This window comes from Pseudomonas sp. NFPP24 (assembly GCF_900112095.1).
Lineage (GTDB): Bacteria > Pseudomonadota > Gammaproteobacteria > Pseudomonadales > Pseudomonadaceae > Aquipseudomonas > Aquipseudomonas extremorientalis.
The window spans coordinates 230088-287758 of sequence record NZ_FOKD01000007.1; the positions used below are offsets into that span (position 1 = coordinate 230088).

General features: G+C 61.8%; 54 protein-coding genes and 1 pseudogene (2 of these 55 cut by a window edge). 48 read left to right on the top strand and 7 right to left on the bottom strand.

Annotation, left to right across the window (positions count from 1 at the left end):
* From fliD to BM026_RS17240, 25 genes are all read left to right on the top strand, one after another.
* Nucleotides 1–1399 carry the 3' portion of a flagellar filament capping protein FliD gene (fliD, locus tag BM026_RS17115; protein WP_093529501.1) on the top strand. It extends 5 nt beyond the left edge of the window, so 1399 of the gene's 1404 nt are visible here — the last part of the coding sequence; its start codon lies beyond the left edge, outside the window; it ends in the stop codon at nt 1397–1399.
* A 141-nt stretch (nt 1400–1540) separates the two neighbouring features.
* Entirely contained in the window at nt 1541–1945 is a 405-nt protein-coding gene (gene fliS / locus BM026_RS17120; protein ID WP_058424915.1) for a flagellar export chaperone FliS, read from the top strand.
* Between the two features lie 26 nt (nt 1946–1971).
* Complete coding sequence (locus tag BM026_RS17125; protein WP_071491286.1) at nt 1972–2268, top strand: flagellar protein FliT; 297 nt, start codon at nt 1972–1974, stop codon at nt 2266–2268.
* Nucleotides 2269–2438: 170 nt separating this feature from the next.
* Nucleotides 2439–3914 carry a sigma-54 dependent transcriptional regulator gene (locus BM026_RS17130; RefSeq protein ID WP_093122308.1) on the top strand — a complete coding sequence of 492 codons (1476 nt, stop codon included), beginning with the start codon at nt 2439–2441 and terminating at the stop codon, nt 3912–3914.
* Between the two features lie 110 nt (nt 3915–4024).
* Nucleotides 4025–5236, top strand: coding sequence for a sensor histidine kinase (locus BM026_RS17135; RefSeq protein WP_093514081.1), 1212 nt, complete (start codon nt 4025–4027; stop codon nt 5234–5236).
* A gap of 6 nt (nt 5237–5242) precedes the next feature.
* Nucleotides 5243–6619 carry a sigma-54-dependent transcriptional regulator gene (locus BM026_RS17140; protein ID WP_092243024.1) on the top strand — a complete coding sequence of 459 codons (1377 nt, stop codon included), beginning with the start codon at nt 5243–5245 and terminating at the stop codon, nt 6617–6619.
* 132 nt (nt 6620–6751) lie between these two features.
* Nucleotides 6752–7081: a flagellar hook-basal body complex protein FliE gene (gene fliE / locus BM026_RS17145; protein WP_015885194.1), complete on the top strand. Its 330-nt coding sequence runs from the start codon at nt 6752–6754 to the stop codon at nt 7079–7081.
* Between the two features lie 16 nt (nt 7082–7097).
* Complete coding sequence (gene fliF / locus BM026_RS17150) at nt 7098–8879, top strand: flagellar basal-body MS-ring/collar protein FliF (RefSeq protein ID WP_092243027.1); 1782 nt, start codon at nt 7098–7100, stop codon at nt 8877–8879.
* Nucleotides 8872–9891 (top strand): flagellar motor switch protein FliG, encoded by a 1020-nt coding sequence (gene fliG, locus BM026_RS17155; RefSeq protein ID WP_010208743.1) that lies wholly within the window; start codon nt 8872–8874, stop codon nt 9889–9891. Before fliF ends, fliG begins: the two co-directional genes overlap by 8 nt.
* Nucleotides 9892–9901: 10 nt before the next feature.
* Nucleotides 9902–10666: a flagellar assembly protein FliH gene (fliH, locus tag BM026_RS17160; protein WP_071491282.1), complete on the top strand. Its 765-nt coding sequence runs from the start codon at nt 9902–9904 to the stop codon at nt 10664–10666.
* A complete protein-coding gene (fliI, locus tag BM026_RS17165; protein ID WP_071493758.1) occupies nt 10656–12014 on the top strand; it encodes a flagellar protein export ATPase FliI in 1359 nt (452 codons plus the stop codon). The genes fliH and fliI overlap by 11 nt, the downstream gene beginning before the upstream one ends.
* Before the next feature lie 3 nt (nt 12015–12017).
* A complete protein-coding gene (fliJ, locus tag BM026_RS17170) occupies nt 12018–12467 on the top strand; it encodes a flagellar export protein FliJ (protein ID WP_093529504.1) in 450 nt (149 codons plus the stop codon).
* Between the two features lie 65 nt (nt 12468–12532).
* Entirely contained in the window at nt 12533–12835 is a 303-nt protein-coding gene (locus tag BM026_RS17175; RefSeq protein WP_058424909.1) for an STAS domain-containing protein, read from the top strand.
* On the top strand, nt 12832–14550 hold the full coding sequence (locus tag BM026_RS17180) for an ATP-binding SpoIIE family protein phosphatase (protein ID WP_093529507.1): 1719 nt from the start codon (nt 12832–12834) through the stop codon (nt 14548–14550). The genes BM026_RS17175 and BM026_RS17180 overlap by 4 nt, the downstream gene beginning before the upstream one ends.
* 30 nt (nt 14551–14580) lie before the next feature.
* Nucleotides 14581–14928 (top strand): Hpt domain-containing protein, encoded by a 348-nt coding sequence (locus BM026_RS17185; protein ID WP_092243033.1) that lies wholly within the window; start codon nt 14581–14583, stop codon nt 14926–14928.
* 898 nt (nt 14929–15826) lie between these two features.
* Entirely contained in the window at nt 15827–17167 is a 1341-nt protein-coding gene (locus BM026_RS17190) for a flagellar hook-length control protein FliK (protein ID WP_092243036.1), read from the top strand.
* A 210-nt stretch (nt 17168–17377) separates the two neighbouring features.
* Nucleotides 17378–17878 carry a flagellar basal body-associated protein FliL gene (gene fliL, locus BM026_RS17195; RefSeq protein ID WP_092243038.1) on the top strand — a complete coding sequence of 167 codons (501 nt, stop codon included), beginning with the start codon at nt 17378–17380 and terminating at the stop codon, nt 17876–17878.
* 9 nt (nt 17879–17887) lie between these two features.
* Entirely contained in the window at nt 17888–18856 is a 969-nt protein-coding gene (fliM, locus tag BM026_RS17200) for a flagellar motor switch protein FliM (protein WP_071489822.1), read from the top strand.
* Between the two features lie 42 nt (nt 18857–18898).
* On the top strand, nt 18899–19366 hold the full coding sequence (gene fliN / locus BM026_RS17205) for a flagellar motor switch protein FliN (protein ID WP_058427232.1): 468 nt from the start codon (nt 18899–18901) through the stop codon (nt 19364–19366).
* 1 nt (nt 19367) lies between these two features.
* The gene (fliO, locus tag BM026_RS17210) at nt 19368–19811 is read left to right on the top strand and encodes a flagellar biosynthetic protein FliO (RefSeq protein WP_093513998.1); all 444 of its coding nucleotides are present in this window, start codon (nt 19368–19370) and stop codon (nt 19809–19811) included.
* Nucleotides 19811–20554: a flagellar type III secretion system pore protein FliP gene (fliP, locus tag BM026_RS17215; protein WP_016976565.1), complete on the top strand. Its 744-nt coding sequence runs from the start codon at nt 19811–19813 to the stop codon at nt 20552–20554. Before fliO ends, fliP begins: the two co-directional genes overlap by 1 nt.
* 4 nt (nt 20555–20558) lie before the next feature.
* Nucleotides 20559–20828: a flagellar biosynthesis protein FliQ gene (fliQ, locus tag BM026_RS17220; RefSeq protein ID WP_010208761.1), complete on the top strand. Its 270-nt coding sequence runs from the start codon at nt 20559–20561 to the stop codon at nt 20826–20828.
* Nucleotides 20829–20832: 4 nt separating this feature from the next.
* Nucleotides 20833–21618 carry a flagellar biosynthetic protein FliR gene (gene fliR, locus BM026_RS17225; protein WP_071489820.1) on the top strand — a complete coding sequence of 262 codons (786 nt, stop codon included), beginning with the start codon at nt 20833–20835 and terminating at the stop codon, nt 21616–21618.
* A 3-nt stretch (nt 21619–21621) separates the two neighbouring features.
* Nucleotides 21622–22758 (top strand): flagellar biosynthesis protein FlhB, encoded by a 1137-nt coding sequence (gene flhB / locus BM026_RS17230; protein ID WP_093529510.1) that lies wholly within the window; start codon nt 21622–21624, stop codon nt 22756–22758.
* Between the two features lie 370 nt (nt 22759–23128).
* On the top strand, nt 23129–23329 hold the full coding sequence (locus tag BM026_RS17240; protein ID WP_093513997.1) for a cold-shock protein: 201 nt from the start codon (nt 23129–23131) through the stop codon (nt 23327–23329).
* Between the two features lie 44 nt (nt 23330–23373).
* Here BM026_RS17240 and BM026_RS29390 read toward each other — a convergent pair.
* A pseudogene (locus tag BM026_RS29390) lies at nt 23374–23496 on the bottom strand (DUF6124 family protein); the annotation flags it as partial.
* Nucleotides 23497–24065: 569 nt separating this feature from the next.
* Between BM026_RS29390 and flhA the strand changes: the two are divergent.
* From flhA to yegS, 21 genes are all read left to right on the top strand, one after another.
* Entirely contained in the window at nt 24066–26180 is a 2115-nt protein-coding gene (gene flhA / locus BM026_RS17245; RefSeq protein WP_219731804.1) for a flagellar biosynthesis protein FlhA, read from the top strand.
* Between the two features lie 12 nt (nt 26181–26192).
* Nucleotides 26193–27509 (top strand): flagellar biosynthesis GTPase FlhF, encoded by a 1317-nt coding sequence (gene flhF, locus BM026_RS17250; protein WP_071489815.1) that lies wholly within the window; start codon nt 26193–26195, stop codon nt 27507–27509.
* 106 nt (nt 27510–27615) lie between these two features.
* On the top strand, nt 27616–28449 hold the full coding sequence (gene fleN, locus BM026_RS17255; protein ID WP_003192912.1) for a flagellar synthesis regulator FleN: 834 nt from the start codon (nt 27616–27618) through the stop codon (nt 28447–28449).
* On the top strand, nt 28446–29186 hold the full coding sequence (fliA, locus tag BM026_RS17260; protein WP_016976604.1) for an RNA polymerase sigma factor FliA: 741 nt from the start codon (nt 28446–28448) through the stop codon (nt 29184–29186). Before fleN ends, fliA begins: the two co-directional genes overlap by 4 nt.
* A gap of 169 nt (nt 29187–29355) precedes the next feature.
* The gene (locus BM026_RS17265) at nt 29356–29730 is read left to right on the top strand and encodes a chemotaxis response regulator CheY (RefSeq protein WP_015885173.1); all 375 of its coding nucleotides are present in this window, start codon (nt 29356–29358) and stop codon (nt 29728–29730) included.
* 18 nt (nt 29731–29748) lie between these two features.
* A complete protein-coding gene (locus tag BM026_RS17270) occupies nt 29749–30537 on the top strand; it encodes a protein phosphatase CheZ (RefSeq protein ID WP_058427225.1) in 789 nt (262 codons plus the stop codon).
* An 11-nt stretch (nt 30538–30548) separates the two neighbouring features.
* A complete protein-coding gene (locus BM026_RS17275; protein WP_071489814.1) occupies nt 30549–32750 on the top strand; it encodes a chemotaxis protein CheA in 2202 nt (733 codons plus the stop codon).
* A gap of 48 nt (nt 32751–32798) precedes the next feature.
* Nucleotides 32799–33929, top strand: a complete 1131-nt coding sequence (locus BM026_RS17280; protein ID WP_071489813.1) for a protein-glutamate methylesterase/protein-glutamine glutaminase — start codon at nt 32799–32801, stop codon at nt 33927–33929.
* Nucleotides 33929–34669, top strand: coding sequence for a flagellar motor protein (locus BM026_RS17285; protein WP_033900785.1), 741 nt, complete (start codon nt 33929–33931; stop codon nt 34667–34669). Before BM026_RS17280 ends, BM026_RS17285 begins: the two co-directional genes overlap by 1 nt.
* Before the next feature lie 196 nt (nt 34670–34865).
* On the top strand, nt 34866–35753 hold the full coding sequence (gene motD, locus BM026_RS17295; protein WP_092243055.1) for a flagellar motor protein MotD: 888 nt from the start codon (nt 34866–34868) through the stop codon (nt 35751–35753).
* A 51-nt stretch (nt 35754–35804) separates the two neighbouring features.
* Complete coding sequence (locus BM026_RS17300) at nt 35805–36593, top strand: ParA family protein (protein WP_016976611.1); 789 nt, start codon at nt 35805–35807, stop codon at nt 36591–36593.
* The gene (locus tag BM026_RS17305; protein WP_092243057.1) at nt 36593–37369 is read left to right on the top strand and encodes a CheW domain-containing protein; all 777 of its coding nucleotides are present in this window, start codon (nt 36593–36595) and stop codon (nt 37367–37369) included. The genes BM026_RS17300 and BM026_RS17305 overlap by 1 nt, the downstream gene beginning before the upstream one ends.
* 53 nt (nt 37370–37422) lie before the next feature.
* On the top strand, nt 37423–37905 hold the full coding sequence (locus BM026_RS17310; RefSeq protein ID WP_010564003.1) for a chemotaxis protein CheW: 483 nt from the start codon (nt 37423–37425) through the stop codon (nt 37903–37905).
* On the top strand, nt 37906–38298 hold the full coding sequence (locus tag BM026_RS17315) for a DUF2802 domain-containing protein (protein WP_071489809.1): 393 nt from the start codon (nt 37906–37908) through the stop codon (nt 38296–38298).
* A 254-nt stretch (nt 38299–38552) separates the two neighbouring features.
* The gene (locus tag BM026_RS17320) at nt 38553–40298 is read left to right on the top strand and encodes a ShlB/FhaC/HecB family hemolysin secretion/activation protein (protein WP_256575443.1); all 1746 of its coding nucleotides are present in this window, start codon (nt 38553–38555) and stop codon (nt 40296–40298) included.
* Between the two features lie 11 nt (nt 40299–40309).
* On the top strand, nt 40310–40831 hold the full coding sequence (locus BM026_RS17325) for a toxin-activating lysine-acyltransferase (protein ID WP_092243060.1): 522 nt from the start codon (nt 40310–40312) through the stop codon (nt 40829–40831).
* A gap of 24 nt (nt 40832–40855) precedes the next feature.
* On the top strand, nt 40856–48631 hold the full coding sequence (locus tag BM026_RS17330; protein ID WP_093529514.1) for a hemagglutinin repeat-containing protein: 7776 nt from the start codon (nt 40856–40858) through the stop codon (nt 48629–48631).
* Nucleotides 48632–48642: 11 nt separating this feature from the next.
* Nucleotides 48643–48954 carry a hypothetical protein gene (locus tag BM026_RS17335; RefSeq protein WP_092243070.1) on the top strand — a complete coding sequence of 104 codons (312 nt, stop codon included), beginning with the start codon at nt 48643–48645 and terminating at the stop codon, nt 48952–48954.
* A 24-nt stretch (nt 48955–48978) separates the two neighbouring features.
* A complete protein-coding gene (locus BM026_RS17340) occupies nt 48979–49305 on the top strand; it encodes a hypothetical protein (RefSeq protein ID WP_093529517.1) in 327 nt (108 codons plus the stop codon).
* A gap of 26 nt (nt 49306–49331) precedes the next feature.
* Nucleotides 49332–49874, top strand: a complete 543-nt coding sequence (locus BM026_RS17345) for a hypothetical protein (protein WP_093529520.1) — start codon at nt 49332–49334, stop codon at nt 49872–49874.
* Nucleotides 49875–49967: 93 nt separating this feature from the next.
* Nucleotides 49968–50888 (top strand): lipid kinase YegS, encoded by a 921-nt coding sequence (gene yegS / locus BM026_RS17350; protein WP_093529523.1) that lies wholly within the window; start codon nt 49968–49970, stop codon nt 50886–50888.
* On the opposite strand, the gene BM026_RS17355 is transcribed toward yegS, so the two are convergent.
* The 3 genes from BM026_RS17355 to BM026_RS17365 form a co-directional block, all read right to left on the bottom strand.
* Nucleotides 50847–51506 (bottom strand): response regulator transcription factor, encoded by a 660-nt coding sequence (locus BM026_RS17355; RefSeq protein WP_071489801.1) that lies wholly within the window; start codon nt 51504–51506, stop codon nt 50847–50849. The genes yegS and BM026_RS17355 overlap by 42 nt on opposite strands.
* Nucleotides 51503–52396, bottom strand: coding sequence for a sensor histidine kinase (locus BM026_RS17360; protein ID WP_092243079.1), 894 nt, complete (start codon nt 52394–52396; stop codon nt 51503–51505). Before BM026_RS17360 ends, BM026_RS17355 begins: the two co-directional genes overlap by 4 nt.
* A gap of 368 nt (nt 52397–52764) precedes the next feature.
* Nucleotides 52765–53214 (bottom strand): hypothetical protein, encoded by a 450-nt coding sequence (locus BM026_RS17365; protein ID WP_173668591.1) that lies wholly within the window; start codon nt 53212–53214, stop codon nt 52765–52767.
* Nucleotides 53215–53755: 541 nt separating this feature from the next.
* On the opposite strand from BM026_RS17365, the gene BM026_RS17370 reads away from it, so the two are divergent.
* Both BM026_RS17370 and BM026_RS17375 read left to right on the top strand, forming a co-directional pair.
* Nucleotides 53756–54691, top strand: a complete 936-nt coding sequence (locus BM026_RS17370; RefSeq protein WP_092243082.1) for a chemotaxis protein CheV — start codon at nt 53756–53758, stop codon at nt 54689–54691.
* Nucleotides 54692–54730: 39 nt separating this feature from the next.
* A complete protein-coding gene (locus BM026_RS17375; protein WP_092243085.1) occupies nt 54731–55537 on the top strand; it encodes an MOSC domain-containing protein in 807 nt (268 codons plus the stop codon).
* A gap of 64 nt (nt 55538–55601) precedes the next feature.
* Here the strand turns inward: BM026_RS17375 and BM026_RS17380 are convergent, their stop codons facing one another.
* From BM026_RS17380 to BM026_RS17390, 3 genes are all read right to left on the bottom strand, one after another.
* Nucleotides 55602–55886, bottom strand: a complete 285-nt coding sequence (locus BM026_RS17380) for a pyrimidine/purine nucleoside phosphorylase (RefSeq protein ID WP_058424671.1) — start codon at nt 55884–55886, stop codon at nt 55602–55604.
* Nucleotides 55887–55949: 63 nt separating this feature from the next.
* Entirely contained in the window at nt 55950–56492 is a 543-nt protein-coding gene (locus BM026_RS17385; RefSeq protein WP_071492722.1) for a 3'-5' exonuclease, read from the bottom strand.
* Nucleotides 56493–56565: 73 nt separating this feature from the next.
* A protein-coding gene (locus tag BM026_RS17390; RefSeq protein ID WP_093529526.1) for an acetyl-CoA carboxylase biotin carboxylase subunit crosses the window boundary here: on the bottom strand, nt 56566–57671 show its 3' portion. It continues 778 nt past the right edge of the window; only the last 1106 of its 1884 coding nucleotides appear in the window; its start codon lies off the right edge, out of view; its stop codon occupies nt 56566–56568.

The window sequence follows — 57671 nt, forward strand, 5'->3', positions numbered from 1 at the left end:
GGGTACAACGATTACCGGCGTGGGGTCGGGTTTCGACACTCAGGCGATTGTGAAATCCCTGGTGGATGCCGAGCGAGCGCCTAAGCAGGCTCAGATCAACATCCAGTCGCAAAAGGCAACCACCCAGCTGTCGTCGATCGGCAAGATCCAGGCAGCCCTGGATGCCTTCCGGGGTGCGCTGGCCAACATGGGCACCGATAACAGCTTCAGTGGCTTGACCGGTACGTCTTCGGACGAAAAGGTCGCCACCATGACGGCCAACCAGGGTGCGGCGAGCGGTAGCTTCTCGCTGGTCGTCAACCAGTTGGCGACGCCGTCGAAGCTGTCGACCAAGAGCTTCGCCAGCGGCCAGTCGACGGTCGTGAACAGTGGCACCACCCCAACGACGCTGACGATCAGCCAGTCTGGCAAGAACTTCGACCTGAAGGTGCCGGCCGGCGCGACCCTGCAACAGGTGCGTGACTCGATCAACTCGCAGTTCGGCACCGCAGGCCTGAGTGCCAACATCCTCACCGACTCCAATGGTTCGCGTCTTATCCTGACCTCCACCAACTCCGGTGTTGGTTCCGATCTGACGATGTCGGGCAACTCGGGGATTGATACCGGTTACACAGTGGTCAGCGAGCCGAAGAACGCCAAGTACACCATTGACGGTATTGCTGCAGAGTCCAAGACCAACAGCATCACGGATGCAGTGAGTGGTGTGAGCATCAAGTTGCTCTCTGTGTCGCCCTTGACCACGCCTTCGGATACCGCGTCTACGGCTCGCAATGCTTTGACCATTTCCGTCAGCACCAGCACCACCGCCCTCAAGTCCGGGGTCAAGGGCTTCGTCGACACCTACAACGCCCTGCTCAAGGCGATGAACGCCGAGACCAAGGTGACCAAGGATGCCGCCGGTAACTCCGTCGCCGCCACCTTGACCGGCGACTCGACCATGCGCACCTTGCAGGCGGCGATCCGCAACGAGTTCAACGCATTGTCCGGCAACGGCACCTTGAAATCCCTGGCCCAGTTCGGTGTTACCACCGACCAGGACACCGGCGCGCTGAGCATCGATGCCAAGCAGTGGGACAAGGCCGTACTGACCAACGCCGCCGACATCAACAGTATTTTCAGTGGCAAGAACGGTTTGCTTGCGCGCCTGACAGCGGCGACCGATGGTTATGCCAAGGCCAGTACGGGGATTCTGGCGACGCGTTCGGCATCCTTGTCGGACAGCCTCAAAGACCTGAACAAACAGCAGGTCGCTCTGGATGATCGCCTCACCACCATGCAAGACGCCTTGACCCGCAAGTACACCGCCATGGATACGCTGGTGGCGCAACTGCGCCAGCAGAGCAACAGTATCCTCGGTACGCTAAATGCCATCAGCAAATCACAAAGCAGTGATAGCTGATTGAATGCGGATTGAAAAAGCCCGGGTCCATTGACCTGGGCTTTGTTCTTCATAAGGCCGACGGGTTAAAGTTTTTTGCGATCCAGTCGACATAATGGTTACTGCAACCCATCTCGCTGTTGCCTGTCACGAGGTAGAAAAATGAATCCCATGAGAGCCCTTCGCCAATACCAGAAGGTCAATTCCCATGCCCAGATCTCCGAAGCCAGCCCGCACCGCCTGGTGCAAATGCTGATGGAGGGTGGGCTCGACCGTATGGCGCAGGCCAAAGGTGCGTTGGCGCGTGGTGATATCGCCGCGAAGGGCCTGATGCTGGGCAAGGCCGCCGACATCCTCATCGGGCTTCGTGATGGCCTGAGCGCGGAAAAAAGCGACAACAAGGAATACGTTCAGCAACTGGAAGGTCTGTACGTGTACATGACCAACCGTTTGATGGAGGCCAATCTGCACAACGACGCCGACATGATTGACGAAGTCGCCCGTTTGCTGATTACCGTGAAAGAAGGCTGGGATGCCATCGGCGCGCCACAAGGCGCTGCACAATAAGGCCAAGCGGCCTTGAGGAACACGTCATGAGCCAAGCATTGCAACGCATTGATGAAACCCGTGAGGCGCTGATGGGCGCGCTGGCGGACCGCAACTGGGACGCCATCGGCGAACTGGACCTGGGCTGTCGTCATGTCATCGACGAGGTGCTCAGCGAAGCGCCGGTAGACGAGGATGCGTTGCGCGAAAAGCTTGAGGGGCTGCTGGCGGTTTACCAGCAATTGCTCGAGGTGACGACGGGCGAGCGGCAGGCGATTTTCGAGGAGATGTCGCAGATCAACCAAGCGAAAAATGCGTCAAAGGTTTACCATCTGTTCGGCTGAAGAGCCGCAGTTGGTCCGATGGGCGCGTCATATATTTGACTGTGCCAGCATTTTTGACTTAACTAGTGCTGTTTTCAGATTTCAGACGTCTAGTAAGGTACAAAGTCTTACAGGCGTCTCGATTGCCCTCACTTCGGGGCAGGAAGTTTTACTAGGGAAGTTGCTATTGCATGTGGCGTGAAACCAAAATTCTGCTGATTGATGACGATAGCGTCCGCCGCCGCGATTTAGCGGTGATTTTGAATTTTCTTGGCGAAGAAAATTTGCCCTGCGGCAGCCATGACTGGCAGCAGGCGGTCAGCTCATTGTCATCGAGCCGTGAAGTCATTTGTGTGCTGATCGGGACGGTAAACGCTCCTGGCGCTGTTTTGGGCTTGTTAAAGACACTGTCAACCTGGGATGAGTTCCTTCCCGTGTTGCTGATGGGCGATATTTCTTCTGTCGAACTGCCAGAAGACCAGCGCCGCCGGGTGCTTTCCACCCTTGAAATGCCGCCCAGCTACAGCAAATTGCTCGACTCCCTGCACCGTGCCCAGGTCTATCGCGAGATGTACGACCAGGCCCGCGAGCGCGGTCGCCATCGCGAACCCAACCTGTTCCGCAGCCTGGTCGGCACCAGCCGCGCCATCCAGCACGTGCGCCAGATGATGCAGCAAGTGGCCGATACCGACGCCAGCGTGTTGATCCTCGGCGAGTCGGGCACCGGCAAGGAAGTGGTTGCGCGCAACCTGCACTATCACTCCAAGCGCCGCGACGGGCCCTTTGTGCCGGTCAACTGCGGGGCGATTCCGGCAGAGCTGCTTGAAAGCGAATTGTTCGGCCACGAGAAGGGCGCCTTTACCGGGGCGATCACCAGCCGTGCCGGGCGTTTCGAGCTGGCCAACGGCGGCACCCTGTTCCTCGACGAGATCGGCGACATGCCGCTGCCGATGCAGGTCAAGCTGCTGCGCGTGTTGCAGGAGCGTACCTTCGAGCGCGTGGGCAGCAACAAGACCCAGAGCGTTGACGTGCGCATCATCGCGGCCACCCACAAGAACCTCGAAAGCATGATCGAGGTCGGCAGCTTCCGCGAAGACCTGTACTACCGCCTCAACGTATTCCCGATCGAGATGGCCCCGCTGCGCGAGCGCGTGGAGGACATCCCGTTGCTGATGAACGAACTGATCTCGCGCATGGAGCACGAAAAGCGCGGTTCGATCCGTTTCAATTCCGCCGCAATCATGTCCCTGTGCCGCCACGGCTGGCCGGGCAACGTGCGCGAGCTGGCCAACCTGGTGGAGCGCATGGCGATCATGCACCCCTACGGTGTGATCGGCGTGGTCGAGCTGCCGAAGAAATTCCGCTACGTCGACGACGAAGACGAGCAACTGGTCGACAGCCTGCGCAGCGACCTGGAGGAGCGGGTGGCCATCAACGGTCATGCCCCGGACTTCGGCTCTACCGCCATGCTGCCGCCCGAAGGCCTGGACTTGAAGGACTACCTCGGCAACCTGGAGCAAGGCCTGATCCAGCAGGCTCTGGACGACGCCAACGGCATCGTCGCCCGTGCCGCCGAGCGCCTGCGCATTCGTCGAACCACCCTGGTGGAGAAGATGCGCAAGTACGGCATGAGCCGCAAAGAAGGTGACGAACAGGCGGATGATTGACGCCTGTTTTTTAAATCACTGAAACTTCAGTGGTTTTTTTTCGGCACGGGTATTGCTACAGCCCTCGCAACGTTCCGTTTAACTGACGGTCAGCCAAGCGAGAGAGCATGATGCCCCACGCCGCCCAACATTCTTCCAGTCCTGCCATTGCAGGCCTGGTTCCCTCTGTAGAACAGCAAAGCCGCCAGGGCCTGGAGCAGGCGTTTTCGCTGTTCAACCAGATGTCCAGCCAATTGACCGATTCCTACAGCCTGCTCGAAGCCCGTGTTTCGGAGCTCAAGGGCGAGTTGGCGGTGGTCAGTGCCCAGCGCATGGAAGAGTTGGCCGAGAAGGAGCGCCTGGCCAACCGCCTGCAAAACCTGCTGTCGCTGTTGCCCGGTGGCGTGATCGTCATCGACGAAGAAGGCCGCGTGCGTGAAGCCAACCCGGCGGCCTGTGACATGCTTGGCCTGCCTCTGGAAGGCGAGCTGTGGCGTCACGTAATCACCCGCTGCTTTGCGCCGCGTGAAGACGATGGCCATGAAATTTCGCTCAAGGACGGTCGCCGCTTGTCCATCGCCACGCGCGCCCTGGACGCGGAGCCGGGCCAGTTGGTGCTGCTCAACGACCTGACTGAAACCCGTCACCTGCAAGATCAATTGGCGCGCCACGAACGTTTGTCCTCGCTGGGGCGCATGGTCGCTTCCCTGGCGCATCAGATCCGCACGCCACTGTCGGCGGCGTTGATCTACGCCAGTCATTTGACTGACGAACAATTGCCCGCGGCCACCCACCAGCGTTTTGCCGGGCGCCTCAAGGAGCGCCTGCATGAGTTGGAGCACCAGGTGCGCGACATGCTGGTGTTTGCCCGTGGTGAATTGCCGCTGACCGACCGCATCACACCTACCGAGTTGATGCAGGCGCTGCAAGCGGCGGCCGCCACCCACATTCAAGACGTGCAAGTGCGTTGGCAGTGCGACAGCCATCTCGGCGAGCTGCTGTGCAACCGCGACACCCTTGTCGGTTCGCTGCTCAACCTGATCGAAAACGCCACCCAGGCCAGCGGCCCTGGTGCGCGGCTCAAGGTGCACCTGTACAACCGCGAGCAAACCCTGCGCCTATGCATCAGCGACAGCGGCAGCGGTATCGAGCCTGCCGTATTGCAGCGCCTGGGCGAACCTTTTTTCACCACCAAGACCAACGGTACCGGGCTGGGCCTGACCGTGGTCAAGGCAGTGGCGCGTGCCCATCAGGGAGAATTGCAGCTGCATTCCCGTGTCGGGCGTGGCACCTGTGCATTGATGACCTTGCCGCTGTTTTCATGCGCGGCAAGCACGGAGTAAGCGGTTATGGCTATCAAGGTTCTGTTGGTGGAAGACGATCGCGCGCTGCGTGAAGCATTGGCTGACACGCTGCTGTTGGCGGGCCATGACTACCGGGCGGTCGGTTCTGCCGAGGACGCCTTGGAGGCGGTGGAGCAAGAGTCCTTCAGCCTGGTGGTGAGCGACGTGAACATGCCGGGCATGGACGGCCACCAGTTGCTCGGTGTGCTGCGCGCGCGTCAGCCACAGTTGCCGGTGTTGCTGATGACCGCCCACGGCGCTGTGGAACGTGCAGTCGACGCGATGCGCCAGGGTGCGGCGGATTACCTGGTCAAACCGTTCGAACCCAAAGCCTTGATCGAACTGGTCGCACGGCATGCCCTGGGCGTGATCCCGGCCAGCGACGGCGAAGGTCCGATTGCCTTCGAACCGGCCAGCGCACAATTGCTGGAGCTGGCTGCCCGCGTGGCGCGCAGTGATTCCACCGTGCTGATTTCCGGCGAGTCCGGCACCGGCAAGGAGGTGCTGGCCCGCTACATCCACCAGCAATCGACCCGCGCCAAGCAGCCGTTTATCGCAATCAACTGCGCGGCGATCCCCGACAACATGCTCGAAGCCACGCTGTTCGGCCACGAAAAAGGCTCGTTCACCGGCGCTATTGCGGCTCAGGCGGGCAAGTTCGAGCAGGCGGATGGCGGCACGATTTTGCTCGATGAAATTTCGGAAATGCCCCTGGGCCTGCAAGCCAAGTTGCTGCGGGTGCTGCAAGAGCGTGAAGTAGAGCGCGTTGGCGCACGCAAGCCGATCCAGCTGGATATCCGCGTGGTCGCCACCACCAACCGTGACCTGGCGGGCGAAGTGGCGGCGGGGCGCTTCCGTGAAGACTTGTTCTACCGTCTCTCGGTCTTTCCCCTGGCCTGGCGCCCGTTGCGCGAGCGCCCGGCGGACATCATTCCACTGGCCGAGCGCCTGCTGGGCAACCACGTCAAAAAAATGAAGCATGCCCAGGCACGCCTGTCGGCCGAGGCCCAGGCTTGCCTGGTCGCCTATCCGTGGCCGGGAAACGTCCGGGAACTGGACAACGCCATCCAGCGTGCGTTGATCCTGCAGCAGGGCGGCCTGATCCAGCCCCAGGATTTCTGCCTGGCCATGGGCAGCGGGGTTGCGCCGCTGCCGACCCTGGCGCCTGCGCCCGTGGTGGTCGAAACCGAAACCGCCGGTGCGTTGGGCGACGACCTGCGTCGCCGCGAATTCCAGATGATCATCGACACCCTGCGCGCCGAGCGCGGCCGCCGCAAAGAGGCCGCCGAGCGCCTGGGGATCAGCCCGCGGACCTTGCGCTACAAGCTGGCGCAGATGCGTGACGCCGGCATGGACGTCGAGGCATATCTGTTCGCCACATAATCGGTAACAAGGCGGACAAGGTTTGTCGCCTTTTCTTACGAGTTGAACCAGAGCTGGCACCCTTGTTGCTACTTCACCTAGTAATTGCGGCGTAGCGTCAAAAAACATGCGGGTTGTCGGAGAGAGAAGTTCATGAGCCAGGGTATTGAGTTCAATCGGTTGATGTTGGATATGCGCTCCATGCAAATGGATGCCATGGCTCAACCGAAATCCGTCGCGCCTGCGCCGGAATTGGGCCAAAGCAGCTTCGCCGACATGCTCGGCCAGGCCATCAACAAAGTCAGTGATACCCAGCAAGCCTCCAGCCAATTGGCCAACGCGTTCGAGATCGGCAAAAGCGGCGTGGACCTCACCGATGTGATGGTCGCCTCGCAAAAGGCCAGTGTGTCGTTCCAGGCGTTGACCCAGGTGCGTAACAAGCTGGTTCAGGCTTACCAAGACATCATGCAGATGCCGGTTTAAGGACGAGATTTAAGTCATGGCAGAAGCAGTCGTGGACAACGCACCCGCCAAGGCAGACGGCAAGCCGCCGCTGTTTGGCCTGTCGTTCCTGGAAAACCTCTCCGAAATGACCATGTTGCGTCAGGTGGGCCTGATGGTCGGCCTGGCAGCGAGCGTGGCGATTGGTTTTGCCGTGGTGCTGTGGTCGCAGCAACCGGATTACCGGCCGCTCTACGGCAGCCTGGCGGGCATGGATTCCAAGCAGATCATGGAAACCCTGGCCGCCGCCGACATCGCCTACACCGTGGAGCCCAACTCCGGGGCGCTGCTGGTCAAGGCCGACGATGTGGCCCGTGCACGCATGAAACTCGCGGCGGCCGGCGTCACCCCGTCCGACGCCAATATCGGTTTCGAAATCCTCGACAAGGACCAGGGCCTGGGCACCAGCCAGTTCATGGAAGCCACCCGCTACCGTCGCGGTCTGGAAGGCGAACTGGCGCGCACCATCTCCAGCCTGAACAACGTCAAGGGTGCCCGCGTGCACCTGGCCATTCCGAAAAGCTCGGTGTTTGTGCGCGATGAGCGCAAGCCCAGTGCCTCGGTATTGGTGGAACTGTTTGCCGGCCGCTCCCTGGAGCCAGGCCAGGTGCTGGCGATCGTCAACCTGGTCGCCACCAGCGTGCCTGAGCTGAGCAAGTCGCAAATCACCGTGGTCGACCAGAAGGGCAACCTGCTGTCCGACCAGGCGGAAAACTCCGCGCTGACCCAGGCCGGCAAGCAGTTCGACTACAGCCGTCGTGTGGAAAGCATGCTCACCCAGCGTGTGCACAACATCCTGCAGCCGGTGCTGGGCAACGACCGCTACAAGGCGGAAGTGTCCGCCGATGTGGACTTCAGCGCCGTCGAATCGACCTCCGAGCAGTTCAACCCGGACCAGCCGGCGTTGCGCAGCGAGCAGTCCACCAGCGAACAACGCACCGCTGCCAACGGCCCGCCACAAGGCGTACCGGGCGCCCTGAGCAACCAGCCGCCGGCCCCGGCCTCGGCTCCGCAAACCACCGGTGGCGCTACGGCCAGCGCTGGCGCCATCCAGCCAGGCCAGCCGCTGCTGGACGCCAATGGCCAACAGATCATGGACCCGGCCACTGGGCAGCCGATGCTCGCGCCGTACCCGGCGGACAAGCGTAACCAGTCGACCAAGAACTTCGAACTCGACCGTTCCATCAGCCATACCAAGCAGCAACAAGGCCGCGTCAATCGCCTGTCGGTATCGGTGGTGGTGGATGACCAGGTCAAGGTCAATGCCGCCGATGGCGCCGTTACCCGTGCCCCATGGAGCGCCGACGAATTGGCGCGCTTCACGCGCCTGGTGCAGGACGCCGTCGGTTTTGACGCCAGCCGGGGTGACAGCGTCAGCGTGATCAACATGCCGTTCTCTGCCGAGCGTGGCGAAGTGATCGCCGAGCCGGCGTTCTACTCGCAGCCGTGGTTCTGGGACATCGTCAAGCAGGTGCTGGGTGTGTTGTTCATCCTGGTGCTGGTGTTCGGCGTGCTGCGCCCGGTGCTCAACAACATCACCGGCAACGGCAAGAAACAACTGGCGGCCTATGGTGGCAGCGACGTCGAGTTGGGTGGCATGGGCGGCCTGGACGGCGAACTGGCCAACGACCGCGTCAGCCTCGGCGGCCCGCAAAGCATCCTGTTGCCAAGCCCGAGCGAGGGTTACGACGCTCAGCTGAACGCAATCAAGAGTCTGGTGGCAGAAGACCCGGGCCGTGTGGCCCAGGTCGTGAAAGAGTGGATCAACGCAGATGAGTGATAATCGAGCCGCTGTTGCCAAGCTCACCAAGGTCGACAAAGCCGCAGTCCTGCTGCTGTCCCTGGGTGAAACCGACGCCGCCCAAGTGCTGCGCCACATGGGGCCCAAAGAGGTTCAACGGGTGGGCGTGGCCATGGCGCAGATGCGCAATGTGCACCGCGAGCAGGTCGAGCAGGTGATGAGCGAGTTCGTCGAGATCGTCGGCGACCAGACCAGCCTGGGCGTCGGCTCCGACAGCTACATCCGCAAGATGCTCACCTCGGCCCTGGGCGAAGACAAGGCCAACGGCCTGATCGACCGCATCCTGCTCGGTGGCAACACCAGCGGCCTCGACAGCCTGAAATGGATGGAGCCGCGTGCCGTCGCCGACGTGATCCGCTACGAACACCCGCAGATCCAGGCGATCGTGGTGGCGTATCTCGACCCCGACCAGGCCGGTGAAGTGCTCGGCCACTTCGACCATAAAGTGCGCCTGGACATCATCCTGCGCGTGTCGTCGCTGAACACCGTGCAGCCGGCGGCGCTGAAAGAACTCAACACGATTCTGGAGAAGCAGTTCTCCGGCAACTCGAACGCCTCGCGCACCACCCTGGGTGGTATCAAGCGTGCGGCTGACATCATGAACTTCCTCGACAGCTCGGTCGAAGGCCAGTTGATGGACTCGATCCGCGAGATCGACGACACCCTGTCCGGTCAGATCGAAGACCTCATGTTCGTGTTCAACAACCTCTCCGATGTCGACGACCGCGGCATCCAGGCGTTGCTGCGCGAAGTGTCCTCGGACGTGCTGGTGCTGGCCCTCAAGGGTTCGGACGAGAACGTCAAAGAGAAGATCTTCAAGAACATGTCCAAGCGTGCCTCGGAACTGTTGCGCGACGACCTGGAAGCCAAGGGCCCGGTACGCGTCAGCGACGTGGAAACCGCGCAGAAAGAAATCCTCACCATTGCCCGCCGTATGGCCGAAGCCGGAGAAATCGTTCTCGGCGGGAAGGGCGGCGAAGAAATGATCTAAGGCGCTTCCCATGTCGAACAAAGATGAGGCGCCCAGCGATCTGATTCGCGCACGGGACGTCGGTGGGTTCGACATCTGGTCGTTGCCCAGCTTCGACCCGCATGTGCCCGAACCCGAGCCGGAACCGGTGGAAGAACCTCCGGTGGAAATGGAAGAAGTGCCGCTGGATGAAGTCCAGCCACTGACCCTGGAAGAGCTGGAAGCCATCCGCCAGGAGGCCTACAACGAAGGCTTCGCGGCGGGTGAAAAAGACGGTTTTCGCAGCACCACCCTCAAGGTGCGCCAGGAGGCCGAGGAAGCCCTGAGCGTCAAGCTGGCCAGCCTGGAACGCTTGATGGGCACGCTGTTCGACCCCATCGCCGAGCAGGATTCGCAGATCGAAAAGGCCATGGTCGACCTGGTGCAGCACATCGCCCGCCAGGTGATCCAGCGCGAATTGGCGCTGGATTCCAGTCATATCGAAAGCGTGATGCGCGAAGCCCTCAAGCTGCTGCCCCTGGGCGTCGGCAACGTGCGGCTGTATATCAACCCGCAGGATTTCGAACAGGTCAAGGCCCTGCGCGAGCGTCATGAAGAAACCTGGCGCATCGTCGAAGACGCGTCGTTGCAGCCCGGTGGTTGCCGCGTCGAAACCGAACACAGTCGCATCGATGCCACGGTGGAGACCCGCATCAGCCAGATCATGGCCAAGCTGTTTGATCAGCTCCACGAACAGGCCCTGCACCCGGCCGAGCCTGATCTGAGCGTGGACCTGGACGCCGTCGATGCGCCTTGACCGCACCAGCTTCGCCAAGCGCCTGGGCGGTTACGCCGAGGCCACGGAGTTGCCCGGCCAGCCGATCCTCGAAGGACGCCTGCTGCGCATGGTCGGCCTGACCCTTGAGGCCGAAGGCCTGCGCGCCGCCATGGGCAGCCGCTGCATGGTGATCAACGACGACAGCTACCACCCGGTGCAGGTCGAAGCCGAAGTGATGGGCTTTTCCGGCAGCAAGATTTTCCTGATGCCCGTGGGCAGCCTGGCGGGCATTGCCCCAGGTGCCCGTGTGGTGCCGTTGGCCGACACCGGCCGCCTGCCGATGGGCATGAGCATGCTCGGTCGCGTACTCGACGGCGCCGGTCGTGCGCTGGACGGCAAGGGCGGCATGAAGGCCGAAGACTGGGTGCCGATGGACGGTCCCACCATCAACCCGCTCAACCGCAACCCCATCAGCGTGCCGCTGGACGTTGGCATTCGCAGCATCAACGGATTATTGACGGTCGGCCGTGGCCAGCGTCTGGGCCTGTTCGCCGGTACCGGCGTGGGTAAATCGGTGTTGCTGGGCATGATGACGCGCTTTACCGAGGCCGACATCATCGTGGTCGGGCTGATCGGCGAACGGGGCCGCGAGGTGAAGGAATTCATCGAGCACAGTCTCGGCGAAGAAGGCCTCAAGCGCTCGGTGGTGGTTGCATCCCCAGCGGACGATGCGCCGCTGATGCGGTTGCGCGCCGCCATGTACTGCACGCGCATCGCCGAATATTTCCGCGACAAGGGCAAGAACGTCCTGTTGCTGATGGATTCGCTCACGCGTTTCGCCCAGGCCCAGCGGGAAATCGCCCTGGCCATCGGCGAACCGCCGGCGACCAAGGGTTACCCGCCGTCGGTGTTCGCCAAACTGCCCAAGCTGGTGGAGCGCGCCGGTAACGCCGAGGCCGGTGGTGGCTCGATCACCGCGTTCTACACCGTATTGTCCGAAGGCGATGACCAGCAGGACCCGATTGCCGACTCGGCGCGGGGCGTGCTCGACGGCCACATTGTGCTGTCACGGCGCCTGGCGGAAGAAGGGCACTACCCGGCCATCGACATCGAAGCGTCCATCAGCCGGGTGATGCCAGCGGTGGTTACGCCGGAACACATGGCCCGGGCGCAACAGTTCAAGCAGCTGTGGTCGCGCTACCAGCAGAGCCGCGACTTGATCAGCGTCGGCGCCTACGTGGCGGGCGGTGATCGCGACACCGACCTGGCCATCGCCCTGCAACCGCAGTTGGTGACGTACCTGCGCCAGGGCCTCAACGACAAGATCAGCATGGGCGAAAGCGAAGCGCACCTGCAGTCGATCTTCGCCCCGGCGCCGGGCGGCTAAGCCATGGCCAACAGCCGCGCCGCGCGCCTGGCTCCGGTGGTGGACATGGCCGAAAAGGCCGAGAAAACCGCCGTGCAGCGCCTGGCTTACTTCCAGGGGCAAGTCCGCCTGGCGGAAAGCAAGCTGGGCGACCTGGAGCGTTTTCGCGGCGAGTACCAGCAGCAATGGATCGAGCGCGGCAGCAAGGGCGTGTCTGGCCAATGGCTGATGGGTTACCAGGGCTTTCTCAACCAGTTGGAAACCGCCGTCGGCCAGCAGCGCCAAAGCCTGGCCTGGCACCAGAACAACCTCGACAAGGCGCGTGAGAGCTGGCAGGCCGCGTTTGCCCGGGTCGAAGGTCTGCGCAAGCTGGTGCAGCGCTATATCGACGAAGCGCGGGCGCTTGAAGACAAGCGCGAGCAGAAGCTGCTCGATGAGCTGTCCCAGCGCTTGCCGCGCAAAGACGTCTATTGAAGGTTGCCCACATCCCCTGCACCTGCTAAACCTTGTGTCATTGCCAATGACAAGGAAGCAGTCACATGTCAGTCGAGTCAGAAGTATCCCTGGATGGGAATAAGTTGACGATCGCGGTCAAGGGCCGGTTTGATTTCGGCAGCCATCAAGCGTTTCGTGACGCCTACGAGCGTTTCTACAAGGTGCCCACTACCTACGTCGTGGACTTGAAAGAGACGACCTACCTCGACAGCTCCGCCCTCGGCATGCTGTTGCTGCTGCGCGATCATGCCGGCGATGACGCCGATATCCGGGTGATCAACAGCAATTCGGATGTGCGCAAGATCCTCGGTATCTCCAACTTCGACAAACTGTTCGACATCAGTTGAGCGTCCTGGCCCCGGTCCTTGAGCCGCTGACGATCCTGATCGCCGAAGACAGCGCCGCCGACCTGCTGTTGCTGTCGACCATCATCCGACGCCAGGGCCACCAGGTGCTCACGGCCACCAACGGTGCTGAAGCGGTCGCGGTGTTTACCCGTGAGAGACCGCAGTTGGTGTTGATGGATGCGCTGATGCCGGTGATGGACGGTTTTGAGGCGGCGCGGCGGATCAAGCAATTGGCGGGTGAAGAGCTGGTGCCGCTGATTTTCCTCACCTCCCTGCGCGAGAGCGAAGCGCTGGCCCAGTGCCTGGATGCCGGCGGTGATGACTTCCTGCCCAAGCCCTACAACCAGCTGATTCTTGCGGCGAAGATCAATGCCATGGACCGCCTGCGTCGGTTGCAGGCCACGGTCTTGCAGCAACGCGACCTGATCGCCAAACACCACGATTACCTCCTGCATGAGCAGCGGGTGGCCAAGGCGGTGTTCGACAAGGTTGCCCATTCCGGTTGTATCAACGCCGCGCCGAATATTCGCTACCTGCAATCGCCCTACGCGTTGTTCAACGGTGATTTGCTGTTGGCTGCCTACACCCCGTCCGGCGACATGCACGTGCTGCTCGGTGACTTCACCGGGCATGGCCTGCCGGCGGCGGTGGGGGCCATGCCCCTGGCAGAAGTGTTCTACGGCATGACCGCCAAGGGCTACGGCCTGGCACAGACCCTGCGCGAGATGAACGCCAAGCTCAAGCGCATCCTGCCGGTGGACATGTTCTGCTGCGCCACCCTGTTGTGCCTGAGCACGCAGCGGCGGGTGGTGGAGGTGTGGAACGGCGGCATGCCCGAAGGCTATGTGCATGAAATCGCCACGGGTAAACGCACGCCACTGGAATCGCGGCATTTGCCGTTGGGTGTGCTGTCGGCGCAAGCCTTTGATGATCGCACCGAGGTCTGGCCCATGGCCCTGGGTGACCGGGTGTTCCTGTTGTCCGATGGCGTGCTGGATACCGCTGACGCCAATGAGCAGCTGTTCGGCGCTGAACGTTTGCAGCAGGTGTTCGCCGCCAACCGCGAGCCTGATCGGCTGTTTGAAGATATCGAACAGGCGCTGGCGGCCTTCCGAGGCAAAGCGCGGGATGACGTGAGCATGGTGGAGATCACCCTGCAAGTCGACCAGCAACTGCGTGCGAGCGGGCCGTTGTATGCCGACAGTGGGCAGTCTTGTCCGCTGGATTGGTCGGTGAGTTTCGAATTCCGTGCAGAGACCTTGAAGCGTTACAACCCATTGCCGTACCTGTTGCAACTGCTGCTGGAGATCCACGGCCTGCGCGAGCAGAGCGGGGCGCTGTACAGCGTGATGGCGGAGCTGTATTCCAATGCGCTGGAGCATGGCGTGCTGGGCCTGGATTCACGGCTCAAGCGTGACGCCCAGGGGTTTGCCGAGTATTACCGTCTGCGTAATGACCGCCTGGCACAACTCAACAGCGGCTATATACGGGTGCATGTGCAGGTGGTACCGACGGAGGCGGGTGGCAGGATGACTCTGCGGGTCGAGGACAGCGGCCCCGGTTTCGATGTGGAACAGGTGCTGGCGCTGCCGTTGGATATCGACCGTCTGTCCGGCCGGGGCTTGAGCCTGGTGCGCCAATTGAGCAGCGATGTACGCTGGTCGGATGGCGGGCGCAGTGTCTGCGTGGAGTTTTCCTGGGAGGCTCTGGCATAATCCGCCGATTCTTGATCAAGGAGCGAGCAAGTGGTTGATCTACATCTGGACCCGGAGGTGCTGTCGGGTTTGCAGGAAGTCATGGAAGGCGAGTATCCCAAGTTGCTTGATACCTTTCTCGATGATTCCCAGAAGCGCGTCGAAGCGCTGCGCAAGGCCAGGGATGATGCGAAGGCGTTGGGGCGGATTGCGCATAGCTTCAAGGGCAGCAGTGGAAACCTTGGGGCGGTGAGGTTGGCGCAGTTGTGTCAGCGGTTGGAGGTTGAGTCCGTTGGGCCGGTGGTTGGGGATCTGGGCGAGTTGGTGGATCAGATTGATCGGGAGTTTGCGTTGGTGAAGCCGTTGTATGAGTCGGAGCGGCAGCGGTTTCAGATTTGATTGAGTACATATCCGTTGCTGCGGTAACGGCGGCTTATGGTTCCGCTCTTACAGCGGGTCACTTTTTGAAGAGCGCAAAAAGTAACCAAAAACGCTTCGCCCCAACACTCGGCACCTCGCCTAGGCTCGGTGTTCCCTCACTCCGGCTTGAATCCGTGGGCCGCCGTCATGGGCCATCCATGGCCCAGGACGGCTAACCCGGCGTCCTGCCGGGTTACCCACGGATTCAAGCCTGCGTTCGGCCAGCGTGTTTGACGGGGCGCCGAAGATCACAAGCAAGAGCGACTCGCTGCGCATCGTAGATACGTTTTTTGTTCTGTGTAACCGACTTACTGTGGCGAGCGGGCTTGCCCCGCGTTGGGCTGCGAAGCAGCCCTAGAACCAGTGAGCGCGCCGCGTTTATCCTGGCTTCCCGCGTTATGGTTAACGACCTTCGCGGGCAAGCCCTGCTCCTACAGGGGAGCGCGTACGCTTCAACGATTCGGTCGGCTATTCGGCCGCCGCGCTTTGCTTTTGATTTTGATCTTAGGCGCCCCGTCAAACACGCTGGCCGGAATTCGGCAGGGATTTGGGGGGTAAACCGGCAGGGATGCCGGTTTAGCCGCCCCGCGCCATGGATGGCGCGTGGCGGCGGCCCCCCAAATCACTGTCGGATTACGGGCACACCGAGCCTAGGCGAGGTGCCGAGTGTTGGGGCAAGAGCCCTTTGCTTACTTTGGGCTGGGCCGGCATTCCGGCTTTTCCAAAGTGAGCCGCCGTAAGGGCGGAACCCTAAGTGGCCGTTACCTAAAAAACGGATATGTACTCAATAAAACCAACCGCCCCCAAACCTGGCCCAACTCTTGCTCTACCTCTCAATACTGCATCCCCGACCCCCATGCAGTGGAGACCTTTACCTATGCCAGTCGCCCCGAATTCGCTCCTTCAGGCTGCCCCCGCGGCCAAGCCTCAAGCGCCCTCTGCCAACCCATCGGCAGTGGCTGCGGACCCACGGGACAAGGGCCCTGGCTTCGCTCAAGTGTTTGCCAGCCAGGCGTCCAAGCCCACGGTCAAGACCGACGACAGCTCGGCCAAACCCACCGCAGGCAAGTCGTCCGATGCCAGCGCCAAGCCTGCAGCGGGCAATGACAAGCCTGCCGCCAGTACGCCAGCCGTTGCCGATAGCGGCAATACCTTGCCTGCCACGCCGCCGGCCAAAACCGACGACAGCGCGAGCAAGGATGACGACGCGCCAGCCGACCCTGCCTTGGTGCAGCAACCTCCGGCTGACCCGGTGGTCGACCCGGCGCTGATTGCCACCGTCACCCCGGTAGCCGTGCCGGTGCCGGTTGAAACACCTGCGCCCGCGACCACGACCAAGGATGACAAGGCTCAGCCGGTGGTTGCTGCGCCGGTCGCAGCGACCGAGGAAGCCAAGCCGGCCTTCGATCCTGAAGCAGATCCCCTGGATGCCATGCCCGCCGTGCGCCTGGCGATGGAGCAGGGCGGTCACGTATCGGCCAGCAGCCAGGCGCAGGCAAAAACCGCTCCGGCACCGACTCAGGATCAACCCACTGCCGCACAGAATTTCGCCGCCGGCCTGGCCAATATGGTCGACCAGCAAGCCACCAAGGACAGCACCGACCAGGGCGGCGACAAGGCCTTCAGCGGGTTGATCGAAGACGGTCTCAAGGACCTGAAGAACGCCAGCAGCGACACCCGTGTCGATGACTTCGCCAACCGCCTCGCCGCGTTGACCCAGGCGGCCACGCCGAAAACCGCCAACGCCTTGCCACCGGTGACCAATGCGCCCTTGGCCATGCACCAGAGCGGCTGGACCGATGAAATCGTCAACCGGGTGATGTACCTGTCCAGTGCCAACCTCAAGTCGGCGGAGATCCAGTTGCAACCCGCTGAGCTTGGTCGCCTGGATATCAAGGTCAACATGACCGCCGACCAACAGGCCCAGGTCAACTTCATGAGCGCCCACCCGGTGGTACGTGAAGCGCTGGAAAGCCAGTCCGGGCGCTTGCGGGAGATGTTTGCCCAGCAGGGCATGGGCCAGGTGGACGTGAACGTGTCGGACCAGTCCCGTGGGCAGGAGCAACAACAGCAGCAGGCCCAGACCCGTGGTGTGAGCGGTGGCGGCGGGCGGGGCGGTGACAATGGCGACAGCGGCAACCACCTTGATGTGGCTGAAGCCGTGACGCCGGTCACCTCAACCGTAATCGGCTCCAGTGCGGTCGACTACTACGCCTGATCCGGACGAAATGTGGGAGGGGGCTTGCCCCCGATGAGGGCGTGTCAGCTGAAACATGGGTGACTGATACACCGCTATCGGGGGCAAGCCCCCTCCCACAATTTGATTTGCTGCGCCCGTACCTCCTCGACTTCCAGACAACTCTGGCATAACACTTGCTCTTGCCTCTCCGTAGATCTATGAATCCCCGAATAGTGACGGATTATTGGCATGGCGAAGAGCGAAGACGCAGCAAAAGCACCAGCAGGCAAAGGCAAGCTCAAGCTTATCCTGTTGATAGTCCTGGGCCTGCTCCTGGCTATCGGCGCCTCGGTGGGTGGCACCTGGTACATCATGCACAGCAGTGCCAGCAAGCCGGCACCCGCCGCCGAAACCGCCACTAACGTCAAGCAACCGGCAATCTTCGAGCCGATGCTTCCGGCCTTTGTCGCCAACTTCAATCAGAACGGTCGTCAACGCTACCTGCAGGTGAGCATCACCTTGCTGGCGCGTAACGCTTCGGACCTGGACGCCCTCAAGGTGCACATGCCCGTGATCCGCAACAACCTCGTCATGCTGTTCTCCAGCCAGAGCTTCGACACACTCGCCACGCCGGTGGGCCAGGAAATGCTGCGCCAGAAAGTCACGGCCAGCGTGCAGGAAGTGGCCCAGAAGGAGCTCGGCAAAGTCGTGGTCGAGCAGGCGCTCTTCACTAACTTCGTATTGCAGTAGGATCACGACATGGCCGTGCAAGACCTGCTGTCCCAGGATGAAATCGACGCGCTGCTGCATGGCGTCGACGATGGTCTGGTACAGACCGAAATGGCTGCCGAGCCCGGCAGCGTCAAAAGTTATGACCTCACCAGCCAGGATCGCATCGTCCGTGGACGCATGCCGACCCTGGAGATGATCAACGAACGTTTCGCCCGCTATACCCGCATCAGCATGTTCAACATGCTGCGTCGTTCGGCGGACGTGGCGGTGGGCGGCGTGCAGGTGATGAAGTTCGGCGAGTACGTGCACTCGCTGTACGTGCCCACCAGCCTCAACCTGGTCAAGATCAAGCCACTGCGCGGCACCGCGCTGTTCATCCTCGACGCCAAGCTGGTGTTCAAGCTGGTGGACAACTTCTTCGGCGGCGACGGTCGCCACGCCAAGATCGAAGGCCGTGAGTTCACCCCCACCGAGTTGCGGGTGGTGCGCATGGTGCTGGAGCAGGCCTTCATCGATTTGAAGGAAGCCTGGCAGGCGATCATGGAAGTCAACTTCGAGTACATCAACTCCGAAGTGAACCCGGCCATGGCCAACATCGTCGGCCCCAGCGAAGCCATTGTGGTGTCGACCTTCCACATCGAACTCGATGGTGGTGGCGGCGACCTGCACGTGACCATGCCGTACTCGATGATCGAACCGGTGCGCGAAATGCTCGACGCCGGTTTCCAGTCCGACCTGGACGACCAGGACGAACGTTGGGTCAAGGCCTTGCGCGAAGACCTGCTGGACGTCGACGTACCGTTGAGCGCCACCGTGGCCCGTCGGCAACTGCGCCTGCGCGATATTTTGCACATGCAGCCGGGGGATATCATCCCCGTCGAACTGCCGGAAGAAATGATCATGCGCGCCAACGGCGTGCCGTCATTCAAGGTCAAGCTCGGTTCCCACAAGGGCAACCTGGCGCTGCAGGTGGTCGAGCCGATCACCCGTCGTTGATGCACCCCTATTTATGAATGTTTGCTCCGCCGAGGACATGTAATGGCTACCGAACACGAAAACACTTCCGCCGAAGACCAGGCCCTGGCTGACGAATGGGCGGCTGCCCTGGAAGAAACCGGCGATGTTGGCCAGGACGATATCGACGCGCTGCTGGCCGCTGACGCCGCCACCGCTCCGGCCGGCAACCGCCTGCCTATGGAAGAATTCGGCAGCGTGCCGAAAAACAACGAGCCGGTGTCCCTCGATGGCCCGAACCTGGATGTGATCCTCGACATTCCGGTGTCGATTTCCATGGAAGTCGGCAGCACCGAAATCAACATCCGCAACCTGCTGCAACTCAACCAGGGTTCGGTGATCGAGCTTGACCGCCTGGCCGGCGAGCCGCTGGACGTGCTGGTCAACGGCACCCTGATCGCCCACGGCGAAGTGGTGGTGGTCAACGAAAAGTTCGGCATCCGCCTGACCGACGTGATCAGCCCGAGCGAACGCATCAAGAAGTTGCGCTGATATGAAGTATTCGATGGCGGGACTGTTTCTGGCGCTGCCATTGAGCGCCCTCGCGGCTGAGCCGGCCGCGCAAGCGACGGCGGCGGTCGCACCAGTGGTGAGCAGCGGTATCGGCGGACAATTGACCCAGCTGGTGCTGGGCCTGTTGCTGGTGGTCGGGCTGATTTTCGTGCTGGCCTGGCTGATGCGCCGCGTGCAGCGCGTAGGGCCGGGCAACGGCCAGGTGATCGAGATGATCGGTTCGCGCGCCCTCGGCCCGCGTGATCGGCTGGTGCTGGTGCAGGTGGGCGAGGAACAGATCCTGTTGGGTATCACCCCCGGCCGCATCACCCCGTTGCACGTGCTCAAGACCCCGGTGAGCGTGGATCAGGGCCAGTCCGCCACGCCAGAATTCGCCCAGCGCCTGATGGAGTTGCTGGGCAAGGATCAGAAGGATAAGAAGTAATGCGCGTTTTATTGACGCTCATGCTGTTGCTGGCCGCGCCATTGGCGTTCGGCGCCGATCCGTTGTCGATCCCGGCCATTACGCTGGGGACCAACGCGGCGGGCGCGCAGGAGTATTCGGTCAGCCTGCAGATCCTGCTGATCATGACCGCGCTGAGCTTTATCCCGGCGTTTGTCATGCTGATGACCAGCTTCACGCGGATCATCATCGTGTTCTCGATCCTGCGCCAGGCACTGGGCCTGCAGCAGACGCCGTCGAACCAGATCCTCACCGGCATGGCCCTGTTCCTGACGCTGTTCATCATGGCGCCGGTGTTTGACAAGGTGAACCAGCAAGCCTTGCAACCCTACCTGGCGGAGAAAATGACCGCCCAGGATGCGATCGACAAGGCCCAGGGTCCGATCAAGGATTTCATGCTGTCGCAGACCCGCTCCAGCGACCTTGAGTTGTTCATGCGCCTGTCCAAGCGCACCGACATCGCCACCCCGGACCAGGCGCCGCTGACCATCCTGGTGCCGGCGTTCGTCACGTCGGAGTTGAAGACCGCGTTCCAGATCGGCTTCATGATCTTTATCCCGTTCCTGATCATCGACCTGGTGGTGGCGAGCGTACTGATGGCCATGGGTATGATGATGCTGTCGCCACTGATCATCTCGCTGCCGTTCAAGATCATGCTGTTTGTGCTGGTTGACGGCTGGGCGCTGATTATCGGCACCCTGGCCGGCAGTTTCGGCGGGGTATAGCGCAATGACGCCAGAAGTCGCCGTCGACCTGTTCCGTGAAGCATTGTGGCTGACCACCGTGATGGTCGCCGTGCTGGTGGTGCCGAGCCTGTTGGTCGGCCTGCTGGTGGCGATGTTCCAGGCGGCGACCCAGATCAACGAACAGACCTTGAGCTTCCTGCCGCGCCTGCTGGTGATGCTGGTCACCCTGATCGTGGCCGGCCCGTGGCTGGTGCAGACCTTCATGGAATATATCCTGCAGTTGTACGGCAGTATTCCGCAGTTGATCGGCTGACCCGATGCAGTCCTTGCTGGCGTTGACCGACACCCAGATCAGCACCTGGGTGGCGTCTTTCATCCTGCCGCTGTTCCGGGTCACGGCCATGCTCATGGCCATGCCGGTGTTCGGCACCACACTGGTCCCGCGGCGCGTGCGCCTGTACTTTGCGGTGGCGATTACCGTGGTGATCGTGCCCGGGCTGCCGCCGATGCCGCCGGTCAATGCCATCGATCTGAGTGCGTTGCTGCTGATTGCCGAGCAGATCCTGATCGGCGCGCTGATGGGCTTTTCCCTGACGCTGTTCTTCCAGGCCTTTGTGATCGCCGGGCAAATCATCTCGATCCAGATGGGCATGGGCTTCGCCTCTATGGTCGACCCTACCAACGGTGTGTCGGCGGCGGTGATCGGGCAATTCCTGACCATGCTGGTGACCTTGCTGTTCCTGGCCATGAACGGCCACCTGGTGGCCTTTGAGGTGATGACCGAAAGCTTTATCACCTTGCCGGTAGGCTCGGGGCTGGTGGTCAATCACTTCTGGGAGGTGGTCGGGCGGCTCGGCTGGGTATTGGGTGCTTCGCTGTTGCTGGTGTTGCCGGCGATCACCGCATTGCTGGTGGTCAACATCGCCTTTGGGGTGATGACTCGTGCGGCGCCGCAATTGAACATCTTCTCGATTGGTTTCCCGCTGACCCTGGTATTGGGCATGGGGATTTTCTGGATCGGCCTGGCCGACATTCTCAATCAGTATCAACCGCTGGCGACCGACGCCCTGCAGTTCTTACGTGATCTGGCACGGGCGCGCTGAGCCATGGCCGAGAGCGAGAGTGGTCAGGACAAAACAGAAGACCCCACGGAGAAACGTAAAAAGGACTCCCGGGAAAAGGGCGAGATTGCCCGCTCAAAAGAGCTCAATACCGTCGCCACCATGATGGCCGGTGCCGGCGCGTTGCTGATCTACGGCGGCGGTCTGGCGCTGGACTTGATGGAGTTGATGAAACACAACTTCGCCTTGCCCCGCGAGGTGCTGCTCAACCCCGACGCCATGGGCCGGTATCTGTTGCATTCGGGCAAGATCGCGATCCTGGCGGTGCAGCCGATTCTGATCACCTTGCTGCTCGCCGCACTGATCGGCCCGGTCGCCCTGGGCGGCTGGCTGTTCGCTGCCGGCAGCATGGCGCCCAAGTTCAGCCGCATGAACCCTGGCGCCGGGCTCAAGCGCATGTTCTCCACCAAGGCCCTGGTGGAGCTGCTCAAGGCGCTGGCCAAGTTCATCCTGATCCTGTTCGTGGCGCTGATGGTGCTGTCGTCCGACATTGATGACCTGCTGCTCATTGCCCATGAACCGCTGGAGTCGGCGATCATCCACAGCGTGCAGGTGGTGGGCTGGAGTGCGCTGTGGATGGCGGCCGGGCTGATCATCATCGCGGCGATGGATGCGCCGATCCAGTTGTGGGAAAGCCACAAGAAACTGCTGATGACCAAGCAGGAAGTGCGCGACGAGCACAAGGACCAGGAAGGGCGCCCCGAGGTCAAGCAACGCATCCGCCAACTGCAGCGCGAGATGTCCCAGCGCAAGATGATGGCCTCGGTGCCCGACGCCGATGTGGTCATCACCAACCCGACCCACTATGCCGTCGCCCTCAAATACGACCCGGAGAAGGGCGGCGCGCCGATGCTGCTGGCCAAGGGCAGTGACTTTACCGCGTTGAAGATCCGCGAGATCGCGGTGGCCAACGACATCCTGTTGCTGGAGTCGCCGGAGCTGGCGCGGTCGATTTTCTACTCCACCGACCTCGACCAGGAGATTCCCGCCGGGTTGTACCTGGCGGTGGCTCAGGTGCTGGCGTATGTCTATCAGATTCGCCAATACCGCGCCGGCAAAGGCAAGCGCCCGGATCCGCTCAAGGATTTGCCGATTCCGCCGGATTTGCGCCGCGATTCCTGACGTACTCCCGCCCTGCCTACCACTCATCGATAACTGTCGTCTACCTGTCAGACTTCACAGTAGCCAAAGCGCGCTGCTCGCGGTTCTATTGCCCTATGCACTGCGCGCAGGCTGTAAACGAGATGCAGGGAGAGTGGTTTTGAATCGGTTTACCAGAGGCATCGTCAAATCCTATAACCGGAAAACTGGAAAGGGTTTGATTGTCGTGGATGGCGAGACTGTTCCGGTGGACCTCATTGGTTCGCGGGACGTCCGGCTTGCGGTGGGGGTGCAGGTGGTGTTTCAGCGGATCCATCGACCTGACGGTATCTTTGCGTGCGATGTCAGGGTCATCCAACAAGTCCTTGAGTGAGATGTCAGGAGAACCGTAATGGCAACAGGCACGGTGAAGTGGTTTAACGCGGAGAAGGGTTTTGGGTTTATTGCCCAAAAAGGTGGCGTTGATGTTTTTGTCCATTATTCGGCCATCAAGGGCGAAGGTTTCAAGACGCTTGAAGAGAACCAAAAAGTGGAGTTCGACGTTACGCAAGGGCCCAAAGGCGCTCAGGCCGAGAACGTCCGCGTCCTATGAGCTTGATGATCGTTCCTGCAGGGTGATACAGGAACGATCAGCCATCAGGCCATCAAGTGCTCGCTGTCCTCCAGCACTCTGTCAGCCAGCAGCTTCGCCAGCCCGATCAACTGCGCAACACCCAGCGCACCTTCGCGTTTTGTCCGGTCCAACTCGAAGGCAAAGTCACTCATGTAAGTGGAGCCGCCACTGATCGCCGCGACGCGATGGAGAGTGGCAGCTGTGCGCAGGTTCGCGGACCGGTTACCACTGGACCCGGCATACCCGAGGGTATCCCGCGCACAGTCACCATAAGGCCGCACAGTAGACGATAAAAAGGCGTCAACTGAAAGCGGACAATGGCGCTTCTGCGCATTGGTAAGCCGGGCCGCGACGCCCGCCCACTGCGTTTGCAGCGGTGTACGGAGACTAGAGAGCGAGTTTCCTAGGGGCAACCGCAAAACCTTATCGGAAATTTCCCCAGTAGTACCGGCTGCGCGCACATCCAAGTGTGGGAGGGGGCTTGCCCCCGATGGCGTTGTGTCAGTCACCGACTCTTAGTCTGGCAAGCTGCAATCGGGGGCAAGCCCCCTCCCACATTTAAAATATGTTCTTTCCGAAAAAACGTGAGTGTTCATAGCGATCGACGTTCCAAAACAAAAGTTGGAAGGCTTCTTGCAATACCGCCTTCAGGACGCCCAACTGCGTCAAAACTTTGCTTCAAAGGACACGAGGAATACTGGTGGATCGCTCTCAAATGCTCGGCACGGCGCGCAGCACCCTGACTGACCTCTCGCGGGGCAATCTGGGTGTGCCGTTGTTGTTGCTGGTGATGCTGGCAATGATGATGTTGCCGATGCCGCCGTTCCTGCTCGACGTGTTCTTTACCTTCAACATTGCCCTGTCCGTCGTGGTGCTGCTGGTCTGCGTGTACGCCCTGCGGCCGCTGGATTTTGCGGTATTCCCGACCATCCTGCTGGTCGCCACCTTGCTGCGCCTGGCGCTGAACGTGGCGTCCACCCGCGTGGTGATGCTCCACGGTCAGGACGGCCACGCCGCCGCCGGTAAGGTGATCCAGGCCTTTGGTGAGGTGGTGATCGGCGGTAACTACGTGGTGGGTATCGTGGTGTTCGCGATCCTGATGATCATCAACTTCGTGGTGGTGACCAAGGGTGCCGGGCGGATTTCCGAGGTGAGCGCGCGGTTTACCCTCGACGCCATGCCCGGCAAACAAATGGCGATCGACGCCGACCTCAACGCCGGCCTGATCGACCAGAACCAGGCCAAGACACGTCGCCTGGAAGTCGCCCAGGAAGCCGAGTTCTACGGCTCCATGGACGGTGCCAGCAAATTCGTGCGCGGTGACGCCATCGCCGGCCTGCTGATTCTGTTCATCAACCTCATCGGCGGCATGGCCGTCGGTATCTTCCAACACGGCATGACCTTCGGCGATGCGGGCAAGGTCTACGCCTTGCTGACCATCGGTGACGGTTTAGTGGCGCAATTGCCATCACTGTTGTTATCCACAGCAGCGGCGATCATGGTGACCCGTGCTTCGGGCTCCGAAGACATGGGCAAGCAGATCAGCCGGCAGATGTTCGCCTCGCCCAAGGCCCTGGCCGTGGCGGCGGGCATCATGGCGATCATGGGCATCGTGCCGGGCATGCCCCACGTATCGTTCCTGACCATGGCGGCCCTGGCCGGCGGTGCGGCCTACCTGTTCTGGAAAAAGCAGAATGCGGTCAAGGTCCAGGCCCAGCAGGAGATTGCGCGCCAGCAGGAACTGCTGCCATCCCCTGCCCGCGCCCAGGAAACCAAGGAGCTGGGCTGGGATGACGTGACCCCGATCGACATGATCGGCCTGGAAGTCGGCTACCGCCTCATTCCGCTGGTGGACCGCAACCAGGGTGGTCAATTGCTCGCGCGGATCAAGGGCGTGCGCAAGAAGCTGTCCCAGGACCTGGGCTTCCTGATGCCCACCGTGCATATCCGCGACAACCTTGACCTGGCGCCCAGCGCCTACCGCCTGACCCTGATGGGCGTGATCCTGGCGGAAGCCGAGATCTACCCGGACCGCGAGCTGGCAATCAACCCGGGGCAGGTGTTCGGCAGCCTCAACGGCATTACCGCCAAAGATCCGGCTTTTGGCCTGGACGCGGTATGGATCGAAATCAGTCAGCGCAGCCAGGCGCAGTCCCTGGGTTACACCGTGGTGGACGCCAGCACCGTGGTCGCCACCCACCTCAACCAGATCCTGTACAAGCACTCCCACGAGCTGATCGGCCACGAAGAAGTCCAGCAATTGATGGGTTTGCTCGGCAAAGCCTCGCCAAAACTCGCCGAAGAGCTGGTGCCGGGCATTCTGTCGCTGTCCCAGTTGCTCAAGGTATTGCAGGCGTTGCTGGCCGAACAGGTGCCGGTGCGCGACATTCGCAGCATTGCCGAGGCTATCGCCAACAATGCCGCCAAGAGTCAAGATACTGCCGCGCTGGTGGCCGCGGTGCGCGTCGGATTGTCGCGTGCAATCGTGCAAAGCATTGTAGGGCTTGACTCCGAGCTGCCTGTGATCACCTTGGAACCCAGGTTGGAACAAATATTGCTCAATAGTATTCAGAAGGCAGGACAAGGCCAGGAAGAGGGCGTTCTGCTGGAGCCAAGCATGGCGGAGAAGCTGCAGCGTTCGTTGATCGACGCCGCGCAACGCCAGGAAATGCAAGGCCAACCGGTGATCCTGCTGGTGGCAGGCCCGGTCCGGGCGATGTTGTCGCGGTTTGGGCGCCTGGCAGTACCGAATTTGCACGTTCTGGCTTATCAGGAAATTCCTGACAACAAGCAAGTGACTATCGTCGCGACAGTAGGGCCCAACGGCTGAGGGTAGTGGGTTATGCAAGTGAAGCGTTTTTTCGCCGCCGATATGCGTCAGGCCATGAAACTGGTTCGTGATGAGCTGGGCGCCGACGCCGCGATTATCGGCAACCGTCGTATTGCCGGCGGTGTCGAGCTGACGGCTGCCCTGGATTACACCCCTTCGGCCCTGGCGCCGCGCGTGCCGAACATGGAGCTCGAAGACGAGCTGCGCAAGACCGCTTCGCGCATCGTCTCGGCCCAGGCTGAACTGAGCATGCGTGGCGACAGCGATGCCACCACCAATCGTCAGTTGTTCGCCGGCCTGCCGCTGACCGCCGCCGAGCCATTGGTTGAGCCGACCTTCAAAGAGCCGCCGCGTCCCGCTGCGCCAGCCCCGGCAGCGGCGGTTGACCAGCGCGTGTTCGATTCGATGCGCTTTGAACTCAACGGTTTGCGTGAACTGCTCGAAGTGCAGTTGGGCTCGCTGGCCTGGAACCAGTTGCAAGGCAGCAAACCGCAACAGGCCAACCTGTGGCGCCGCCTGCAACGCATCGGCCTGTCCGGCCCGTTGTCCCGCGACCTGCTGGCCCTGACCACCGAGATCGAAGAGCCTCGCCAGGCCTGGCGCATGTTGCTGGCCCATCTGGCGCGGATGATCGCCACCCCGGAAATCGAACCCCTGGAAGAGGGCGGTGTGATCGCCATGGTCGGCCCTGCCGGCATGGGCAAGACCACCACCCTGGCCAAGCTGGCCGCCCGTTACGTGCTCAAGTACGGCGCTCAGAATATCGCGCTGGTGAGCATGGACAGCTACCGTATTGGTGCCCAGGAGCAGCTCAAGACCCTGGGCCGCATTCTCAATGTGCCGGTGACCCATGTCGACCCGGGCCAGTCCCTGGCCAACGCCCTCGACCCGCTGCTGCGCAAGCGCGTGGTGCTGATCGATACCGCCGGCCTGCAAGCCAGCGACCCGGCCTTGCGCATGCAGTTGGAAAGCCTGGCCGGGCGTGGCATCAAGTCGAAAAATTACCTGGTGCTTGCAACCACCAGCCAGAAACAGGTTCTTACCGCTGCGTATCATAGTTACAAGCGCTGCGGCCTGGCCGGTTGCATCCTCACCAAGCTCGACGAAACCGCGAGCCTGGGCGAGGTGCTGAGCCTGGCCATCAGTCATGAATTGCCGGTCGCCTACCTGACCGACGGGCCGCGGATCCCGGATGATCTGCATCTGCCGCGCCGTCATCAGTTGGTCAGCCGTGCAGTCAGCGTGCAAATGCAAGACGAGCCTAGCGAGGAAGCGATGGCCGATATGTTCGCCGACCTCTACCACAACCCGGCGAAGCGGGTAGGTTGAGGACGGTATGAACACCGTGAAAAGTATCTACATCGATGGTCTGCAAGCGATTCACGCGGCCAAGCCATGTAGCCTGCGTCTAAGCAAGACAAGGTAAAGAAATAAAATGGGCAGCATGCATCCCGTACAGGTGATCGCGGTGACCGGCGGCAAAGGTGGCGTCGGAAAAACTAACGTGTCAGTGAATTTGTCCCTGGCCCTGGCAGAGCTTGGCCGTCGCGTCATGCTGCTGGATGCTGACCTGGGGTTGGCGAACGTCGACGTTCTGCTGGGGCTGACGCCCAAGCACACCCTTGCCGATGTGATCGAGGGCCGTTGTGAGCTGCGCGATGTGCTGCTGCAAGGGCCCGGTGGCATCCGCATCGTCCCGGCCGCCTCCGGCACCCAGAGCATGGTGCACCTGAGCCCGGCGCAGCATGCCGGCCTGATCCAGGCCTTCAGTGACATCGGCGACAACCTCGACGTGCTGGTAATCGACACCGCCGCCGGGATCGGCGAATCCGTGGTCAGCTTCGTGCGCGCCGCGCAGGAAGTGTTGCTGGTGGTCTGCGATGAACCCACCTCGATCACCGACGCCTACGCCCTGATCAAACTGCTTAACCGTGATTACGGCATGAACCGCTTCCGCGTCCTGGCCAACATGGCCCAGAGTCCGCAGGAAGGGCGCAACCTGTTCGCCAAGTTGACCAAGGTCACGGATCGTTTCCTCGATGTCGCCTTACAATACGTCGGCGCAGTTCCCTACGACGAGTGTGTGCGCAAGGCTGTGCAAAAGCAGCGTGCAGTCTACGAAGCATTCCCTCGTTCCAAGTGTGCACTGGCGTTCAAGGCTATTGCCCAGAAGGTCGATACCTGGCCGTTGCCCGCCAACCCCCGGGGGCATCTGGAGTTTTTCGTCGAGCGATTGGTGCATCAGACGAGCGCAGGACCCGTGCTATGACAGCGACCGGCTACAACGCTTACAAGAAGTCTGCCCGTGACAGCCAGGGCGAGTTGATCGAGCGCTACGCGCCCCTGGTCAAGCGCATTGCCTATCACCTGCTGGCACGCCTGCCCGCCAGCGTGCAGGTCGAAGACCTGATCCAGGCGGGCATGATCGGCCTGCTCGAAGTGTCGACCAAATACGACGCGAGCAAGGGGGCGAGTTTCGAGACGTATGCGGGCATCCGCATCCGTGGCGCGATGCTCGATGAAGTGCGCAAAGGTGACTGGGCGCCGCGTTCGGTACACCGCAACACACGCATGGTCAGTGACGCAATTCGCGCAATTGAAGCAAAAACCGGTCGCGACGCTAAAGATCACGAAGTTGCGGCCGAACTCCAATTGAGTCTCGACGATTACTACGGGATTTTGAACGATACCTTGGGCAGCCGCCTGTTCAGTTTCGACGACCTGTTGCAGGACGGCGAACATGAAGGGCTGCACGAGGACGGCGCGAGTGCTCATATGGAGCCATCGCGTGACCTGGAAGATGAGCGTTTCCAGGGAGCGTTGGCGGACGCGATTGCCAATTTGCCGGAGCGTGAGCGGCTGGTGTTGGCGCTGTACTACGACGAAGAGCTGAACCTCAAGGAAATCGGTGAGGTCCTGGGTGTCAGCGAATCGCGGGTCAGCCAGTTGCACAGCCAGTGCGCAGCCCGCTTGCGGGGGCGTTTGGGAGAGTGGCGAGCGCGCTGAACAGGCAGTGTGGGGACACTGCAGACGATACCGCGAGGGCAACCGGCCTTCGCGGGTTCGACCCGTGGTGCCCCCGGCAGTCCTTTTTGTGTAATGCCTGTTGATTGAAATGGCGCGTCCAGGTGCTGGGCGCGTTTAAGACTGCTTGGAGGTCGAATTGGACAAGAACATGAAAATCCTCATCGTTGATGACTTCTCAACGATGCGGCGGATCATAAAAAACCTGTTGCGTGACCTTGGGTTCACAAACACGGTCGAGGCGGATGACGGCATTACGGCCATTCCGATCCTCAACAGCGGGAGCATCGACTTTCTGGTAACAGACTGGAACATGCCGGGCATGACCGGTATCGACTTGCTGCGCCACGTGCGCGCTGACGAAAAGCTGCGCAGCCTGCCTGTGCTGATGGTCACCGCCGAAGCCAAGCGTGAGCAGATCATCGAAGCCGCCCAGGCCGGGGTCAACGGTTACGTGGTCAAGCCATTCACGGCATTGGCCTTGAAAGAGAAGATCGAAAAAATCTTCGAACGCATCCACGGCTAATGCCATCGCGGGGGAGCTATGGAGCATAAAGAAACGTCACAGGGAGACTTCGAGTCGACCCTGAAAAAGCATGCTCACCAGTTGGTCGACAGCCTTGAAAGAGGCCAGTTCGGCGACGCGGTGCAGTTAATCCATGAGCTCAACCAGACCCGTGACCGCGGCCTGTACCAGGAAGTGGGCAAGCTCACACGCGAGCTGCACAGTGCGATCGTCAATTTCCAGATTGACCCGCACATGCCCCAGGCCGAAGAAATCTCGCAAATCACCGATGCCACCGAACGCCTGTCCTATGTGGTCAGGCTGACTGAGGCGGCGGCCAACCGCACCATGGACCTGGTGGAAAACGCCACGCCCCTGGTCAACGGCATGGCCACTGAAGCCCAGGCCCTGAGCCACGACTGGGGCCGCTTCATGCGCCGGGAAGTGGGGGCCGAGGAGTTTCGCGAGTTGGCGCGTCGGGTCGACGGTTTCCTGTCACGCAGCGAGCAGGAAAACCGTACGGTTTCCAGCAACCTCAACGACATTCTGCTGGCCCAGGATTACCAGGACCTCACCGGTCAGGTGATCAAGCGTGTGACCCAGTTGGTCACCGAAGTGGAAAGCAACTTGCTCAAATTGGTGCTTATGGCAGGCCAGGTTGACCGTTTTGCCGGCATCGAACATGACCGCGAAGCGATCCTCTCGGAAAAAGATCCACAAAAACATCTCGCCAAGGGTGAAGGTCCGCAGATTCATGCCGATAAACGTGAAGACGTTGTATCGGGTCAAGATGATGTCGATGACCTGTTATCCAGTTTAGGCTTCTAAGGAGCACCCACATGAGCTTCGGCGCCGATGAAGAAATCCTTCAGGATTTCCTTGTAGAGGCCGGCGAAATTTTAGAGCAGTTGTCCGAGCAACTGGTCGAGCTGGAAAGCCGACCGGATGATGCGAACCTGCTCAATGCAATTTTTCGCGGTTTTCACACTGTAAAAGGGGGCGCCGGCTTCCTCCAGCTCCATGAGCTGGTGGAGTGCTGCCACATCGCCGAGAACGTGTTCGACATCCTGCGCAAGGGTGAGCGTCACGTTGATTCGGAGTTGATGGACGTGATTCTCGAAGCACTGGATGCGGTCAACGGCATGTTCAGCGAGGTGCGTGAGCGTGCCCCGATCACGGCGGCGACCCCGGAACTGCTGGCCGCCCTGGCGCGCTATGCGGAGCCTGCCGACACGTCGGCCGCACCGGTGGTTGAAGCCGCGCCGGAGCCTGTGGTTGAGGCCGAACCGGATGTGACCGACAGCGAATTCGAACAGCTGCTCAACTCCCTCAGTGCCGTCAAGGCCGAGGCGCAAGCACCGGCCGCGCCGGTCGCCGCACCGACCAGCGAAGACATCACTGACGCTGAGTTCGAATCGCTGCTCGACCAGTTGCATGGCAAAGGTCAGTTCGCGGCCGACGCCGTGGCACCCGCCGCTGCGGCTGCGGATGCACCGGCGGCCAGCGCCAGCACCGATATTACCGACGATGAATTCGAGGCATTGCTCGACCAACTGCATGGCAAGGGCACCTTCGCGGCCGACGCCTTGCCGGAAGTCGCCGCCACGGCTGCGGCACCGGCTGCTGCCAGTGCCGCTCCTGCGGGCGATGGGCTGATCTCCGATCACGAGTTCGAATCCCTGCTGGACGAATTGCACGGCAAGGGCAAGTTCAGTGAAGTGGCCCCGGCCGCTGCGGTTGCGACAGCTGCACCGGCCGCCGCCAAGGCCGCTGCGCCTGCTCCAGCCGCCAAGCCAGCACCGGCTCCGGCCGCTGCACCTGCTCCGGCGCGCGCCGCCCCGGCACCGGCAGCCGAGAAGCCTGCCAGTGAAGCCGAGACCACCGTGCGGGTGGATACCGCGCGCCTGGACGACATCATGAACATGGTCGGCGAACTGGTACTGGTGCGTAACCGCCTGGTGCGCCTGGGCCTGAGCAGCGGCGATGAAGCCATGCAAAAGGCCGTGTCGAACCTCGACGTGGTGACCGCCGACCTGCAGACCGCCGTGATGAAAACGCGGATGCAGCCGATCAAGAAAGTCTTCGGCCGCTTCCCGCGCCTGGTTCGCGACCTCGCGCGCCAGTTGAAGAAAGAAATCAACCTGGAACTGGTGGGCGAAGAAACCGACCTCGACAAGAACCTGGTCGAGGCCCTGGCCGACCCGCTGGTCCACTTGGTGCGCAACGCCGTGGACCACGGCGTGGAAACCCCGGAAGAGCGCGAAGCCTCGGGCAAGTCGCGCAACGGCAAGGTGATCCTGGCTGCCGAGCAAGAGGGCGACCACATCCTGCTGTCGATCACTGACGACGGCAAAGGCATGGACCCGACCATATTGCGCAACATCGCGGTCAAGCGCGGCGTGATGGACAAGGACGCCGCCGACCGCCTGACCGACACCGAGTGCTACAACCTGATCTTCGCCCCGGGCTTCTCGACCAAGACCGAGATTTCCGACGTGTCCGGCCGTGGCGTCGGCATGGACGTGGTGAAGACCAAGATCAGCCAGCTCAACGGCTCGATCAACATCTACTCGACCAAGGGCCAGGGCTCCAAGATCGTCATCAAGGTGCCGTTGACCCTGGCGATCATGCCGACCCTGATGGTGATGCTGGGCAACCAGGCGTTCGCCTTCCCGCTGGTCAACGTCAACGAAATCTTCCACCTCGACCTGTCGCGCACCAACGTGGTGGACGGCCAGGAAGTGGTGATCGTGCGCGACAAGGCATTGCCCCTGTTCTACCTCAAGCGCTGGCTGGTGGCATCGGCCAAGCATGAAGAGCAGCGCGAAGGCCATGTGGTGATTCTCTCCGTGGGCACCCAGCGCATCGGCTTTGTCGTCGATCAACTGGTTGGCCAGGAAGAAGTGGTCATCAAGCCTTTGGGCAAAATGCTGCAGGGAACCCCGGGCATGTCGGGTGCGACTATCACCGGTGACGGTCGGATCGCGCTGATTCTCGATGTTCCGAGCATGCTCAAGCGTTACGCCGCTCGGCGTATTTGATTCTGGTGGGGCAGGGCGGTAGTGCCCGCCCCGCCTAACGGAGTGTTTATGGCAGTCAAGGTCCTGGTGGTGGACGATTCGGGTTTCTTCCGCCGCCGCGTCTCGGAAATTCTTTCCGCCGATCCAACGATCCAGGTGGTCGGCACGGCCACCAACGGCAAAGAGGCGATTGATCAAGCCATTGCGTTGAAACCGGACGTGATCACCATGGACTACGAGATGCCGATGATGGATGGCATCACGGCAGTCCGGCACATCATGCAACGCTGCCCGACCCCGGTCCTGATGTTTTCCTCGCTGACGCACGAAGGCGCCCGGGTCACCCTGGATGCGCTGGACGCCGGCGCGGTGGACTTCCTGCCGAAGAATTTCGAAGACATCTCGCGCAACCCCGAGAAGGTCAAGCAGATGCTCTGCGAGAAAGTGCACAGCATTTCGCGCAGTAATCGTCGCAGCCTGTTCAGCGCGCCTGCGCCAACCGCTGCGCCAGCACCGGCTCCAGCGGCACCGACATCGTCGTTTGCGCGCCCTGCGCCTGCGCCGGTGGCACGGCCTGCGGTGGCACCCGCTCGCACGGCGGCGCCTGCGTCTTCGCATTCGCCCGCACCCAAGCGCAAGGCCTACAAGCTGGTCGCCATCGGCACCTCCACCGGCGGCCCGGTTGCGCTGCAACGCGTATTGACCCAATTGCCGGCCAACTTCCCGGCGCCGATCGTATTGATCCAGCATATGCCGGCGGCGTTCACCAAGGCTTTCGCCGAGCGCCTGGACAAGCTGTGCCGCATCAGCGTCAAGGAAGCCGAGGATGGCGACATCCTGCGCCCTGGCCTGGCGCTGCTGGCCCCCGGTGGCAAGCAGATGATGGTCGACGGCCGTGGCGCGATCAAAATCCTGCCGGGCGACGAACGCCTGAATTACAAGCCGTGCGTGGACATCACCTTCGGTTCGGCAGCCAAGTCCTACGGTGACAAAGTTCTGGCGGTGGTGCTCACCGGCATGGGCGCCGACGGCCGTGAAGGTGCGCGCCTGCTCAAGCAGGGCGGCAGTGCCATCTGGGCCCAGGACGAAGCCAGCTGCGTGATCTATGGCATGCCCATGGCCATCGTCAAGGCGGACCTGGCCGACGCCGTCTACAGCCTGGACGACATCGGCAAGCATCTGGTGGAGGCCTGCCTCTGATGGATGTACTGAGCCTGATCGGCATCATCATGGCGTTTGTCGCGATCATCGGCGGCAACTACCTCGAGGGCGGGCACCTCGGCGCCCTGGCCAACGGGCCGGCGGCGCTGATCGTGATCGGCGGCACCGTGGGCGCGGCGTTGTTGCAATCGCCCATGAGCTCGTTCAAGCGCGCCATGCAGATTCTGATATGGATCATTTTCCCGCCACGCGTGGACCTGCCCGGTGGCATCGACCGCGTGGTCAACTGGAGCCTCACCGCGCGCAAGGAAGGTCTGCTGGGCCTGGAAGGCGTGGCCGATGCCGAGCCCGACAGCTACGCGCGCAAAGGCCTGCAACTGCTGGTGGACGGTGCCGAGCCGGAAGCGATCCGCAGCATTCTGGAAGTGGATTTCTACACCCAGGAAAGCCGCGATATCAACGCCGCCAAAGTCTACGAAAGCATGGGCGGCTACGCGCCGACCATCGGCATCATCGGTGCGGTGATGGGCCTGATCCACGTGATGGGCAACCTGGCCGACCCCTCGCAACTGGGCAGCGGCATTGCCGTGGCGTTTGTCGCCACCATCTACGGCGTGGCCAGTGCCAACCTGGTGCTGTTGCCGGTGGCCAGCAAACTCAAGTCGATTGCCATGCGCCAGTCGCGTTATCGCGAGATGCTGCTCGAAGGCATCCTGTCGATCGCCGAGGGCGAGAACCCGCGTTCCATCGAATTGAAGCTCCAGGGCTTCATGGATTGATGACCATGAGTATCTACTTGTGGCGAGCGAGCTTGCTCGCGTTGGGGCGCGAAGCGGCCCTGATCCAGGCACCGTGTTTTTTCAGAAAGATTGCGGTGCCTGGTTTTGGGGCTGCTCCGCAGCCCAACGCGAGCAAGCTCGCTCGCCACAATGAACCGGTTGGCAGTGAGTACTGTGTGCAGGGAGGTAATTGCCTGTGAGCCGTCGCCGTCGCGAGCCTGAAGAACACGTCAACCACGAGCGGTGGCTGGTGTCCTATGCGGACTTCATCACCCTGCTGTTCGCGTTTTTCGTGGTGATGTACTCCATCTCGTCGATCAACGAAGGCAAGTACAAAGTCATTTCCCAGGCGCTGATCGGCGTGTTCAACGATGCCGACCGTGCGCTCAAGCCGATCCCTATTGGTGAAGAACGGCCCAAGACCGTGACCCCGGCCAAGCCGCTGGTCAACGACAGCGATGAAACCGCCGCCGGCGTGGGCGGCACCAGCGACCCGCTGAAAAGCATCGCCGACGACATCAGTGCCGCGTTTGGCGACTTGATCAGCTCCAACCAGATGACCGTGCGCGGCAACGAGTTGTGGGTGGAGATCGAGTTGAACTCCAGCCTGCTGTTCGCCAGCGCCGATGCGATGCCCAGCGACCAGGCATTCACCATCATCGACAAAGTGGCGGCGATCCTCAAACCGTTCGAGAACCCGATCCACGTCGAAGGCTTCACTGACAACGTTCCGATCAGCACCGCGCAGTACCCGACCAACTGGGAGCTGTCGTCGGCACGAGCGGCGAGCATCGTCAGGATGCTGGCGATGCAGGGCGTCAACCCTGGACGCCTGGCGTCGGTGGGCTACGGTGAGTTCCAGCCGGTGGCCAACAACGCCACGGCGCAAGGCCGCGCGCGTAACCGTCGGGTGGTGCTGGTGGTGTCGCGCAACCTGGATGTGCGCCGCAGCCTGACCGGCACCGGCACCGCCAATGCAACACCGGATGCGGCCTTGAAGCGGGCTGGCACACAAACTGCACCGGCCCCGGTAAAACCGCCGGTTCGACAGAGTGCCGTCAATTCTCCGTCGCCGGCTCAATAACCCCATGCAATGTCTCGGTCGCGCCTGTGCCTGCCGGGAGGAACCAACCGAATGAGAGTCTGGGCAGTTGCCAATCAAAAAGGTGGAGTCGGCAAGACCACCACCTCCATCGCCTTAGCCGGCTTGCTGGCCGAGGCGGGCAAGCGTGTGGTCGTGGTGGACCTGGACCCTCACGGCTCCATGACCAGCTATTTCGGCTACGACCCGGATGCGCTGGAACACAGCAACTACGACCTGTTCCTGCACAAGGGCAGTGTGCCGGCCGATCTGCCCGGGCAACTGCTGTTGCCCACCAGTAACGAGAGCATTTCGCTGCTGCCGTCCAGCACCGCGCTGGCCACCCTGGAGCGCCAGTCGCCGGGGCAGAGCGGCCTGGGCCTGGTGATCGCCAAGACCCTGGCGCAACTGTGGCAGGACTTCGACTACGCGATCATCGACAGCCCGCCGTTGCTCGGCGTGCTGATGGTCAACGCCCTGGCGGCCAGCCAGCAACTAGTGATCCCGGTGCAGACCGAGCATTTGGCCGTCAAAGGCCTGGAGCGCATGGTCAGCACCCTGGCGATGATCAACCGTTCGCGCAAACAGGCGCTGCCGTTCAGTATCGTGCCTACCCTGTTCGACCGCCGCACCCAGGCGTCCCTCGGCACCCTGCGCGTATTGCGCGATGCCTACCCTGACACCATCTGGAACGGCTATATCCCGGTGGACACGCGCCTGCGTGACGCCAGCCGCGCCGGCCTGGCGCCGTCGCAGTTCGACCCGAAAAGCCGTGGCGTACTGGCCTACCGCGCGTTGCTCAAACACCTGCTGTCCCAGCAGCTTGTGGCGCAGGTGGCGTGATGAACCGTCCCGTCGAACTCAAGACCCGGCCGCAACTGGCACTGGAATCCTACCTGGATGCCCTGCTGCAGGACGCGACCGAGGAAGCCCTGCCGGAACCGATCCTGGTACTGGAGCCTGCTGTCGAGCCAGAAGCCGCGCTGGATGAATTCCAGTTGGCGGTGTTGGAAGAACAAGCACGGGATGCGCAGGTCGTGGTGCCGATTATGCCGGCGGTGGCGATCCCGGCAGTGGTCGAGCCGGTGGTGGAAGTGCACCTGCCGCCGAGCATCACACCGCCGCCGGTCACCGGTGATGATCGCCCGAGCTGGGCCGCCGAGCCGTTCGAATGCCTGTTGTTCGACGTCGCCGGTTTGACGCTGGCGGTGCCGCTGGTGTGCCTGGGCTCGATCTATTCCCTGGAAGGTCAGGAACTGACGCCGCTGTTCGGGCAGCCGGAGTGGTTCCTCGGCATCCTGCCGAGCCAGGCCGGCAACCTGAAGGTGCTGGATACCGCGCGCTGGGTCATGCCCGACCGCTACCGCGACGACTTCCGCCAGGGCTTGCAATACGTGATCTCGGTGCAGGGCTACGAGTGGGGGCTGGCGGTGCATCAAGTCAGCCGCTCGTTGCGCCTGGACCCGAACGAAATCAAATGGCGCAGCCACCGGGGCCAACGGCCTTGGCTGGCGGGCACCGTGATCGAACACATGTGCGCGTTGCTCGACGTCGCCGAACTGGCCGAGTTGATCGCCAGTGGTGCCGTCAAAACGATGCCGGTTACTAAACGCAGTTGATTGAACAATAAGGTCCACGCTGGTGCGTGGCCAATCTTGAAGGGGTCAGGGGTATGAACAAGTCAGCGTCCGCACAAGGTTTGGATGATCCGATCCTGCAATGGGTAACCTTCAAACTGGACAACGAGTCCTACGGCATTAACGTGATGCGCGTGCAGGAAGTGCTGCGCTACACCGAAATCGCCCCGGTACCGGGTGCGCCGAGCTACGTGCTGGGCATCATCAACCTGCGCGGCAACGTGGTGACGGTGATCGACACCCGCCAGCGTTTCGGCCTGGTACCGACCGAGGTCAACGACAACACGCGTATCGTCATCATCGAGGCCGACAAGCAAGTGGTCGGGATCATGGTCGACAGCGTGGCCGAAGTGGTCTACCTGCGCCAATCGGAAGTGGAAACCGCGCCGAACGTGGGTAACGAAGAGTCCGCCAAGTTCATCCAGGGCGTGTGCAACAAGAACGGCGAACTGCTGATTCTGGTTGAGCTGGACAAGATGATGAGCGAAGAAGAGTGGTCGGAACTGGAGAGTATCTGATTGTTCCTTGAGGCTGCGGTGATTGTCCTGGCCCTGTTGTGGGCCGGGACGTTGGCATTTCTGCTGCGCCATGTGAGCCAGCAGCGCGAACTGTTGTTGCAACAGGCCGAGCGTGATGCGGTGCGTGACCGGCGCATCCTGGAGTTGGTCAAGCGGGTCGATCATTACCAGCAGAGTGCGGTGAGGGTGGGGGATGAGGTGCACGAATTGCGCGCCATTCTTGCGCCGTTGCCGGACAAGCTGGCGCAGATCGAGCAACGCGACCCTTCGAGCCTTTCGTTTGCCCAGGCGGCGAAGCTGGTGGGCATGGGGGCTACGGTGGATGAATTGACGCAGTCTTGCGGCTTGACCCAGGCTGAGGCGCAGTTGATGAGCAAGCTGCACAAGAGCTGATGTCTGTTAGTACCGCCATCAACTTGCAGGGGGCTGAGCCCTTCTACAACAAAACAGTACAAAAACGAATTGTTGGCAAATTCGCTGAGATACCCTAAAAGCCTTGAAGTAGAGCCTTCAAGAAAAAAATGAAGGTGTCCAAGGCGGCCTTTTTTTGCGAAATGTGTCACAGGGCCATACACCCTGATGGCACTTTTATGTCTTTGTGGTGACCAACCTGCGCATGTAGGAAGTTTCACTCACAAGGATGCGAAATGTCTTTCGACGCTTCACCTAGAACAAAACCCTCTGTTTTGCTGCAGTCTTGCGTCGCCACCTGCTCCCTTGTCGGTTTGCTTGCCAGTGCAGCGACACTGGCCGCTGAGCCTCAAGCGCCCGCCCAGCAACTGCTCCTGCAACAACAACGTGAACGTGCCCAGCGCGAGCAGTTGGAACCGTCCCCCGACGTCCGTCTCGAAACTCCGCAAGACAGCTCCGGCACTCTGCGTCTGCCGCGCAATGAAACGCCGTGCTTCAAGATCGACCGTGTGGTCCTTGGCGGCGACCAGTCCGAAGATTTCCAGTGGGCCTTGCGTGCCGCCAACCCGAGCGACGATCCGGTGCAGGGGCAATGCGTCGGCTCCGCCGGGATCAACCTGACGATGAAGCGCATCCAGAACGCGATCATCGCCAAGGGCTTCATCACCACTCGCGTCCTCGCCCAGCCCCAGGACTTGAACCAGGGCACGCTGGCGCTGGTGCTGGTGCCCGGACGCATCAAGCACATCCGTTTTGCACCGGGCACCTCCACGCGCGCCAACTATTGGAACGCCATGCCCGCGTCGCCTGGCGATGTGCTCAACCTGCGCGACATCGAACAGGCGCTGGAAAACTTCAAACGCGTGCCCACCGCCGAAGCCGATGTGCAGATCACGCCAGCCGAGGGCGCGGATGCACAGCCGGGGGAGAGTGATGTCGTGATTGCCTGGAAGCAGGCGATTCCAGTACGCGTAAGCCTGTCGGTGGATGACTCCGGCAGCAAGCAGACCGGCAAGTATCAGGGCAACGTCGCTCTGTCGCTGGATAACCTGGCGACCCTCAATGACCTGTTCTACATCAGTTTCAACCACGACCTGGGCGGCGGTCAGAGCGGTGACCGTGGTTCGAAAGGCCACACCGTGCACTACTCGGTGCCCTACGACTACTGGCAACTGAGCCTGACGTCCAGCGAGTATGACTACCACCAGACGATTGCCGGGGTGAACCAGGCCTATTCCTACAGTGGCCGCAGCCGGACCAACGAGGTGCAGCTGTCACGGGTGATCTACCGCGACGCGGTGCGCAAGACCACTGTGTCGGTCGGTGGCTGGAGTCGTACGTCCAGCAACTACATCGAAGACACCGAAATCGAACTGCAACGTCGCCGCATGGCCGGTTGGCAGGCCGGGATCAATCACCGTGAATTCATCGGCGCCAACACCCTCGACCTCGGTGTCGGTTATCGCCGTGGCACCGGTGCCCGTGATGCGCTGCGTGCGCCTGAAGAGGAAAACGGCGAAGGCACCTCGCGTTCGCAGATCATCACCGCCAACGCGCAATTGCAGGTGCCGTTCACCCTGTCGGATCAACGTCTGCGTTACGTCGCTGGCTGGCGCGGGCAGTGGAACCGTACACCGTTGATCCCCCAGGACCGCTTTTCAATTGGCGGGCGCTACACCGTGCGCGGCTTCGACGGCGAGCAGATCCTGTCGGCCGAACGCGGCTGGACGTTCAGCAACGACCTGGGCCTGAGCCTGGCCAACACCGGCCAGGAACTGTACCTGGGCGTGGATTACGGCGAAGTCGGCGGGCATTCCACCCAGTACCTTTCGGGCCGGCGCCTGGCTGGTGCGGTGGTGGGCCTGCGCGGGGGCTACAAGCAATTTTCCTATGACATTTACACCGGCAAACCCCTGGAAAAACCCAAGGGCTTCCAGACCGCCGACGTGACCAGTGGCTTCAGCGCCAACTGGTCGTTTTGAAGGAGCCCAGCATGCATCACGACACCTTGGAGGTGCTTGCTCCCGAGCGCGCCGACAGCGCCATCGACGAAGCCCAGGTGCTGGGCTCGGCGGTGTGGCTGTGGATGCACTCGGCGGCCCATCGCGATGCGCCGTTGCACAGCCTGTCGACCTTGTTGCTGCCGGCGATCAAGCGGCGCCAGTTCATCTTGATCAGTGAAGCCGGGCAGCCGGTGTTTTTCATGTCGTGGTTGAACCTCAGTGCCGAGGCCGAGGCGCGCTATCTGCGCGAACCTGCGGTGTGCCTGCCGGCGGCGGACTGGGACAGTGGCGACCGCCTGTGGATCAACGACTGGGTCGCGCCGTTTGGTCACACCCGGCGCATCAGCAGTTTGCTGCGCCGTCGCCTGTGGCCTGGAAGGATCTTCCGTGCGCTGTACCACAAGGGCGAAGAACGCGGTTTGCGCGTCATCGATTTCCAGGGCATCGCCGTGCTCGACCTGGAGGCGCAAGCCTGGTTTGCCAGCCACCCGTTACCTCTTCACGCGCTCTGACCAGCCACCGCGCAAGGGATTTGCATGAATAAGCAGCTATATCGAATTGTGTTTAACAAGGCTCGCGGCCTGTTGATGGTCGTGGCGGAAAACGTCAAGAGTGCCAGCAAGGCACCCGGCACCACGGGTAGCGTTGGCCGGGCCGGCGGTGCCGTGGCCACACTCACGCCCTTGCGTTTTGCGCTGATGGTGGGCATGGGCTGGGTTGCGCTGGTCATGCCGGCCCAGGCCCAGGTTGTGGCTGACGGTTCGGCTCCCGCAGGCCAGCGCCCGAGCATCGGCGCGGCGGGCAACGGGGCGCCTGTGGTCAACATCACCACGCCAAGCGGGGCAGGCGTATCGCGCAACACTTACCAGCAGTTCGACGTCGACAAGCGCGGCGTGATCCTCAATAACGCCGTCACCAACAGCCAGACCCAACTGGGCGGCTGGGTCGAAGGCAACCGCGCGCTGGCCAACGGCAGCGCACGGGTGATTCTCAACGAGGTCAATTCGAGCAACCCCAGCCAGTTGCGCGGTTTTGTCGAAGTGGCGGGTTCCAAGGCCCAGGTAGTGATTGCCAACCCCTCCGGAATCGCCTGCGATGGCTGCGGTTTTATCAACGCTGACCGCGCGACGCTGACTACCGGGCGGGCGCAGTTCGAGAACGGTTTGATTACCGGCTATCAAGTCTCTGGGGGCAAGGTCAGCATCGGCGGCGCGGGCCTTGACGCCACTCGCGCCGACTACACCGAGATCATCGCGCGCACGGTCGAAGTGAACGCGGGCATCTGGTCCAAAGACTTGACTATCAAGACCGGCGCAGCAGGCCAGAACCCGGCCGACGCCCCCGCCGTGGCCATCGACGTGGCACAGTTGGGGGGCATGTACGCCGGCAAGATCACCCTGGTAGGCACCGGCGCTGGTGTCGGTGTACGCAATGCCGGACAGATCGGTTCCAGTGCCGGTGAAGTGGTCATCGGCAGCGATGGGCGTATCGAGAACCAGGGCCAGATCAGCAGCGCCACGCACCTGACCGCTCAGGCCGACAAAGGCATCGATAACAACGGCACGCTGTTCGCCCAGGGTAACCTGGCCTTGGAGACGGCGGGCAATATCGACAACAAGGGCATCGTGTCTGCCCAGGGCGATACCCGCCTGAGCGCCAAAGGCGCGAATTCGGCGATTCGCAGCGATGCCGGCTCTGCACTCGCCGCAGGTGTAGACAGCACGGGTAAATTGGGCAGCAGCGGTTCGCTGACCCTGACGTCGGCCGGCACCCTCACGGCCAAAGGCCAGAACCTGGCGGCGCAAACCATGAAGGCCACTGCCGCCCAGGTCGACCTGAGTGACAGCCAGACATCGGCTGGCACGGTCGAACTGAACAGCACCGCTGGCCATCTGGACCTGCGCCGCAGCCACGTCACCGCCGCTCAATCGCTGACGGCCAATGCCAGTCAAACCTTGTTCAGCGATGCTGCACAGGTGGGCGCGGCGCATATCGGCATCGTCGCCATGGATATGTCCAACGTCGCCGGTAAGTGGGTGCAGACCGGCAAGGCGGGCATGCGGGTGACCCTCGCGCGCAATCTGGACAACCATGGCGGCATCCTGTCCAGCGGTGGTCGCCTTGATGTGAGCGCCAAGACCCTGGGCAACGCGGATGGCCTGGTGCAGTCCGGTGATGGCGGTGACCTGTACATAACGGCACAGGATGCGCTGGATAACAGCAACGGCAAGCTGGTGACCGCCGCGAATCTATCCCTCAACGGCGGCAACCTCGATAACCAGCGCGGGCAGGTCACGGCGGGCGGTGTGCTGGATATCAACGCCGCACAATTGAACAACGCCAAGGGCACCGTCGCCGCCGTCCAAACCCTGACAGTCAGGGCCAACAGCCTGTTGAACCAGGGCGGCACCCTGGGCTCGGTGGCGGGCGACCTGATCCTCGACAGCGATGCTGCCGTGCTCGATAACCGTGGCGGCCGCCTTGAGGCCGCCAAAGCCTTGACCCTCAACGCACAAGGCTTGAACAACACAGGCGGCGTCATCACGGGGGCCCAACTGCTGCTGGATACGCAAGGCCAGCGACTGGACAACGCCCAGGGCACCCTTGACGCCAGCGATACGCTGACACTCGATAGTGGCGTACTGAACAACGACGGCGGCATCGTGCAAGCCAAGTCGAACCTGCGGGTGGATACCCATGGCCAGCAACTCAGCAACCGCAATTCCGGCAGCACCGGCGGCATTCTTGGGCAGCGTGACGTCACGGTGCGTACCGGCCAGTTGATCAATGACCAAGGGTTTATCGGTAGCGCCGGCAGTCTGGCTGTTGACGCCGGACAGGTGAGCAACCAGTCGGGTCTGTTGCGTGCCGATGGTCATCTGTTGCTGACTGCCGCCAGTGCGGATAACCGTTCGACCCAGGGGGCCAACCAGGGCATCAAGGGCCTGGGCGTCGAGATGAACGTCGATACCCTCGATAACCGCGGCGGCTCGCTGGTTGCCGATGCGGCGTTGAGCATCACGGGCAGCGGTGCGCTGGATAACGACCAGGGCATTATCTCGGCCGGCAGCGTGCTGAGCGTGACTGACCGCGACCTTGCGCAGAAGCGCCAGGCCTTGAATAACGGCACGGGCACGCTGATTGCGGGCCAGTCGCTGCAGGTCGACAGCGCCAGCTACAGTGGCAGCGGTAAAGCCCTGAGCCTGAGAGACCTGGCGTTCAAGCTGAGCCATGATTTCGTCAACACCGGCCTTTTCCAGGCCAATGGCAACCTGTCTGTAGAAACGGCTGGGCTTTTGACCAACCAGGGTAGTTTCCAGGCGGGTGATGGGTTGCGGCTCAACGCCAGCGCACTCGACAACACCGCCAGCGGTTCGATCAGTGCCCGCCGGGTCCGGGTCAATGCGCTCAATCAACTCGACAACCGCGGCCTGATCGACGGCGAGGCCACGCGCCTGAGCGCCGCGACCTTGAACAACCTCGGCACGGGGCGTATATACGGTGATCACTTGTCGATTGCCGCCACCAACATCACGAACAGCGTGGAAGGTTCGACGGCAGCCACCATCGCCGCGCGCAACCGCCTGGATATCGCCAGCCAGACTCTCGATAACCGTGAGCACGGCTTGATCTTCAGTGCCGGCGACCTGGTGATCGGTAGCACACTGGATGTCGATGACCACGCCACCGGCCAGGCCCAGGCGCTGAGCAATGCCAGCGCCACGATTGAAGCGCTGGGCAGCCTGAGTGCCAATGCCCGGCTCATCAGCAACACCAATGAACATTTCGCCACCGAGCGGGTACTCGTCTCCAATGAGGCTCTGCAGGAATACCAACTGTCGGGCTCGACCAACCGCTACACGCCTTCGCAGATCTCGACCTACAAGGATGAGGTGCGGTACCTGGTGACCCCGGAAGGGCGCAAGGATCGTTGGAACCTCTATAACTACGACCGCACGGTGACCGAGACCCGGATCGTCAGTTCCGACCCTGGGCAAATGCTCGCAGGTGGCGCCATCAACCTGACTGCCGACCACCTGCTCAACGACAAAAGCCGGATCATCGCCGGCCAGGCCCTGACGGCCAGTGTGGGCCGTGTGGACAACACCGAAGTGACCGGCGAACGGATTACCACCGACAGTGGCACCCTGACCAACTTCTATCGCATCCAACGCAAGGGGCGTGATCGCCAGGGGACCAGCGTCACGGCTTATAAGCCTGCGCCCTCGATCGAGCAGATTGCCCTCAAACCGACGGTATTTACCGAATACGCGACCATCAATGGCAGCGGCACACAGGTGGGTGCGCGGGTAATGGCCAACGTCGGCGATACCACCCGCGGTACCGGTGAGCTTGCCGGTGCGGGCAGAACCCACACCGTCAGCCCGATCAGCCAGGTGCAGGCATTGACCCAACAGAACGGTGCAGGCGCGGTGGAGCAGATCCGTACCGGCGGGTTCAACCCCGACCTGCCGGACAGCAGCCTGTTCCGCACCAACCCCAACAGTACGGCTGGCTATCTGGTGGAGACGGATCCGCGTTTTACCAATTACGGACGGTGGTTGTCGTCGGACTATATGCTCGACCGCCTGAACCTTGATCCGGCCGCCACCCAGCAACGGTTGGGCGACGGCTTCTACGAGCAGAAGCTGATCCGCGAACAAGTCGCGCAACTCACCGGGCGCCGGTTTGTCGATGGTTACGCCAGCGACGAAGCGCAATATCGCGGCATGATCGACAGCGCCGTCACCCTGGCCGAGCAGTGGAAACTGATCCCGGGCGTGGCGCTGACCGCCGGGCAAATGGCGCAGTTGACCAGCGACATCGTGTGGCTGGTGTCCAGGGACGTCACCCTGGCCAGCGGCGAAGTGCGCCAGGTGCTGGTGCCGCAAGTGTATGTGCGGGTTCGCGAAGGCGATGTGGACGGCTCGGGCGCGTTGATGGCCGGGCGCACCTTGAATCTGGATGTGCGCGGTGACCTGGTCAACTCGGGCAGCCTGGCCGGGCGCGACGGTGTGACCATCAGCGTGCAGAATCTCAACAATCTCGGCGGCCGCATCCAGGGCAACGATGTGTCGCTCAATGCCAGCCAGGACCTGAACAACATCGGCGGCCTGATCAGCGCCAACAGTCGCCTGGCGTTGAGCGCCGGCAATGACATCAACGTGCGCTCGATCACCACCGACAGCGCCAGCGAGCAGGGCACCCGCACCGCGTTGTCGCGGGTGGCCGGGCTGTACGTGTCGGCCCCGGCGGCAAACCTGATTGCCACGGCGGGCAATGACATCAACCTGCAAGCGGCTCAGGTCAGCAACACCGGTGTGGGCGGCAAGACCGCGCTGGTGGCGGGCAACGACGTCACCTTGAGCACCGTGAAAGAGTCCTACACCCAGGCCAACCAATGGGACGGCGACAACTGGCGCAAGGAAGCCGGGCGCAATGAGGTCGGCAGTTCGGTGCAGGCCAACGGCGATATCCGCCTGGGCGCCGGGCGTGACGTGCAGGCACGCGGTGCGCTGGTCAACAGTGACGCGGGCGCGGTGTCGGTCAGCGCGGTGCGCGACATCAACGTCGAGGCCGGCGAGCGCTTCAACAGTGCGGACGAGGCGCACAAGGTCAAGGGCAGCAACGGCCTGTTCTCCAGCAAGACCACCACCACCCGCGATACGGTCGCCCAGACCACCGCGCAAGGCTCGACCTTCAGCGGCGAGCAAGCGGTGGTGCAGGCGGGCAACAACATCACCCTCACCGGCAGCAACGTGGTCTCGACCTCGGGCACGGCGCTGGTGGCGGGCAATGACATCAAGGTATTGGCGGGTACCGAGACGCTCGACGAGAAACACACCAAGGACGTGAAGACCAGCGGCATGTTCAGCGGCGGCGCGATTGCCGTCACCATCGGCTCGCAGCAGCAGACCAACAAGGACAGCAGCCAGCAGACCACGGCCGCCGCCAGCAGCGTCGGGTCCACCGACGGCAATGTGCTGATCAGCGCGGGCGGCGAATACCGCCAGGTTGGCAGCAATGTGAGTGCGCCCAAGGGCGATGTGTCGATTGACGCATCCGAGGTCAATATCCTCGAAGCGCGCAATCTGGCTGCGCAGCAACAGGAGCAGCGCTTCAAGCAGACCGGCGTGAGCCTGACCCTGACCAACCCGATCGTGAACGCCGTGCAAACCGGCCAGCGCATGAACAAGGCCGCTGAGCGTACCGACGACAAGCGCATGAAAACCCTCGCCGCGCTGAACACCGCGTGGGCCGCCAGTGAAGCCCACACCCAAGTGATGGCCGACCCGGCCGCGGCGGGCGGGATCAACTTGAGCATCGCCTTGGGCATGAACAAGAGCGAGAACAAAAGCGAGCAGACTTCCAACACAGCGGCCGGCTCGACGGTGGCGGCGGGGCACGATGTGTCGATTGTGGCCACCGGCGGCACGCGCAACAACGACCTGACCGTGCAGGGCAGCCAGATCACTGCCGGCAACGATGCGTTGCTCAAGGCCGACGGCAATATCCTGCTGGCGGGTGCGCAGAACACCATCGAGCAGCACAGCACCAATAAGAGCGTGAACGGCAGCCTGGGGATTGGTATCTCTTTCGGCAGCGAGAAAAACGGCCTGAGTTTCAACGCTTCAGCCTCCCAGAGCCGCGGCAATGCCGATGGCAACGACCTGGTGTGGAGCAACACCCACGTGACAGCAGGCAACCAGGCCAGCCTGATCTCCGGCAAGGACACCACCCTGCGCGGTGCGGTGGTCTCGGCCGACAAGGTCAAGGCCGATGTCGGCGGCGACCTGAACATCGAGAGCCTGCAAGACACCAGCACATTTGCCTCCGAACAGAAGAGCATGAGTGCCGGCATCAGCATCTGCATCCCGCCGGTGTGCGCGGGTGCGGCAACGGCCAGCTTCAGCTCCAGCAATACCCAGCAGAAGTCCAACTTCGCCAGCGTCATCGAGCAATCGGGCATCCGCGCCGGCGACGGTGGTTTCGACCTCAACGTGCGTGGCAACACCGACCTCAAGGGCGGCGTGATCGCCAGTTCCGACAAGGCCATTACCGACGGCAAGAACAACCTGACCACCGGCACATTGACCGTGGCCGACATCCATAACGTGTCCGAAGCCAGCGTCAAGACTTCCGGGGTGGAACTCAATTCGGACATGCTCGACGGCAAGCTCGGCACGGCCAAGGCGCTGCTCGCCAACAGCCTCGCCAACGGCTCGGACTCCGATTCCGACTCCAGCGACACCCGCAGCGCCATCAGCGCCGGCACCCTGGTCATCACCAATGCCGAGCGCCAGCGCGTGGTCGCCGGCATGAGCGTCGACCAGACGATTGCCAACCTCAACCGCAATACCGAGGCTGCCCATGTTGCCGTGGAGCGCCTGGACGTGGCGGAGATGGGGCGCAAGGTCGAGGCAGAGCAGGAGATCAAGCGTGAGTTCTATAACCAGGTGTCGCTGTTGGCGGATGAGGCGTATCGCAAGATCTTCCTTGAGAAGGCGCGGGTGTATGAGGTGTTGAAGGATGAGAATGGCAAGGCGCTGCTGGACGACAAAGGCAATGTTCAGCGCCGCGAGTTGAGCGACGAAGAAAAGCGCAATCTCAAGCCCGGGCCGGATGGTAAGGTACACATTGCCAACAACGGTATCTTCAACGACATCGATGGCGCGGCCAAATATGCCGATCAACACAGCTCTGCCGATACCGGGCCGCAGTATTTGATCCATTTCGAGAAAGCCAACAACTTCACGTCCGAGTTGATGATCGCGGCGTATCAGAAGAATCTCGAAAATGATTTCTGGGGCTTGTCCAACGCTGCTGTGCAGACCAAGGAATATATGGTCCAGTTCGGCCAAAGCGGATTGCACATCGACGGCCACAGCCGCGGCACATTGACAACGGGCAGTGCCATGGAATCGTTGGCTCGTGACCCGGCAAACGCAGGCATGCTGGGCCAAACCTCGATGAACTTCTTCGGTGCGGCCTACTCGGTGCAAAAGGCCGATTCGCTGTTGGGGGTATTGCAGAACCGTTCCGTATTCAGTTCCGTGGAGCAGCGTGATGCGATGGCGCTGCAGTACCAGAATCATAATTTCGACCCCGTCGCCCGAGCACCGCTGGTAGGGTTTAACGCCGGTACCGGCGGTACGATCCCGGAAGGCAGCAATCGGTTATGGGAGTGGTTGAAAGTGTTCGGTGGCGATAAGACCGCGCACAACTGCTATGGCAAGGGCGGGGAACTCTGCAAGCCGTTCTGGAGCGATACAAAAGACGGCGCGGCCGTGTTTAAGAGAGTCAAACAATGAGGACGACCGCCATGTTCACGAGAAGCCTGTTGTTGAGTGTTTGCGCTGTTTCACTGATCGGCTGTACGGGCAGGGGCTTTCAACCACCGCCACCGGCTTTTACCCAATGGCAGAAAAGCGGGGTATCCGTCGAAGGCGTCAAGAGCGCCATGCGCGCCTGCGGTTATACCAACCTGGTGGGGACGGGCGACGACTCGCCGATTGATGAGGTGTTGACGCGCTTCTACTGCATGAAGGACTCGGGATTTACCCACAAGGGCAACCTGGACCTGTGTAAGGAAGGCCGCATCGGCGAATCGCCGGTGTGCGAAGGCCGCCGCTAATCCATCACTAAAAGGAACCAAGGAATGATCGATCTACGCAAAGGACTGTACGGCGCCGCATGGGTGCTGGCGGCAACCACCCTGGGCGGTTGCGCCTCGTCGGCCGCCATCACTGGCGAGCCGGGGGTGAATATGGGCGACAGCTACCAGCAGGTGCTCGCCGTGGTCAGCCGCAACAACACTGTGACCAAGCAGGTCGATGGCCAGGGCTTTCGTGCCGAGGGATATTCGGCGATGTTCAAGGACTGCCGCGTCAAGTACTTCCTGTTCCAGGACGCTGACGGCTTGCAGCGCGTGAGCTACGAGCCGGCGCCGCACCTGTCGGTCAAGCAGAATTGCCGCCAGCCGTAAACACCCCCGATGCGAAAGGATGGCTGATGAAAAGGTTAATGGTGATACCTGTTGTGTTGCTGGCCCTGGGCGGTTGCGGCCAGGTGGCGAACATCCGTTCGCTGTCCACCGGCTACGTGCCGCCGCAAAGCGGTGAGACCGCCCGGGTGCGTGTCGTCACCGACGGCCTGGTACGCGCGGTGCCGGGGCGTGACTGCCTGGACTGGAACGTGCCGGGCGCCGGGGTGATGGCCTCGGTGAAAGCCGGTTTCCCCGATCACAACGGCGAAAATCTCGGCATGCCCGGGCCGATCTACTCGTGGGCCGGGGCGGTCACGTCCGAATTGGTGGTGCCGGCGGGCAAACCGATCGCGTTCCATTACCTGGGGCGGTTGCAATACTCCCGCCAGTGCGCCAAGACCATGACCTTTGTGCCCCAGCCCGGGCGCGACTACATGGTGCAGGCGTCGATGTCGGCGGATTGTTCGTTCCTGCTCGACGAGTTGCCGGCGGACGGCAGGCAATGGGTGCGGATCGAGCCGACGCCGGTGGGCAAAGTCTCGATGTGCAACGCGATGGACAATTTCTAGGGCGGCCAATTAATTTACGTTACCCATGGCTTTTTTTCGGCTGCCAAAGGTCCACATCCTTCATGCACCTTTGAATCCAGGAGTAAGCCCGCTATGACCAGCCCCAAGGCACTGTTGATCCTCCACGGCAAGCAAGCCCTCAACGAGTACGTGCGCGCTGCCGTGAAGGCCCGGCGCGAGCAGGGTGGGGAGTTGGCAGTACGGGTCACCTGGGAAGGCGGCGACGCCCAGCGCCTGGTCAACGAAGCCCTGGCTGACGGCTACACCCACATCATCGCCGGTGGCGGCGATGGCACCCTGCGCGATGTAGCCGAAGCCATGGCCCAGGCCAAGACCGACGCCAGCCTGGTGCTGATGCCCCTGGGCACCGCCAACGATTTCGCCAAGGCTGCCGGCGTGCCGTTGGAGCCTGACCAGGCCCTGGCGCTGCTGGACGTGCCACCCAGGGCCATCGACCTGGGCCAGGTCGGTGGGCAGATCTTCCTCAATATGGCCACCGGCGGTTTCGGCAGCCAGGTCACCGCCAACACCTCCGAAGATTTGAAAAAAGTCCTGGGCGGCGCCGCCTACCTGTTCACCGGTTTGACGCGGTTCAGCGAGTTGAAGGCTGCCTACGCCGAGCTGGATGGCCCTGATTTTCATTGGAAAGGCGAGTTGCTCGCGCTGGGCATTGGCAACGGTCGCCAGGCAGGCGGTGGGCATGAGCTATGCCCAGGCGCCATGGCCGACGATGGCCTGCTGGACGTCAGCATCCTGCCGGCGCCCCAGGAAGTGGTTGGCACCTTGCGAGAGTTGATGAATAACGGATGGGGCCTGGACACCATGTTCGTCCGGGCGCGCCTGCCGTGGGTGAACATCAAGGTTGCACAGGGCCTGTATATCAACCTGGATGGCGAGCCGCTGCAGGGCGATGACCTGCACTTCCAGGCCTTGCCCAAGGCCTTGCGCGTGCACTTGCCGGTGGGGTCGCCGCTAGTCGTCCAGGCTGATGATCTGCTCGCGCACCGCGAATAGCACCAGGCCGGCCACGTCGAAAATCTGCAGGCGCTTCATGATTTGCGAGCGGTGGGCTTCCACGGTCTTGATGCTCAGGCCCAGGCCGTGGGCGATTTCCCGGGTGGACTTGCCGCGCACGATCAGGCGCAGGATCTCCAACTGCCGCGCCGTGAGGTTGTGGCTGTGGCCGGCGGGAGTGGTGGGCCCCTGGCTGCGCACCAGCGCCTGGTTGATCACGGTGTGGGCGATCGCCGGGCTCAGGTAGCGCTCGTTGTTGCGCAAGGCCAGCAGCGCGTGTTCCAACTCGTTGGCGGTGGTGTCCTTGAGCAGGTAGCCATGGGCGCCGGACTCCAGCGCGCACATGATCAGTTCCGGGTCGGTGTGCATCGACAGGATCAGCACTTTGCTCTTGGGGTAGGCGCGCTTGAGCTGCTGCAAGGCGTCCAGGCCGCCGGTGTGCTTCATCGACAGGTCCAGCAGCACGATATCCGGCAACAGGGCGCTGAACTGCTCCAGCAACTGCTCGCCATCGCTGGCTTCGCCGATCACCGTGTAGCCGGGAATGTCCTGGACCAGCGCGCGTACGCCGGCCCGGATCAGTGCATGGTCATCCACCAGGAGTAATTTGCAGCTCACTCGAGAACCTTAGGGGAACTGGCCCGTTCGAGGGCGCGGGGCGCCCAGGGGAAAAGCGCTTCGATCCGTGTCCCTTTGCCTGGCTGGCTGCTGACGGACAACGTACCGCCAAGCTGATCTATCCGCTCGGACATGCCGGCCATGCCCCGTTGGCCTTCCAGGCCGGGATTGACGGCCGGTGAAAAACCCTGGCCGTCATCGCGGATAGTCAGCGACAGGCCTTCGGGCAAACGTTGCAGGCGTACCAGCAGGTTGTGCGCCTGGGCGTGGCGCAGCATGTTGGTCACCGCTTCCTGGGTGATGCGGAAGGCCGCCACCGCCATTTCTTCCGGGATTCCGGTCAGCCGTTGCTGGCATTCCAGGCTCCAGTGAATCGGCGTGTTTTCCAGGGTCTTGAGCAGGTGCGCGCGCAGGCTGGCTTCCAGCCCCAGGCTGGCCAGCTGACGAGGGTTGAGGATGGCGGAAACGTCACGCACCTTGGCCAGGGTTTCATTCAGGGTGTTGCACAGCACCGTGCATTGGCTTTGCAGGTCGTCGGGCAGGCGACGCTTGAGCCATTCGCTTTGCAGCTTGGCCGCGGTGAGCAGTTGGCCGATATCGTCGTGCAGTTCACGGCTGAGACGATGGCGTTCGTTTTCCTGTACCTGCAACAGGCGATCGGCCAGTTCCTGGGGCTGGAACTTGATGGACTTGCGTGAACGCCATTGTTGCAGGCCGACCACTACGAGAGTGGCCAGGTTAAGCACAATCACCAGCAACGGCAGCGGTTCTGAACTGGCATAGGTCCACAGGCTCAGCAGCAGCGAGCCAAGGCACAGGGCGAGGATCAAGCGGCGTGCATTGCTGCGGGACGCGGACCTTGCGATGAGTGTCTTGAGGCTGGCGTACATAGCGGATGGAGCCAATGAGGGTGCGCTGCGGGAAGCCCGGTCACTGGGGCTGACGGGGATCTGTTTGGGATGCGTTATCGAATCGTTTTTATGCATGATGAAGTTGAGTCACTTCGAGCGGGGCATAGTACCACCACTATTACCGTTGGTCGCCTGGTGCCGTGCCTCACCGGATTATTGACCGCGCAAATACTCCGGGCGGTATTCCCAGAGTTCATGAAGTGAGGAGTTATATTATTTCTGCTTGGTTGTATCGTTATTACCGTTAATGGCTAATTGATATCTTTGTGTGCGCGGTTCAGTTCCAGCCAATTAATAGCCGTGTCGTTTTTGGATAACTTCAGGTTCGAATACGACTTGGTATCCATTCAAGAGGCGTGGTGTACACGCTGCTGCGGTTTATAAGTGAAATCCTTCTGCGGGATCTGAAGCGTGACGGTTGCAATCAATGTCGCCTGCTCACTCTCGTCCATACTCAGTTCGCCGGTGCGCACATCGATCAGTTCCAGTTGCCAAGCGAGTAGCGTCAAGCACGCGTGCAGTGCATCCAACGCCTGGTCATGCAGTTGCATCGGGCTTGCCGCATTGGCGATCACGTACTGGATATGCCGGGAGAATTCGCTGATCACCTGCAGGGCCAGGCTGTCGGCCTTTTCGGCGAGTGTGGCCAGGCTGGCCTTCATGCAGTCGATGGCATCGCTGTCGTCACGAATCAGATGCAGATGGTTTAGGCACTCTTGCGACTTGGCCAGCAGCGTTTCTGCTTCAAGCAGGAACTCGGGAAGTGTGGTCTGCCATTCATTTGCGCTGTTCATCATACAAGTCTCCACAACATGAGGTCGGGTGATGAGATGTCGCACCGGGTGAATGGCTTAAAAATAGCGCCGAAATATGACTGGGACCTGTAGGTGGCTTCTGAGTTTTTAGTAGGACGTTTATTAGAGTGACGGCAACGGCTGTGCGCTGCCCTCATGAGCGGGGTCAATTGCGTACCTTCGATTGCCGACATCTGTATGTCTGGAAGGCCCGTGGGCCGAGGGCTTGGGATGGCAAACAAAAGCCTGACTCCATTCATGCATTGAGAATGGCGTCACATTAATGGCTATTAGATATTGCGAATATCAGGTTGGGCCTGATTGCGTGTAGGGGAATCCCTTACATAGCGGAACCTTGCGTCGAATTGAATGTCGCGCAACGTCGCTTTATTGCCATACGGAGAGGCCAGCGCAGTAAAGCATGATGTCAGTGTGACATCAATGAATTTACGTGGCATTTTACAGGGGTCAAGGTCTGGCACTCGCCGCCGATAACCCACGTTATGTGAACCGCACAAATTCCTTAGCGCATCAGGAGCTTTTAATGGCCGGCATTCTCGACACGGTAGATCAACGCACGCAACTGGTGGGTGAGAATCGCCTGGAGATCCTCATGTTTCGCCTGGCGGGGCGCCAACTGTTCGCGATCAACGTGTTCAAGGTGCAGGAAGTGCTGCAACTGCCCAAGTTGACCCTGATGCCCCAGCGCCACCCGTTTGTATGCGGCGTGGTCAACCTGCGTGGCCAGACCCTGCCGGTGATCGACCTGTCCCAGGCCATCGGCATGCGCCCGCTGGTGCCGGGCCCCAACAGCACCATCATCGTCACTGAGTACAACCGCTCGGTGCAGGCCTTCCTGGTGGGCGGTGTGGACCGCATCGTCAATATGAACTGGGAGGCCATCCTGCCGCCACCAACCAGTGCCGGGCGCCAGCATTACCTCACCGCCATCAGCAAGGTCGACGACCAGTTGGTGGAAATCATCGATGTGGAAAAAGTCCTGGCCGAGATCGTGCCGTACAACGCCAAGGTTTCCCGCGAGAAACTCGAAGACCCGGTGCTGGAGCGCGCCCGTGGCCGCGAAGTGCTGCTGGTGGATGATTCCAACGTAGCCCTGTCTCAACTGCGCGACACCCTCGGCCAGCTGGGTGTGAAGATGCACATCGCCAGTGACGGCCTCAAGGCCTTGAACATGCTCAAGGCCTGGGCCGACGCCGGCCATGTGATGACCGACAAGTTGCTGATGATCTTTACCGACGCCGAAATGCCCGAGATGGACGGTTATCGTCTCACCACCGAGATCCGCAATGACCCGCGCCTGCGCAGTCTTTACGTGGTATTGCACACCTCGCTGTCGGGCAGCTTCAACGAGTCGATGGTGAAGAAGGTCGGCTGCGACAATTTCCTGTCCAAGTTCCAGCCCGACAAGCTGGTGGACGTGGTCCGTCAGCGTCTGATGCTGGACGAAGTGCCTGCTTGACCTTAGGGTTATGGCTTTGCCCCTCAGGAATGCAGGCCCATGCTTCGTCTCAGCGCGTTGTACCGTTACCCTTTGAAGTCCGGCAAGGCCGAGATATTGCAGCAGGTCGGCCTGGATAAGCTCGGGGTGGACGGGGATCGGCGCTGGATGCTGGTGGATGAAGCCAGTGGACGCTTCCTCACGCAACGCGCCGTGGCCAGGATGAGCCAATTGTCGGCATTGTGGAACAGCAAAGGCGGGCTCACCTTGAGTTCGCCCGGTTACCCGCCGCTGGATGTCGCACTGCCGGGCGGTAATGCCGAGTTGCGCGGTGTGACCATCTGGCGCGACACCCTGCGGGTGCCGGACGCGGGCGACGCGGCAGCGGCCTGGGTCAGTGACTTTATCGGCAAGCCGACGCGGCTGGTGCAGATCCCCCTCGAACGCGCCCGCACCACCGAAGCCGGTTATGGCAGGGACGATGACCAGGTCGCATTTGCCGATGGCTACCCGCTGCTGGTGATCGGCCAGGCTTCGCTGGACGACCTTTCGCAACGCATCGGCCGGCCTATGGAGATGCTGCGGTTTCGCCCCAATCTGGTGATCGAAGGCAGTGCCGCCTTCGCCGAGGATGGCTGGAAGCGCCTGCGCATCGGCGATGTGGAGTTCCGCGCGGTCAAGCCCTGCTCGCGCTGCATCCTCACCACTATCGACCCGCAGACCGGCGAGCGCAGTGCCGACCGTGAACCCTTCGCGACGCTGGAGACCTATCGCAAGACTGAAAATGGCGCGATTTTCGGCCAGAACCTGGTCAACGATGGCATTGGCCGCCTGGAAGTCGGGATGCCGGTGACCATTCTCGAATAGTGTTCGACGCGAATAAAAATGCCCGTCTCTCAGGAAACGGGCATTTTTTGTTTCCGGGAAACCCTTAGCCGCGGTATTCGCACAGGTAAGCGGTGTCCACGGCGACCTTGAGTTGGAACTTGCTGTTGGCCGGCACGTTGAACTGGCTGCCGGCGGCGAAGGTTTCCCAGTCGCTGGCGTCAGGCAGCTTGACGGTCAGGGCGCCGGACACCACGTGCATGATTTCACGCTGGGCGGTGCCGAATTCGTATTCGCCCGGGGCCATGACGCCGATGGTCGCCGGACCTTCTGCGGTGCCGAAGGCGATCGACTTGACGGTGCCGTCGAAGTACTCGTTGACTTTGAACATGGGCGATTCCTCGGAAAAGGGTCTGGAAAGGTCGGCCAGTATGCCCAAGGGCAGGGAAGCTGCCTAGACCGGCAGAATCAGTGGCAGCAGGCGCGCGGTGTTGCGTGCATCTTCCAGCGCCCGATGCTGCTGGCCATGGAACTGCATCCCCGCCAATTGCAGGGCACCGTTGAGCCCCAGGGGCTTGTCCAGGCGCCGGGCCTTGGCGAAGCGCTGCTTGAGGTTCACATGGGGCGTGGTGGCGAGTGCGCTGGCCAGGCCATGGCGCTGCCATTCCAGCTCCAGCTGCCTGCGATCGTAATCGCCCCAACTGGCCCAGCCTTCCAGGCGCGCCTGGTGTTGGCCCAGCCAGCGCTCGAACAGCGGCCACACCTCGGTGATCGGCACCGCGCCGTCGATGTTGGCCTGGGTGATGTGGGTCAACTGACGGCAAAAAGGCGTCAGCAAGGGACGGCGCAGCGGCCGCACAAAACGCTGGAAGTGATCCAGCTCGCGGCCCTGGCGGTTGACCAGGCTTGCGCCGATCTCGATGACTTCCATCTCCGTCACGGGCCAGCCGCCTTCATCCGTTGTGGCTTCAAGGTCAATAATCAGCCAATGGGGCATCGCGCAGGTTCCCGTACTCTTCCCTTTCTGTTGGGGATAGAGCGTAGCCCGGCCCTGTAGTTCCGCCTAGGGGCTAGACGATCTCGAGTAACACCTGACGATTGTGCACCTGGTCACCGGCGCTCACCTGCACGCCTTTGATCACACCGTCGATGCCGGCGGTCAGCGGATGCTCCATTTTCATGGCTTCGAGCACCAGCAGCAGTTGGCCCTTGGTGACGCTGTCACCGGTGCTGACCCGCACATCGACGATGGCACCGTCCATCGGCGCCTTCACCGTGCCGCTGCTGGCATCGGCCTGGCGGCTGGCCACTTGCTGCGTGCGGTTGGTCACGCACAGGCTGGGCATCCATAGTTGGTCGCCGTCGAGGTGATAGGCCATGCGCCGGCGGATGCCGTTGAGCACCAGGGTGGCGTGGCGGCCGTCGGCGCTGAGCAGCAGGGGGGCGGTGCTGACGGTGTGGATTTCGCCATTGACCTCAAGCCGATAGGTGCAAGGGCTACTCGCGGTGTTGCGCCAGCCCGACAAACCGTGGGGATGTTGCTCGGCACCGTGGGTGTAGAACAGCGCAGCTGCCAGGGCTAGCTGTTCGCTCGATACAGGCTGGCGTGGGATCTCGCTGAAGTGCTCGGCGATAAACCCTGTGCTGAAATCGCCGTTGATAAACGCCGGATGCTTGAGCAAATCAGCCAACAGTTGCTGATTGGTGGCGACGCCCAGCAACAGCGTGTCTTCCACCGCCCGCAACAGTTTGCGCCGCGCCTCTTCGCGGGTGGCGCCGTGGGCGATGAGCTTGCCCAGCATTGGGTCGTAGAACGGGCTGATACGTTGACCTTGTATCACGCCATGGTCGATGCGCACGCCGGTCGCCGGTTCCCAGCGCAGCACCTCGCCGGTTTGCGGCAGGAAACCCTGGGCCGGGTCTTCGGCGTACAGGCGCACTTCCATGGCATGGCCGCTCAGGGTCACGTCCGCCTGGGTCAGCGGCAGCGCTTGCCCGGCGGCGATCTGCAGCTGCCAATCCACCAGGTCGAGGCCGGTGATCAGCTCGGTGACCGGGTGTTCCACCTGCAGGCGGGTGTTCATTTCCAGGAAGTAGAACCGGCCATTGCGGTCGAGCAGGAACTCCACGGTACCGGCGCCCACGTAATTCACCGCACGCCCGGCCTTCAATGCGG

Bases quoted from the DNA above. Each gene is read 5' to 3' on its own strand.
- fliI (WP_071493758.1), top strand. From the start codon at position 10,656: ATGCGCCTTGACCGCACCAGCTTCGCCAAGCGCCTGGGCGGTTACGCC.
- fliO (WP_093513998.1), top strand. From the start codon at position 19,368: ATGAAGTATTCGATGGCGGGACTGTTTCTGGCGCTGCCATTGAGCGCC.
- BM026_RS17345 (WP_093529520.1), top strand. From the start codon at position 49,332: ATGAAAAGGTTAATGGTGATACCTGTTGTGTTGCTGGCCCTGGGCGGT.
- BM026_RS17330 (WP_093529514.1), top strand. From the start codon at position 40,856: ATGAATAAGCAGCTATATCGAATTGTGTTTAACAAGGCTCGCGGCCTG.
- BM026_RS17380 (WP_058424671.1), bottom strand. From the start codon at position 55,886: ATGTTCAAAGTCAACGAGTACTTCGACGGCACCGTCAAGTCGATCGCC.
- fleN (WP_003192912.1), top strand. From the start codon at position 27,616: ATGGGCAGCATGCATCCCGTACAGGTGATCGCGGTGACCGGCGGCAAA.
- yegS (WP_093529523.1), top strand. From the start codon at position 49,968: ATGACCAGCCCCAAGGCACTGTTGATCCTCCACGGCAAGCAAGCCCTC.
- BM026_RS17310 (WP_010564003.1), top strand. From the start codon at position 37,423: ATGAACAAGTCAGCGTCCGCACAAGGTTTGGATGATCCGATCCTGCAA.
- BM026_RS17360 (WP_092243079.1), bottom strand. From the start codon at position 52,396: ATGTACGCCAGCCTCAAGACACTCATCGCAAGGTCCGCGTCCCGCAGC.
- fliL (WP_092243038.1), top strand. From the start codon at position 17,378: ATGGCGAAGAGCGAAGACGCAGCAAAAGCACCAGCAGGCAAAGGCAAG.
- fliF (WP_092243027.1), top strand. From the start codon at position 7,098: ATGGCAGAAGCAGTCGTGGACAACGCACCCGCCAAGGCAGACGGCAAG.
- BM026_RS17365 (WP_173668591.1), bottom strand. From the start codon at position 53,214: ATGATGAACAGCGCAAATGAATGGCAGACCACACTTCCCGAGTTCCTG.
- flhA (WP_219731804.1), top strand. From the start codon at position 24,066: ATGCTCGGCACGGCGCGCAGCACCCTGACTGACCTCTCGCGGGGCAAT.
- BM026_RS17340 (WP_093529517.1), top strand. From the start codon at position 48,979: ATGATCGATCTACGCAAAGGACTGTACGGCGCCGCATGGGTGCTGGCG.
- BM026_RS17270 (WP_058427225.1), top strand. From the start codon at position 29,749: ATGGAGCATAAAGAAACGTCACAGGGAGACTTCGAGTCGACCCTGAAA.
- BM026_RS17125 (WP_071491286.1), top strand. From the start codon at position 1,972: ATGAGCCAAGCATTGCAACGCATTGATGAAACCCGTGAGGCGCTGATG.
- flhF (WP_071489815.1), top strand. From the start codon at position 26,193: ATGCAAGTGAAGCGTTTTTTCGCCGCCGATATGCGTCAGGCCATGAAA.
- fliH (WP_071491282.1), top strand. From the start codon at position 9,902: ATGTCGAACAAAGATGAGGCGCCCAGCGATCTGATTCGCGCACGGGAC.
- BM026_RS17335 (WP_092243070.1), top strand. From the start codon at position 48,643: ATGTTCACGAGAAGCCTGTTGTTGAGTGTTTGCGCTGTTTCACTGATC.
- BM026_RS17325 (WP_092243060.1), top strand. From the start codon at position 40,310: ATGCATCACGACACCTTGGAGGTGCTTGCTCCCGAGCGCGCCGACAGC.
- fliP (WP_016976565.1), top strand. From the start codon at position 19,811: ATGCGCGTTTTATTGACGCTCATGCTGTTGCTGGCCGCGCCATTGGCG.
- fliJ (WP_093529504.1), top strand. From the start codon at position 12,018: ATGGCCAACAGCCGCGCCGCGCGCCTGGCTCCGGTGGTGGACATGGCC.
- BM026_RS17265 (WP_015885173.1), top strand. From the start codon at position 29,356: ATGAAAATCCTCATCGTTGATGACTTCTCAACGATGCGGCGGATCATA.
- fliG (WP_010208743.1), top strand. From the start codon at position 8,872: ATGAGTGATAATCGAGCCGCTGTTGCCAAGCTCACCAAGGTCGACAAA.
- BM026_RS17280 (WP_071489813.1), top strand. From the start codon at position 32,799: ATGGCAGTCAAGGTCCTGGTGGTGGACGATTCGGGTTTCTTCCGCCGC.
- flhB (WP_093529510.1), top strand. From the start codon at position 21,622: ATGGCCGAGAGCGAGAGTGGTCAGGACAAAACAGAAGACCCCACGGAG.
- BM026_RS17140 (WP_092243024.1), top strand. From the start codon at position 5,243: ATGGCTATCAAGGTTCTGTTGGTGGAAGACGATCGCGCGCTGCGTGAA.
- fliM (WP_071489822.1), top strand. From the start codon at position 17,888: ATGGCCGTGCAAGACCTGCTGTCCCAGGATGAAATCGACGCGCTGCTG.
- BM026_RS17370 (WP_092243082.1), top strand. From the start codon at position 53,756: ATGGCCGGCATTCTCGACACGGTAGATCAACGCACGCAACTGGTGGGT.
- fliE (WP_015885194.1), top strand. From the start codon at position 6,752: ATGAGCCAGGGTATTGAGTTCAATCGGTTGATGTTGGATATGCGCTCC.
- BM026_RS17385 (WP_071492722.1), bottom strand. From the start codon at position 56,492: ATGCCCCATTGGCTGATTATTGACCTTGAAGCCACAACGGATGAAGGC.
- BM026_RS17285 (WP_033900785.1), top strand. From the start codon at position 33,929: ATGGATGTACTGAGCCTGATCGGCATCATCATGGCGTTTGTCGCGATC.
- BM026_RS17190 (WP_092243036.1), top strand. From the start codon at position 15,827: ATGCCAGTCGCCCCGAATTCGCTCCTTCAGGCTGCCCCCGCGGCCAAG.
- BM026_RS17375 (WP_092243085.1), top strand. From the start codon at position 54,731: ATGCTTCGTCTCAGCGCGTTGTACCGTTACCCTTTGAAGTCCGGCAAG.
- BM026_RS17275 (WP_071489814.1), top strand. From the start codon at position 30,549: ATGAGCTTCGGCGCCGATGAAGAAATCCTTCAGGATTTCCTTGTAGAG.
- fliS (WP_058424915.1), top strand. From the start codon at position 1,541: ATGAATCCCATGAGAGCCCTTCGCCAATACCAGAAGGTCAATTCCCAT.
- BM026_RS17130 (WP_093122308.1), top strand. From the start codon at position 2,439: ATGTGGCGTGAAACCAAAATTCTGCTGATTGATGACGATAGCGTCCGC.
- fliR (WP_071489820.1), top strand. From the start codon at position 20,833: ATGCAGTCCTTGCTGGCGTTGACCGACACCCAGATCAGCACCTGGGTG.
- BM026_RS17175 (WP_058424909.1), top strand. From the start codon at position 12,533: ATGTCAGTCGAGTCAGAAGTATCCCTGGATGGGAATAAGTTGACGATC.
- BM026_RS17135 (WP_093514081.1), top strand. From the start codon at position 4,025: ATGCCCCACGCCGCCCAACATTCTTCCAGTCCTGCCATTGCAGGCCTG.
- fliN (WP_058427232.1), top strand. From the start codon at position 18,899: ATGGCTACCGAACACGAAAACACTTCCGCCGAAGACCAGGCCCTGGCT.
- fliA (WP_016976604.1), top strand. From the start codon at position 28,446: ATGACAGCGACCGGCTACAACGCTTACAAGAAGTCTGCCCGTGACAGC.
- BM026_RS17305 (WP_092243057.1), top strand. From the start codon at position 36,593: ATGAACCGTCCCGTCGAACTCAAGACCCGGCCGCAACTGGCACTGGAA.
- BM026_RS17320 (WP_256575443.1), top strand. From the start codon at position 38,553: ATGTCTTTCGACGCTTCACCTAGAACAAAACCCTCTGTTTTGCTGCAG.
- BM026_RS17300 (WP_016976611.1), top strand. From the start codon at position 35,805: ATGAGAGTCTGGGCAGTTGCCAATCAAAAAGGTGGAGTCGGCAAGACC.
- BM026_RS17240 (WP_093513997.1), top strand. From the start codon at position 23,129: ATGGCAACAGGCACGGTGAAGTGGTTTAACGCGGAGAAGGGTTTTGGG.
- fliQ (WP_010208761.1), top strand. From the start codon at position 20,559: ATGACGCCAGAAGTCGCCGTCGACCTGTTCCGTGAAGCATTGTGGCTG.